This is a genomic window from Roseinatronobacter alkalisoli (assembly GCF_028745735.1).
Classification (GTDB): Bacteria; Pseudomonadota; Alphaproteobacteria; order Rhodobacterales; family Rhodobacteraceae; genus Roseinatronobacter; species Roseinatronobacter alkalisoli.
This window is the reverse complement of record NZ_JAQZSM010000001.1, coordinates 222,828-280,498: the sequence shown is the minus strand read 5'-3', so window position 1 is coordinate 280,498 and position 57,671 is coordinate 222,828. Positions and strand designations below refer to the sequence as shown.

The window sequence follows — 57,671 nt, the reverse complement described above, 5'->3', positions numbered from 1 at the left end:
CCAGACCGAACGCACCTTCATGCGCTGCGATCTGAACCACCGAATCCACAGATGTATAGCAGATCGGCCAGCCTGTTCGCAGATGCTCCGCGCCCAGTTCCTGCACAATCGGAATTCCTGCAGCGTGGCAATTGCCCAATATACCGTCAGTGCCCGCAAGCGTGCATATCTGCGCCACCAGTTCAGGCGCGAAGGCGGGAACCTGCCTTGGAAAATAGGTCCAGTCCCATGGCACCGGCACACCCGCCAGTTCCCAATGCCCCGAAGGCGTGTCCTTGCCGCGCGATGTTTCTGTCGCCGCGCCCCACAACCCGCCGGGCTGGGCTGACAAGCCCGGTGTGGCCGCACCTGACGCCAGCCGCACCGCAGCACCCAGTCCCAGACTATCCAGCACCGGCACATGAAGGGGACCGCTGCGCCCGTCTTCGGCCCGCCCATCCGCGCAAGCCGCAATTACATGCCCCAACGTATTCGCGCCGTCATCGCCAAATTCGGCAGCATCGGGGGCACCACCGCAGCCAACCGAATCCAGCACAACCAGAAACGCCCGCGCCATCAGCTTTTGTCCATATGGGACGCCCCGAAGGCACCGGGCAACAATTCTTTCGCTGTCATTGTGATTTCCTGCCCCGCGAGCGTTGCCATGGTCACCCTTGTTTCCGCTGTGGCGAATTCCGCAATCTTCTGGCGGCACCCCCCGCACGGGGCCACGGGTGTGGGGCTGTCAGCAACAACGACGATTTCCGCAATCGCGCGGGCACCAGCGGCCACCATTGCCGCGATTGCGCCTGCTTCGGCGCATGTCCCTTCGGGATAGGCGGCGTTCTCAACATTGCAGCCACCAAAAACGCGCCCGTCAGCACTGCGCAACGCTGCCCCCACCTGAAAACCGGAATAGGGCGCATAGGCCATTTCGCGCAATCTGCGCGCTTCATGCAAAAGCGTCATGTGCCACCTTATGATCCGGTTTCGTCAATGGCAGCAACTTTGCGTCGGCCAGCAGCGCAATGCAAGCAGGCGATAGCAACTTCAGCCCAAACCAGCGACCCGCAGCCGGGAAAGCAGAACTTGCCCTTGCTGCTGTTTAGTTTAATACTAAACAAAACCAAACACGAGGCATCAACATGACCGACCTGCCATCGGATGACAACCGCCATCCAGCCCTGATCTATCATGAATACCCGCGCCCGGGTAAGCTGGAAGTGCGTCCAACCAAACCGCTGGCAAATGGTTATGACCTATCGCGCGCCTATTCCCCCGGCGTTGCAGAAGCCTGTATGGAAATCAAGGCCAACCCCGAGGACGCGGCACGCTACACCGCGCGGGGCAATCTGGTCGCCGTGGTCACCAACGGGACTGCGGTTCTGGGCCTTGGTAATATCGGGGCGCTGGCATCCAAACCCGTTATGGAAGGCAAGGCGGTTCTGTTCAAGAAATTCGCCAATATCGACTGTTTCGACATAGAACTGAACGAACCGGACCCCGAACGGCTGGCGGATATTGTCTGCGCGCTGGAACCCACTTTCGGGGCCATCAACCTGGAAGACATCAAGGCCCCTGATTGTTTCATTGTAGAACGCATATGCCGCGAACGCATGGGAATTCCGGTTTTCCATGATGACCAGCACGGCACCGCTATTGTTGTCGGCGCCGCCGCCACCAATGCGCTGCGCGTCGCAGGCAAGGCGTTCGAGGATATCAAGATTGTTAGCACCGGCGGCGGGGCCGCGGGGATTGCGTGCCTGAACATGTTGGTAAAACTGGGGGTGCGGCGCGAGAATATCTGGCTGTGCGACATTCACGGGCTGGTCTATGAAGGGCGCGCGCAGGATATGAACCCGCAGAAATCGGCATTCGCGCAAGCCACGGACAAACGTACCCTTGATGACATCATCGATGGCGCGGATCTGTTCCTGGGCCTGTCCGGTCCAGGTGCGCTGACAGCAGCACATGTAGCCCGCATGGCCAGCCGCCCCATTATCTTTGCGCTGGCCAACCCGACCCCGGAAATCCTGCCTGATCAAGTGCGCGAAGTTGCCCCGGATGCCATTATTGCCACTGGCCGGTCTGATTTCCCCAATCAGGTCAATAATGTGCTGTGCTTTCCGTTTATTTTCCGGGGTGCGCTGGATGTGGGCGCCACGGAAATAAATGACGCCATGCAGATTGGCTGTGTGGACGGGATTGCCGCCCTTGCCCGCGCCACCACCAGCGCCGAAGCGGCGGCGGCCTATAAGGGTGAACAGCTGAGTTTCGGGGCAGATTACCTGATTCCGAAACCTTTTGACCCACGGCTGATGGGTGTCGTGGCCAGCGCCGTGGCCAAGGCGGCCATGGAATCCGGTGTGGCCAAACGCCCGCTGGACGACCTGACCGCCTATAAGGCTAAACTGGATGCGTCGGTCTTCCGGTCAGCCATGATCATGCGCCCGGTGTTTGAAGCGGCGCGCGCCGCGTCACGGCGCATCGTCTTCGCCGAAGGCGAGGATGAACGCGTCTTGCGCGCGGCCTCTGCCATGCTGGAAGAAACGACGGAAGTGCCTATCCTGATCGGGCGGCCCGATGTGGTGAACATGCGGCTGGAACGCGCGGGCCTGTCGATCAAACCGGGGCAGGATTTCGAACTGGTCAACCCGCAGGATGACCCGCGCTACCGCGATTACTGGCAAAGCTATCACACATTGATGGAACGCAGCGGGGTAACACCGGACCTTGCGCGCGCCATCTTGCGCACCAATACCACCGCTATCGGCGCAATCATGGTGCATCGCGGTGATGCGGACAGCCTGATCTGCGGGACATTCGGCCAGTTCCTGTGGCACCTGAACTATGTCACCAAAATTCTGGGCTGCAAGGAACGTCACCCTGTGGGCGCGCTAAGCCTGATGATCCAGCAGGAAGGAAACCTGTTTATCGCCGACACGCAGGTCCACCCGAACCCCACGCCCGAACAAATTGCCGAAACAGCCATCAGCGCGGCCCGCCACGTGCGCCGCTTTGGTCTGGACCCCAAGATTGCGCTATGTTCGCACAGCCAGTTCGGCAATCTGGACACCCCGTCAGGGCGCAACATGCGCGCCGCGCTTGAGATACTGGACGCGGCGGGGCTGGATTTCGATTATGAAGGCGAAATGCATGTCGATGCGGCGCTGGACCCCGCACTTCGGTCACGCATGTTTCCCAATGCCCGTTTTTCAGAACCCGCCAATGTGCTGATATTCGCCAATACCGACGCGGCAAGCGGGGTACGCAACATTCTGAAAATGCGCGGCGATGCGTTGGAAGTCGGACCAATCCTGATGGGTATGGGCAACACGGCGCATATCGTCACCCCGTCAATCACCGCGCGTGGATTGCTGAACATGTCAGCGCTGGCAGGGACGCCCGTTTCCATTTACGGATAGAGGCGCGATTCTGGCGTTGGGTTTGCAAACCCGGCGCCGGATTGCCTGAAAAACGCAGTGTCGTCGTGAATTTGCAAAAATTTGCAAAGCCATTGTGCAAATTTTTGCGCTGCGCGGGATTTGTTCCCGTTAACATGATTGCGCGCCTGCGGTGCTGTCGTCTATCCCCTTGCCTATGTTCAGGTTCACGGGAGGGACAGCCATGCGCTACGCCGATTTGCACCAAAGGTCGATTTCGGACCCAAACGGGTTCTGGATGGAACAGGCGCAGGCCATCGACTGGGTTCGTCCCCCGTCCAAGGCGTTGTTTGACGACGACGCGCCGCTGTATCACTGGTTCAGGGATGGGCTGGTCAATACCTGCTGGAACGCGCTGGACCGCCATGTGGAGGCGGGGCGCGGCGATCAGGTGGCAGTCATCCATGACAGCCCTGTCACCCATTCCAAACGCGAACTGACCTATAGTGAAATGCGCGACCGCGTGGCCAGCCTGGCCGGTGCGTTGCGCGCCAAAGGCGTGCAGAAGGGTGACCGCGTTATCATTTACATGCCAATGATCCCCGAAGCGCTGGAAGCGATGCTTGCCTGCGCGCGGCTTGGGGCCATTCATTCCGTGGTGTTTGGCGGATTTGCCGCCAACGAACTGGCCGTGCGGATCAATGATGCGCAGCCAAAATGCATTATCGCCGCGTCCTGCGGGTTGGAACCGGGGCGTGTCATCCACTACAAACCGTTGCTGGATGGCGCGATTGAGCAGGCATCCCACAAGCCTGATTTCTGTGTTATTTTCCAACGCGAACAGGAAGTGGCCAAACTGACCGATGACCGGGATTTTGACTGGCATGCCTTTCAATACGGCATTCCTGCCGCCGAATGCGTCCCGGTCGAAGGCGACCACCCGGCCTATGTGTTGTATACTTCCGGCACGACAGGACAACCCAAAGGCGTTGTGCGCCCAACAGCGGGGCATCTGGTCGCGCTGCAATGGACAATGAAGAACATCTATGACGTGGACCCCGGTGACGTGTTCTGGGCCGCATCTGATGTGGGCTGGGTCGTGGGGCACAGCTATATCTGCTATGCACCGCTGATTGCAGGTAACACCACCATCGTGTTCGAAGGCAAACCAGTAGGCACGCCGGATGCAGGCACCTTCTGGCGGGTGATTTCCGAGCATAAGGTCAAAAGTTTCTTCACTGCGCCCACCGCATTCCGCGCCGTCAAACGCGAAGACCCCAAAGGCAAATTTGTCGGCAAATATGACCTGAGTTGTCTGAAAACCGTCTATCTGGCCGGGGAACGCGCGGACCCTGATACAATCGAATGGGCGCAGGACCAGTTGAAAGTACCTGTCATAGACCATTGGTGGCAAACCGAATCCGGCTGGCCGATCGCGGCAAATCCGATGGGGGTTGAACCCCTGCCTGTCAAGCTGGGGTCGCCCGCTGTCGCCATGCCCGGCTATGACATTCATGTTCTGGATGAGGCGGGCAATCCGGTCGGCGCCGACACATTGGGCGCGATTGCCATCAAGCTGCCCCTGCCCCCCGGCACATTGCCGACCCTGTGGAATGCGCAGGACCGCTTTCGCAAAAGCTATCTGGACCAGTTTCCCGGTTATTACGCGACTGGCGATGCTGGCTATATGGACGCAGACGGGTATGTCTATATCATGGCGCGCACCGATGACGTGATCAATGTTGCCGGACACCGCCTGTCCACCGGCGGTATGGAAGAGGTTCTGGCCAGCCATCCCGATGTGGCCGAATGCGCCGTGATCGGCGTTGCTGATGCGCTGAAAGGCCAGTTGCCCCTGGGCTTTCTGTGCCTGAATTCCGGCACAACACGCGACAATGCCGAAATTGTGACTGAATGCATCAGGCTGGTGCGCGACCGGATCGGCCCCGTCGCGGCGTTCAAGCTGGCCGTGGTGGTGGACCGTCTGCCCAAAACGCGGTCAGGAAAAATTCTTCGCGGTACAATGGTCAGCATCGCCGATGGCAAGGATTACAAAATGCCTGCTACGATCGACGACCCGGCCATTCTGACTGAAATTTCGCACGCCCTTGCAGGGCTGGGCTTTCCGAAAGCCTGAAAAACAGGGGTGCGGGGACCAGACCGCCGCGCCCCTTTTCATGCCCGCCATCCCTTGGTAATGCGGCATCCCAATTCCAGCCGACCCGAACACTTCTTCTGTGATTCCGATGAAGCCCGCGTCCGTTTCCGGACAACCGGAAAGGTGGGTTGTAAAATCGGGAAAATATTGTCTTTCCTGAAGTCAGAACAGAACATCGCTCTCCGTCAGGTTGAAATCTGACGGCTATACTATAGCACTGCGATAGGTTAGAACTCTGGTACAGAGCTTATTTTGAAATTCAGGCAAAATTATGACTTCCGAGGTCCTCGATCATGAAACTCTCGCCGCTCTGTTGGAAGCGGGTGGAATTGAAATAGCAGCTGCTTTGGCAGAGCAACTGACAAATGATTTCACGCGGATACACGACAGCGCAGATGCGCAGATATCCAGGCTGGATCTGGGCGAAAAGCCGGATTTCAAAGCCATCCACATGATCGCCCATGAAATGAAAGGTCTTGCACTTACCATCGGCGCGCATAAGCTAGCAGATGTTTCCTTGCGCGCCGAAGTACTGGCACGGGACAAGGACGGCGAGGCGCTTGCCAGCCATTTGCCTGAATTCACTGCGCTGTGTGATCGTGTTCGCGACGCTTTGGAACAGAGTATTGAGAGTCTTATTACATGAATGTAGCTATGAGTAACCAGTCAACATTGTCGCCACTGCTTCTGGTAGAGGACACGCCGTCCCTGCAAATGCTGTATCGCACCATTCTGCGCAAGGCAGGCTACAATACCATTTGTGCATCCAACGGTCAGCAAGCATTAGCAAAGTTTTCCGAAGCCATGCCAAGCGTGGTATTGCTTGATCTTATGCTACCGGATTCTGACGGCATGGTGGTCATGCGCGAAATGCTGGCCTTGCAGCCGAACACACGCATCATTGTCATTACCGCGAATGGTTCGATCAATGCCGCTGTCGAAGCAACGCGCGCGGGCGCACATGATTTTCTGGTCAAACCCTTGGGTGACATCCGCCTGATCAGCGCTGTCGCCAATGCCCATGCGGAAAGCCGACGGGATTTACCCGCGGACATAGAGGGCAATGAACACACCGCCGACGCCATCGATTCAACATTTCTGGGCCAGTCAGAAGTGATGCAGCAGCTTTATCAGAAGATCAGCGCGGTTGCGACATCCATGGCGCCAGTCTTTGTGCTGGGCGAAAGCGGCACCGGAAAGGAATTATGCGCCCGCGCAGTGCACCTGAAATCCGCGCGCTCAAAAAATCGTTTTGTCACGTTCAATTGCAGCGCAATCCCGCATGAATTGCAGGAAGCCGAATTGTTCGGCCAAGCGCAACGCAGCAATGCACCGGCAAGCGGCATCAAACCGGGAACCATGATCAAGGCAGATGCAGGAAGCCTGTTTCTGGAAAACCTGCATGACATGACCCCTACGGTGCAGGCCAAGCTGTTGCATTTCCTGCAGCATGGTACAGTTGCCCCCCTGGGCAGCGGCGATCAGGTCAGGGTAGATGTCCGCATCATCTGTGCCGCAACGCGCGATCCGGCCGAAGATGTCCGCGCCGGCAAACTGCGCGAGGATCTGTATTACCGGTTATTCGTTATTCCTATTCATGTCCCGCCGTTGCGTGCCCGCGGTGAAGATGTGAACGTGCTGGCCCGCCATCTTCTGGTTCAGATCGCACAGGAAGAAGGCAAGACCTTTACCGCCCTTGCGCCGGAAACCTCTATAATCTTCCGCAATGCGCCATGGCGCGGCAATCTGCGGGAACTGGTCAATGTGCTGCGCCTTGCGGTCGTGCTGCATGATGGCCCGGTCGTAACCCCCGACATGTTGCCGCCGGAACTGTCGGCGCATGGTAAGTCCGGGAAATCCGCCATTTCGGACAGCATGCCAACGGGTGCAACACCGGCCGATGTGCTTAGCGGCATGACGATGGCCCAGATAGAGGAACTGGTGATCACTTCTGCCATCCGGCGTAACGCCGGATCAGTCCCCAAGGCCGCGCGGGAACTGGACATTGCCCCCTCCACCATCTATCGCAAGCGCGACACATGGGCGTCCACTGACGAATGACGCCCGGTGCGAAAGGGCATGATGCGATCCATTCTGATAACCGGAAGTTCATCCGGAATCGGCCATAACGCGGCGCATACACTGGCAAAACGCGGCTGGCAGGTCTTCGCCACCTGCCGCAAACCCGCTGACTGCGACCGGTTGCGCGGCGAAGGGCTGGACAGCTTTGTGCTGGATTACACGGACCATACGACAATCCACGCTGCCCTTGCCCGGGCGCTGGACTGCACAGGTGGTACGCTGGACGCAGTGTTCAACAATGGTGCATTCGCCATACCCGGCGCGACCGAAGACCTGCCGACAGATGCGCTGCGCAGCATTTTTGAAACGAATCTGTTCGGCTGGCATGAACTGACCCGCGCGGTGCTGCCGGTGATGCGCGCGCAGGGGTATGGGCGCATTGTACAGAATTCATCAGTTCTGGGGCTGGCCGGGTTGAAATGGCGGGGGGCCTATGTCGCCACGAAATTCGCACTGGAAGGTATGTCAGATGTCCTGCGTCTGGAAATGGCAGGCACGGGGATTCATGTGGTCCTGATCGAACCGGGGCCAGTGACATCCAGAATACGCCAGAATTCGATCCCGCATTTCGAACGGTGGATCGACTGGGAAAACAGCCCGCGCGCGCAGCAGTATCGCGACACACTGCTGACACGCCTATATGACAAATCGGAACCCGATTTCTTTGAGCTGCCGCCTGATGCGGTGACCCGCTGCCTGATTACAGCAATCGAAAGCCGCCGCCCGCGCCCACGCTATTACGTGACCACGCCCACCTATTTGCTGGGTGGGCTGCGCCGTGTACTGCCAACCCGCCTGCTGGATCGCGTATTGGGCAAATTGTAGCGCCGGGCGGATTTCCCCTCGCAATCAGCGACGGGACGATTAAGTTGCACCCAGACCGAAGGGAGTATCTGACATGTTGCTGCAAGACCCGATGTTCCTGATTGCGGCATTTGCGTCGCTTGTGGTGGTGGTGGTGCTGATGATCGGAATCGGCGGGTTCGCCAAAGGCGGCGAATTCAACCGCAAGCATGGCAACCGGATGATGCGCTACCGGCTGTATGCGCAGTTTGTGGCCGTGGTGCTGATTGTCGCCTTCGCCTATTTCCGTTCAAAAGGAGCCTGACCATGGTTGTTCTGAACAAGATATACACCCGCACGGGCGATTCCGGCGAAACGGCGCTTGGCAATGGCGTGCGTGTCGCCAAGCATTCGCAGCGCGTGACCGCCTATGGCACTGTCGATGAACTGAACGCAACACTGGGACTGGCGCGGCTGCATGCCAGCGGTGATATGGTGTCGGCGATTTCGCGCATCCAGAATGACCTGTTTGATCTGGGTGCGGATCTGTGCCGCCCTGAGATGGACCGCGACGCACAGGCCGAATACACGCCCCTGCGCATCATCCCGGCGCAGGTAGACAGGCTGGAGCGTGAAATCGATACAATGAATGCTGATCTGTCACCGTTGCGCAGCTTCATATTGCCCGGCGGGTCGGCACTGGCCGCGCATCTGCATCTGTGCCGGACAGTGGCACGCCGCGCCGAACGCGAAACCGTCGCCCTGTCAACTGTCGAAGGGGTGAACGAATCGGCGGTAAAATACCTGAACCGTCTGTCGGACTGGCTGTTCGTTGCGGGCCGTGTCGCCAATGACAATGGCGCAGATGACATTCTTTGGGTTCCGGGCGCGAACCGTTAGCGCAGACATATGCTGTAACGCGGCGTCGATCACTGGGATCATGTCGTTTTTGCATTGTTTTCTGCAACTGCAACTCGTTAGAACCCTACCAAGCATTGCGAAAGGGAGATATACGCCGATGAAGGTTCTGGTGCCGGTCAAGCGCGTGATCGACTATAACGTGAAAGTCCGTGTCAAGGCGGATGGCAGCGGTGTCGATCTGGCGAATGTCAAAATGTCGATGAATCCGTTCGATGAAATCGCTGTTGAAGAAGCGATCCGCCTGAAGGAAAAGGGCCTCGCATCGGAAATCGTGGCCGTATCCATCGGCGTGAAACAGGCGCAGGAAACCCTGCGCACAGCGCTGGCGATGGGGGCTGATCGCGCGATCCTTATTGTTGCTGCTGATGATGTCCACACCGATATCGAACCGCTGGCCGTGGCCAAACTGCTGAAAGGCGTGATTGACGAGGAGCAGCCGCAAATCGTTCTGTGCGGCAAGCAGGCAATCGATAATGACATGAATGCCACCGGCCAGATGCTGGGTGCGCTGACCGGATGGGCACAGGCCACTTTTGCATCCGACGTATCCATTGACGGGGATCACGCCACGGTCACCCGAGAAGTGGATGGCGGCTTGCAGACCATCAAGGTCAAACTGCCCGCAATTATCAGTGTGGACCTGCGCCTGAATGAGCCGCGCTATGCGTCGCTTCCGAACATCATGAAGGCCAAGAAAAAGCCGCTGGATGAAAAGACACCGGCGGATTACGGCGTTGATGTCACGCCGCGGCTGGAAATCGTGAAAACGACCGAACCCGCTGCGCGTTCCGCAGGGGTCAAGGTTGCCTCGGTAGATGAATTGTTGACGAAACTGAAAGATGAAGCGGGGGTAATCTGATGGCGGTTCTTCTTCTGGCTGAAGTCACTGATGGTGTGCTGAACGTGGACACCACCGCCAAGGCGGTCACTGCGGCCGCAAAACTGGGCGACGTGACCGTTCTGTGCGCGGGGGCAAGTGCTGCGGATGCCGCTGCCAGCGCCTCGAAAATCGATGGCGTGGCCAAGGTTCTGTGCGCGGAAGATGCCAGCCTCGGGCATCGTCTGGCCGAACCCACAGCCGCGCTGATTGTCAGCCTGGCGGGTGACTACACCCATATCGTGGCCCCCGCGACAACGGATGCTAAAAACATCCTGCCCCGCGTCGCGGCCCTGCTGGATGTGATGGTCCTGTCTGATGTATCCGGCATTGTCGATGGCGACACGTTTGAACGCCCGGTTTATGCGGGCAATGCCATCCAGACGGTCAAGTCCGGTGATGCAACCAAAGTTCTGACGCTGCGCACATCGACATTTGAAGCTGCGGGTCAGGGCGGCTCTGCGAGCGTCGAGAATATTTCAGCGGCGGAAAACCCTGGCCTGTCGGAATGGGTTGAAGACAAGGTTGCCGCCAGCGACCGGCCTGAACTGACATCGGCCAAGGTGGTTGTGTCCGGTGGGCGCGGCGTCGGGTCCGAAGAGGACTTCAGACTGATCGAAGGGTTGGCCGACAAGCTGGGCGCTGCTGTGGGCGCATCGCGCGCTGCTGTCGATTCCGGCTATGCGCCCAATGACTGGCAAGTGGGCCAGACCGGCAAGGTCGTTGCACCAGACCTGTATATCGCGGTCGGCATTTCGGGTGCCATCCAGCATCTGGCCGGCATGAAGGACAGCAAGATCATTGTTGCCATCAACAAGGACGAAGAAGCGCCCATCTTTCAGGTGGCCGATTACGGGCTGGTGGGCGATCTGTTCACGTTGGTGCCGGAACTGACCGAAAAGCTGTAGGCCACGGCTTGCGCAATTCGACAAGGCAGCCCATTAACAGGGCTGCCTTTTTTATTGCGAGTGCGCGCAAATCAAAGCTCAGTTCAGGTCTTTCAACAGCCGCCCATGGCGGCGCACTTCACCCAGAACATCCCCGAATGTCAGCAGCCCGCGCGATTTCAGCATGGGCATCAACTTCAGGAACGCATCAGCCGTGGCGACCGTATCACCGATGGCGGTGTGGCGGGCCTCTTCCGGGATGGTAATGCCCAGACGCGCGGTCAGCGCGTCCAGCGAATGCTGCTCCAGCTGGCCATAGACGACCGCAGACAGCAGCACTGTGTCCAGCACCGGATGATCAAACCGCACGCCCATGGATTTTTCGTGCCTGCGCAGGAATTCCATGTCAAATGGCGCATTATGCGCAATCAGAACCGCACCGCGCGCAAAATCGTGAAACCGTTTTCCGGCTTCCGTCATGCTGGGGGCACCCTTGACCATATCGTCGGTTATGCCGTGTATTTCCGTTGACGAAGGCGGGATTGCGCGCGCGGGGTCAACCAATGTGTCAAACACCTCACGCTTGACGCGGCGGCCATTGACCACGCGCACTGCGGCAATTTGCACGATTTCATCGCTGGACGGGGTCAGGCCCGTGGTTTCCGTGTCGAACACAACATAGGTCAGATCTTCCAGCCTGCTTTCCAGCACGCCTGCATTCCGCGCCTTGGACAGCAATTCAAAATCATAGACGACTTCGCGCTGAATAGGGGCCGGGCGGGTTGTGGCGCGGCGGGCATTGGGAATGGGCAGACGCACCGCTGCCACACCATCGCTGCGGGTTTCTGTCCAGGCTTCGGTTGCATGGGCGTTCAGGACAGCGCGCGCTGTCAGGTCGGGGGTGTCAGGGTCCAGCGGTTCTGACAACCAGGAATCAAACACCCCCACCGACAGGGACCGGCCGTGCCACACCAGATCCAGCACTGCGCCCGGCCCGTCTTCTTCCGCCAGCACCAGCCGGAAGCTGCGGGAATGCCCCGCTTGGGCCAGTTTCTGCCCCAGCCAGCGCAGCAACAGCGCCAGTTCGAACCCGTCACAGGTCAGCATCAATTCCGGCCCTTCGGTCTGCAAGTCCAGACCAAGGGTTTCAAACTGCGCGCCAACCCCGTCCATAAGATCAGGAGAGCGGATCTGCGCCAATGGCCGCCAGTCATTGCGCCCGGCGTCATAGCGCTGACCAAGTTCGGTTATCGCAGTGGTCAGGCCCTGCACCTCTGACAGCATGGCGTCCATCAGATCTGCGGAATGCGCCATGTCCTTGTCTTCGGAAATAACCCCGATGACAGTCTGTAAATTGGCTGCGGGGCGGCGCACACGGTCAAACACTTCTGCCAGCAGGGCCTCGCGCGCGGCATGGGCCGCCAGGTCGGCGGTGACATCACGCAGGGTCAGCACAAAACCGGGGCGCGGTGTGTGTTCGGTGCGTCGCAGCACCCGCATCCGGCCGGACAACAAGCGCCCGCTGCCAGTCGTGGCGCAGATCAGGTCGGACGCGGCTTCGGGGTCATTCAGCTTCGCCAGACGTTCATAGGCATGACGCACCGGACCTTCGCGCAGATAATCCAGCAAGTTGCGGTCCAGCCCCGGCGCACCGCCCGCTTCCAGAATGGTCACGGCCTGTCCATTATAGAATGCAAGCTGATAATCGGCAGTGCAAAGCAGCACGGCAACCGGCACATCCGCCAGCAGTTTTTCCAGCCGCGCCTTTTCCCCCGACAGGCGCGAGGTTTCCCGCGCGACCGATTCTGCCAGCGCCGAACGGGTCTGCGCCAGCGCGCTCGATATTTCCGCCGCCGCCGGTGCCAGATCGCCAAGATACCGCGCGCGGTCCTTGTCGCGCCCCAGATCGTCATGGATATCGGCATGCGCACGGGTGCGGATGGCATTGGCCAGCCCGTCAATCGCGCGCGCGACATTCATGTCAAACAGATACCATATGCCCGTCACCAGAAACAGGATCAGGAAACCCGCAAGAATCCCGGCCTGCGCAACTGCTGCTGCCAGATCGGGAACCGCGCTGCGCGACACAACCAGCCAGCCCGCAACGCCCACCGCCGCCACAGCGCCCACTGCAAGCAGCGCGAAGAACAGCAGGATACGGACGCGCAGGCCAAGCTTTTCAAGCATCAGTGCGATCCTCTGGCCGGGGGGATTCGCCAGCAAGTATCTTGCGCACTTCTTCGCGCAATTCCTTCAGTTCAAACGGCTTTGAAATGAAGCCATCCGCCCCCATGGCCAGGCCTTTGCGCCGTTCCATGGCCGACCCCCGCGCTGTCATCATCAATATGCGGACATCGGCGCAATCGGGGTCCGCGCGCACGGTCTGGCATATGTCATATCCGGAAACTTCGGGCAGCATGACGTCCAGCAGCACCAGATCGGGTTTGTTGTCGCGGATCATCTCTACGGCGCCGGCCCCGGTTGCCAGGCGGGTTTGTTCATATCCTTCGCGAGTCAGCAGGTAATCAAGCGCTATGGCGATGTTATCTTCATCCTCGACCACCAGAATCTGCACCTTCTTCGCGCGGTCCTCCATATGCGGCTCCTCCTCCACAAGCGACGGTAAGAAACGGATCATCGGGCGTCAGCTGATACCATTCGGCGTCCAGCGGAATGCCTGCGTCATCCAACCTTGTGCCTTCGGTCAGGTCGGAACGACGGGCATTGGCGCAGTCGAACAGGGACTGGAACCCGAAGGTCAGCGCCCAGCGTTCCTTCAGGACAATCCCGGTCAATACCAGATCCGGGTTAACGCGATTGGTCTGCCGCACGCGGTTGTCAATCGCGGTGATGCGGGTGCTCAGCGGGACAATATAGGTCCAGGGCCGGTACCAGATGCGGACCTCGTTCTTGCTGACGACGGTCACATCGTCAGGAAGTCCAGCTTCAAACCGCCCGGCCCATGTGTATTCCAGCCAGATTACCATCAGCAGCATGCCCCCGGCCGCCCCGAAAGGGGCAATCCAGTCAGGCAGGCTTCGCCAACTTATCCGGTGCAGGAAATGTGCCACGCCAAAGCCGCCGAAGCCCGCGACAATAACTGCCAGAAATTCCATGATCATGTTGGGTTGGTCCTTCTAGCCCAGTGTTCCGGCAATCTGGCCAACGGCTGATTGCATGGTGCGCACGACGACAAACGCGTCGCGCAGATGACTGCGTTCAAAATCTGACAGGTCAGAAGGGGCAAGGAAATTGTCAGGCTTGCGCCCCATCCGGACCAGCGTTGCCTGATTTTCCAACCGCAGATTGGCGATAAGATCATAGGCTTCGATCAGGTCACGCGCGCCCGATACCGAAATGATCCCCTGTTCTTCAGCAGTCAACAAGCGGGTGCGGGTATTAACGGCAGCAATGCGCCCACGCAGCGCGTAAACGCGCGCAAGGTCGGTCACCGGCACCACACCACCCAGTTTCATGTCGACATGGTTCTTGTGCTCGCCTGATCGGATGGTCGCAAAGCCGCGCAGCAACCCAAGCGGGGGCGAATGTTTGATGGAATTCGAGATCATGTGAACAACAAAGATCGAATTCTTGCTGGCGGCTTCCAGTGTTTCATCCTGCAAGTCGCGAAACAGGCTGACCTGACCACCAATCGGACGCAGGTCAAACATGACAGAGGCCAGCATCTGCGCTTCGGGCGACGGTGTGTTGATCCACCCCTGAAAATAGCGCCGCCAGACCCGGACCGGCTGACACCAGCGCGGGTTGGTCGCCATCATGTCACCGGGACAGTAGAAATACCCTGCCGCATGCAGCCCGTCCGACACAAACCGCGCCAGATCAGCGAAATAGCCCATATCATCCGGGGTAACGCTGTCATCGATGATGATGCAATTGTCCTGATCGCTGACGCCTGTCTGTTCCTGTCGGCCCTGGCTGCCGCAGGCGGCCCACAGGTATGGGACCGGCGGCGGGCCCAGTTTTTCTTCGGCCAGTTTCAGCAACCGCCGCGTGACGGTATCGGCAATATCGGTGATCAGGCGGGTAATCACATCATGCGCGTTATGCGCCCCCACCAGTTGCAACAACAATTGCGGAATGCGTTCGGTCACATGGGCCAGGTCTGCATAGGTCTCCGCCACCGCAGCATCCCGCACCAGTTGCGCGGAACTGATGGCCTGAAACCGCGTCAGGTCAGTCTGCGTAATCATTCCCACAAGCCGGTCGTCACGCACCACCGGCAAATGCCCGATGCGGTGTTCCAGCATCATATGCAGGATGTCGGACCCTAAGGAGTTGGGCGAAAGTGCCAGAGGGTCCGGGGTCATCACATCAGCAAGCGGAGTGTTCAGTCCGCGCCCTTCAGCCAGCACACGGCCCGACAGGTCGCGCGTGGTTACAATGCCAACCAGCGTGTCGCCCTTGACCACCGCGACACAGGAAATACGGTTATCCCGCATCAGTTTTGCGGCATCCTGCGCGGTCATCTGCGGGGTGGCTGTTACGGGTTTGCGCGCCATCAGATCGGACACCTTCAGGGTGGCAAGATCATTTTGCCGACCCAGCCTGCCGCCTGATGGCGCACCGCGGCTGAAAAACCGCTCAAAGGCCGGGAAATTGGCAATCAGGTGGCGCAGATCATTCGCGGGCAGGCACAGCAACACGGAATCTGCCGTCGCTGTCGCCGTGGTAACGGCCCGCCCGTCACGCAGCAACCCGCGTTCCCCGAAGGAATTGCGCGGCGCCAGTATGGACACAAGCGCGCCATGAGTGTCGGTCACCTCTATCGTACCGGATTTGACCAGATAGACACCATCTATCGGCTCTCCCTCGGAATAGATGACCTTGCCTGCGGGCACCTCACTGCGGCTGAAGCAACCGGCGACACGCGCCAGTTCGTCCTGCGGCAGTGAATCATATGGGTGCACGGATTGCAGGAATTCCAGAACCTTCGGGGTGCTTTGGGTCATGTCTGTTGTCCTGATTGCACCGACCTGTATTTGGGCGGCCCGGATGTGGGACGGCCTGCCCCCGCAGAACGGGGACAGGCCAATGTCACAGCGTCAGATCAGTGATCGACGGCCGCGCCTGCACCTTTGGGCACGCGGATCGATTCCACCAGTTCCTGAATTTCTGCAGGGGCATCGCCGGTCATCTTGTTGACGACATAGGCGGCTGCGAAGTTCAGCATCGCACCCACTGCACCAAAGCTGAGCGGCGAAATACCAAGCAGCCAGTTGTCAGGTGTGTTGGGCAGCATGTTGGTGCCGGGGATGAAGAACCAGCCCAGATAGGTGAAGATATACAGCACCGTGGAGCCAAGACCCACGATCATACCTGCAACCGCACCTGCGGAGTTCATCTTCTTGGAGAAGATACCCATCATGATGGCCGGGAACAGCGACGATGCCGCCAGACCGAAGGCCAGTGCCACCACCTGCGCCGCAAAGCCCGGCGGGTTGAGGCCCAGATAGGTTGCCAGCGCAATCGCAAAGGCCATCGAAATACGGGCAGCAAGCAATTCGCCCTTTTCCGAAATGCCCGGATTGATCATCGACTTGATCAGATCGTGGCTGATGGCGGATGAAATCGCCAGCAACAGACCTGCCGCCGTGGACAATGCTGCTGCCAGACCACCTGCCGCGATCAGGCCGATAACCCAACCCGGAAGCTGTGCAATTTCGGGGTTCGCCAGAACCAGAATATCCTGGTTGAAGGTCACCATTTCATTGCCTTCCCAGCCTTCTTCAATGGCGCGGGCGGGTGGGTTTGCTTCATTATAGTACTGGATCAGGCCATCGCCGTTCTTGTCCTCGAAGCGCAGCAGACCCGTGCGTTCCCAGTTAAGCATCCAGTCGGGCTTTTCATCGAATGCCAGCGGCTCGCCCGCGACACCGTTCGGGTACAGCGTGGTGATGATGTTCAGACGCGCCATTGCACCAACTGCCGGGGCAACGGTGTAAAGCAGCGCGATGAAGACCAGCGCCCAACCTGCCGATTTGCGCGCATCAGCCACTTTCGGAACCGTAAAGAAGCGGATGATGACATGCGGCAGACCAGCGGTACCGATCATCAGCGACAGGGTGAACAACACCATGTTGAAGGTTGACCCGTGATTGCCGGTATAGTCGTTGAAGCCCAGTTCAACCAGCACTTCGTTCAGCGTGGTCAGCAGTGGCTGGCCGGAAGCGGTATGCGTGCTGAACAGACCCAGTTGCGGCAGCGGATTACCCGTCAGTTGCAACGAGATGAACACCGCAGGGATGGTGTAGGCAATGATCAGAACGACATATTGCGCCAACTGCGTATAGGTGATGCCCTTCATCCCGCCAAGAACGGCATAGATGAACACAACACCCGACGCGATGAACAGGCCAGTCTGGTTGGTCACTTCAAGGAAACGCGAAAACGCCACACCTGCGCCAGTCATCTGGCCGATAACATATGTGATCGACATGACCAGCAGCGAAATCACCGCCACCAGACGCGCGGTCTGGCTGTAGAACCGGTCTCCGATGAAATCGGGCACAGTGTAGCGGCCGAATTTGCGCAGATAGGGCGCCAGCAGCATGGCCAGTAGCACATAGCCGCCCGTCCAGCCCATCAGGAAGGTCGAGTTGCCATAGCCGACGAAGGCGATAAGACCCGCCATCGAGATGAAGCTTGCTGCCGACATCCAGTCAGCCGCAGTTGCCGCACCGTTGACGATAGGGTTAACGCCGCGCGACGCCGCGTAGAAGTCAGAAGTCGACCCGGCACGTGCCCAGATCGCGATACCGATGTAAAGCGCGAAGGACGCGCCCACAAAGATAAGGTTGATTACAAACTGATCCATTTTTCAGGTATCCCTCATTCTTCCACGCCAAACTCTTTATCGAGTCTGTTCATGTACCAGGTGTAGTAGAAGATCAGCACGATGAAGGTCAGGATCGAGCCTTGCTGCGCGAACCAGAACCCAAGATCGGTGCCACCGATTGGAATACCCGACAAAAGCGGGCGTAGAACGATGCCGAATCCGAAAGAGACCAGCGCCCAGATCACCATGGAAATGGTGATGATGCGGACGTTGGCCTTCCAGTAGGCGTCTGTCGACTTGTCTGACATTGTGACGTCTCCCAGTTTCCTCCTGTGCCGCCCCCTCATGGGGCTGGCTTCCTCTCTTGCAGCGGGTATGTGCTGTCAGACACATCCGCTGTTTGCAGACCCGCTCACTCCTCTGGGTCTGCATCCGGGCACTTCTGCGTGCCCATTTACCGGTTTCCCGGAACTCTACGCTGTCGCGTCACGCACGATGGCTGCCAGATCAGATGCGATGACATCAATCTGGCCCATCGCATCGACATGGCGCAAGACACCCTGATTTTCGTAATAGCTGATCAGCGGGGCTGTCTGGTCGTGATAGGCAGCAAGCCGTGCGCCCACAGTTTCCGCGTTGTCATCAGCGCGCCGCTTGAATTCCGTTCCGCCACATTTGTCGCACACGCCTGCCGCAGCGGGTGTTTTGAAACTGTCGTGATACCCTTCGCCACATCCGGCGCAGGTATAGCGGCCCGAAACCCGTTCAACCATTGCCGCATCATCCACATCCAGCGAAATGGCCGCGCCAAGCGCCATACCCTGATCTGCAAGCAATGCATCCAGTGCTTCGGCTTGTCTGGCGGTGCGGGGGAACCCGTCAAGGATGACCCCCTTTTCAGTATCGGGTTCGGCCATGCGGTCACGCAGGATCGCAAGGACGATTTCATCACTGACCAGCCCGCCGGATTCCATGACCGCCTTCGCTTGTTTACCCGCATCCGTGCCCGCAGCAACAGCCGCGCGCAGCAGATCGCCCGTGGACAGTTGGATAAGGCCGAATTGCTCTTCCAGCATGCGTGCCTGTGTCCCCTTGCCTGCGCCGGGCGGGCCAAGCAGGATAAGTACCGCAGATTTTGTCATTGTGTCGCGCATCCCTGTCACGCCCGGTTCATGCGGTTGTCGATCAACTCATCCACCACCGACGGGTCAGCCAGTGTCGAGGTGTCGCCCAACGCACCGAAATCATCCTCAGCAATCTTGCGCAGAATACGCCGCATGATCTTGCCCGACCGGGTTTTGGGCAGGCCCGGCGCCCACTGGATCAGGTCTGGGCTGGCAATCGGGCCAATTTCCTGACGTACCCATTTGACCAGATCCTTGCGCAACTCTTCCGTCGGTTCCACATTGTTCATCAAGGTGACATAGGCATAGATCCCCTGCCCCTTGATGTCATGCGGGTAGCCGACGACAGCGGCTTCGGCCACGGCTTCATGCGCCACAAGTGCGGATTCAACTTCGGCCGTGCCCATGCGGTGGCCGGACACGTTGATCACGTCATCCACCCGGCCGGTAATCCAGTAATCGCCGTCTTCATCACGACGGCACCCATCGCCAGTGAAATAATAACCTTTGTACTGACTGAAATAGGTTTCCATGAAACGCTCATGATCACCCCAGACAGTGCGCATCTGGCCGGGCCAGCTTTCCTTGATGCACAGCACCCCTTCTGCGGCTGTGCCTGTCTGGACTTCCGCTGTTGCGGGGTCCAGAATTTCCGGCACCACCCCGAAAAAGGGCTTGGTCGCCGAACCGGGCTTGGCCGGAATGGCGCCGGGCAGCGCAGTGATCATGTGACCGCCGGTTTCCGTTTGCCAGAAGGTGTCAACGATCGGGCACCGGCCCTTGCCGACATTTTCATTGTACCAGTTCCATGCTTCGGGGTTGATGGGTTCGCCAACGGACCCCAGCAGTTTCAGTGACGACAGGTCGTGTTTTTCAACCCATTCAGTCCCTTGACCCATCAGCGCGCGAATGGCCGTGGGCGCAGTATAGAACTGGTTGACCTTGTGCTTGGCGCAAACTTCCCAGAAACGGCCCGCATCCGGATAGGTGGGCACGCCTTCAAACATCAGCGTTATGGCGCCATTGGCCAGCGGCCCGTAGATGATATAGCTGTGGCCGGTGACCCAACCGACATCGGCTGTGCACCAGAACACGTCCCCGTCGTGGTAATCAAACACATATTGCTGCGTCATCGCCGCATAAACCAGATACCCGCCAGAGGTATGCACAACCCCTTTAGGCCGCCCTGTCGAACCGGACGTATACAGAATGAACAAGGGGTCTTCAGCACCCACCTCGGTATAGGGGCAATACGGACTGGCGGCAGCCATTTCGGCCTTCAGGTCAATATCGCGCCCGTCCACCCATGTCGTCTGATCACCAGTATGCTTGACCACAAGGCATTTCACCTTGTCGGAGCAGTCAAACAGTGCCTTGTCAGCATTCGATTTCAGCGCAGTCCGGCGACCACCGCGCGGCGCGGTGTCAGCCGTGATCACGGCCTTGGCCTGACAATCATTGATACGGTTTGCCAGCGCATCCGGCGAAAAACCTGCGAAAACGATGGAATGCACGGCCCCGATGCGCGCGCAGGCCAGCATGGCATAGGCTGCTTCCGGGATCATGGGCAGATACAGCACCACACGGTCGCCTTTTCTGATGCCATGTTCCTTCAGAACATTTGCCATCCGGCTGGTCTGTTCCAGCAACTCGCGATAGGTAATGTGCCGGGCGGGGGCTTTGGGATCATCGGGTTCCCAGATGATGGCGGTTTGCTCGCCCCGGGTCACGATATGACGGTCAATGCAGTTTGCAGACACGTTCAGCGTGCCGTCTTCGAACCATTTGATATCAACATTGCCGAAATCGAATGTCGCGTTCTTTACCTTAGTGAAGGGCTTGATCCAGTCAATGCGCTTGCCGTGTTCGCGCCAGAAACCATCCGGATCGGTGATGGACGCGGAATACATTTCTTCATACTTGGCCGCGTCAATATGCGCATCGGCCACGAACTCGTCAGAAGCGGGATAGGTATTTGACATGAATACTCCTCCAGTCGCGCGGAGGGGCTGAACCTGCGAAATTCGCGGCAGCGCCCCCCTGAATTTTCGGCGCCGCAAAACCCGCTGCGCCATTCCCCGCGACCTGTATAACGCATTCGTCAAATAATGTGTAACTTTTTTTATCTAAAGGGTTTTCTTGTAAATTTATTCACAAGTAATAAGTAAATATTGTCAATTACTTTTCGCTGCACTGCGGGAAGCCATTGTTATTATATTGTTTTCCATCTGATGAATACGGTGCAGATTTCTGCCCATAACAGCGGCGATCAGCGGCGACAGAACATGTCAGCGCAAACACCCCTCGCGCAAGATTCGATAAGTTTTCTTCTTTTGCGCGAACATTAGTGATTCGACGTGCTGGAATTTCCGCACCGGGCGGGCTTCACGGACATCCGGCATTCCGGCAATGCAAAAGCCATCCTTGCAAGCCCCTGCAACTTGCCCCAAAACCCCATAAAGGATGCACCAGCAAGCAAGGAAGGGCCAAAGCCATGATCCCGGTCCAAGGATATACAGGTGCGCGCGTCGCCGTACTGGGTTTGGGGCGTTCAGGATTGACGAGTTGCGCCGCGCTTGCAGCCGGCGGGGCGGAGCCACTGGCCTGGGATGAAAGCCCCGATGCCCGCAGCCAGGCCGAAAATCAGGGTATAACGTTGCATGATCTGGGCAGGATCGACTGGTCCGGCGTGGCCGCATTGATCACCAGCCCGGGCATTCCGCATCTTTACCCCGCACCCAACCGCATAATTGCAGCCGCCATGGCAGCAGGCGTGCCCGTAGACAACGATATCGGTTTGTTTTTCCGCAGCTTCGCAACAGCGGAAACCATGGAATTCGACCAGCCCCCCAAAGTTGTAGCTATCACCGGGTCAAACGGCAAATCAACCACGACCGCGCTTGTGCATCACATTCTGCAACAGGCCGGACGCCCCTGCCAGATGGCGGGCAATATCGGCAAGGGCGTGCTGTCAATTGATCCGCCGCAAAATGGCGAGGTTGTGGTGCTGGAACTGTCCAGCTATCAAACCGAACTGGCGCGTTCCCTGACACCTGACATCGCCGTTTTCACCAACCTGTCGGCCGATCATCTGGACCGCCACGGTGGGATGGGGGGCTATTTTGCCGCCAAACGCCGACTGTTCGCCGAAGGCGGGCCGGATCGCGCCATCATCGGTGTCGACGAAACCGAAGGCCAGTTTCTGGCCGGGCAGATCGGACAGAACCCCGAAGATATGCGCGTTATCCGCATGTCATCAGGCCGGAAACTGACCGGGCCGGGCTGGAACGTCTTTGCCCGCAAAGGTTTTCTGGCCGAATACCGGCAAGGTAAACAGGTGGTGTCCGTGGACCTGCGCGCGGTCAAGGGCCTGCCGGGCGCGCATAACCATCAGAACGCTTGCGCGGCCTATGCGGTGGCGCGCAGCCTTGGCATTGCCCCGCGCCTTATTGAAGACGCGCTGCACAGTTTCAGCGGCCTGCCCCATCGCAGCCAGCTGGTGGCCGAAGCGGACGGTGTGCGCTATATCAACGACAGCAAGGCCACCAATGCCGAAAGCGCAGCACAGGCGCTTCAGGCTTTCGACCACATTCGCTGGATTGCAGGGGGCCTGGGCAAGGATGGCGGCATCACATCGCTGGCGCCGCATCTGGGGCATGTGACCAAAGCCTATCTGATCGGCCATTCGGCGCGCGAATTTGCCCTGCAACTGGGCGACACCGCGCATGAGGTTTGCGAAACAATGGAACGCGCCGTAGCCCGCGCAATGGCCGACGCACAATCAGGCGATGTGGTGCTGCTTGCCCCTGCGGCGGCCAGTTTTGACCAGTTCAAGGATTTTGAATGCCGCGGACAGGCATTTATTGATGCTGTGAATGCGCGATTACTGCGCGAAAGCGCCACCGATGACAAATGATGACAGCCCGCGCGGCTTTGCCTTTGCTGTGGCGGCATTTGCCATCTGGGGCACGCTGCCATTCTATTTCAAGGCACTGGAGCATGTCCCCACGGTCGAAGTGATCGCCCATCGCGCAATCTGGGCGGTGCCCTTCGCGTTGGTTGCGTTAATACTGCTGGGGCGCACCGATGATTTACGCATTGCCATCCGCACGCCGCGTATGCTGGGCATGGCGCTGGTCACGGCTGCGTTGATTTCGGTCAACTGGGGCACATATGTCTGGCTTATCCAGTCCGGGCAGGCGATGGACGCCGCCCTCGGCTATTATATCAACCCCATTTTCAACGTGTTTCTGGGGGCGACGCTGCTGGGCGAGAAACTAAGCGCGCGGCAATGGGGGGCCGTGGCGCTGGCAGTGGCCGCTGTTGTGGTGCTGACACTAGATGCAGGCGCATTGCCATTAGGCGCATTGCTGATCATTTTCAGCTGGGGCGGCTATGCCTATTTCAAGCGCGCCCTGCCCATCGGGCCAAATCAGGGCTTTGCACTGGAAGCCCTGATCCTGCTGCCATTCGCAATTGCGTATATGGGCTGGGCACAGCTTCAGGGGGGCAGCTTCAGCGCACAGGCCAATGCAATGGACTGGGCGCTGCTTGTCGGCTGCGGCATTGTGACAGCCGCGCCGCTGATGCTTTATGCCAACGGGGCCAAGGAACTGCGCCTGTCTACAATCGCCATCGCGGGCTATTCCATTCCGACGATGATATTCCTGATTTCAGTGTTCATCTTCCGCGAACCGTTTGATGGGGCGCGTGTCATTGCCTTTCCCATGATCTGGGGGGCCATGGCGCTGTATATTCTGGAGATCCTGCGCAAACGCCGGGCGGGACTGCAATAAACTGCAAAAAGCTGTGCAGGGACCCGAACGCAAAAAGGCGCTGATCAGCACTGCATGGATTTTCCGGAAGAGAGACGACAGTAATCCACATCCTGGGTCAAAACCGCTGCCATAAAGGTTTGCCTTTCACTTAGCGTGGCCCGCGCGCTGGTGTCACGAGAGCGGCCATTCGGACAGCGCGCAGAGAATGACTGAAAAGCGGAGCCACTTTTCTGATTTTTTGCATTGTCGCGAATGGCTGCTTCTAAGATGCACCCAACCTTGATTTACAAGATGCCGTTGCCAACCAAGTGTGAATATTGCCGAACCAGCACCAGCCCAAACGTGGTGCACCCTTGCTCAACCAGATTGACGGAACCCGTTGATCGTCCTCAATTCGGGAACCCGGCATTTGAATGCAGTTGAATCTGTGTTTGTCAGTCAAGAGTTCTGGCACCGCGAGCGCGCAAAACAGACCTTCACTCATCGTCAAAGGTGTACGCTTGGCCTTCATGAGCAATTCCATGCTGTCACTGGGGCTGATGTTGAGATTAGACATGCCGGTATCAACGTCCCATAGCACGTAGAGATCGGCATTCGGAATCGCCAAAGACTCGATGTCCCGAAAATCTTCAGGAATCTTAGGCGTCATTTCAACGTATCCATTGCGCCCTTTGTGCGAGAGTTGGCCCATCAATTCTTGATACCGGAAATTCTTCTGCTTGAGGAGGATGACAACCGGGATGTTGCCGCTGGCTTCTTCGGACATCGCCAAGGCACTGACGCGCATACGCAGTTCCTCGATATGGCGCCAAAACCTGCCAATGTCGTAATTCAGGAGACTGTTCGAGATTCGTTGGGACATTAATTCTGCCTGCCGGTCATATTCGGCTAGTGGGTCTGTCAGCATCGGAACTTCCATATTTGTGGATGATCCATGACATAGTCTCGAATGAATCGACTTTCACGTTGCCAGTTTGTTCCGGCGTTCGATTGGCGCAGCTTTTTTAGGTCGGCGGGATATCTCGATCGCGAGATCGGCTGCGCGAGCGTCTGTCTAAGTTGACCGCTGACACTACGTAATCCACCCAAAAGCGGGCATTGAATCGGACCAAACCAAGTTCCGCTTTAGTTCGCCTAGCTGCCAGACCGGACAACCTGCGGCGCGCGGCTGCTTTCTGGCACTACTTTCAGAAAAATATCATCAGTCGGCACCACAGAGGAAAAACCTCTGACGAGAAAGGCAGAATTATCTGATGTTTTTCCAGAGTAATTATGGTGGAGCCAAGCGGGATCGAACCGCTGACCTCTTGAATGCCATTCAAGCGCTCTCCCAACTGAGCTATGGCCCCACCGTTTCGCCGTGTTTCTGACGATGCCCGCCTATTACGAAAGCAAATCCGCCAACGCAATAGGAAAAACCGGCACCGTCAAAAATTCGACGGCTTAATCTTCATCGTCGCCGGCAACATCTGCCAGATCATCCAGCGCGACAGTATCGTCGTCTTCATCTTCCAGCAGTTCATCATCGACATCAACGGCGTCATCATCATCGACCAGCAGATCATCATCATCCTTGATGGCCTTTTTCGACTTCTCTGCCATGGCAACGACCACCGACTCACGCCGCTCGGCGGTTTCGACCGGTACTTCTTTTCCGGTATAGGGACTGATAATCGGTTTCTTGTTCAGATCATAAAACCGCTTGCCGGTTTCCGGGCAGACGCGCTTTACGCCCCATTCTGGATTGGACATCGACATTTCCTTTATTCGCGTGCCTTCCTTCAAGCCAATTGCCGTGCCATAAGTGATGCGGCCTGTAAAGCCCCCTATCACCGCCTGCATTTATTCCGGCCAGCAGATGAAACGCGGAAATCATGCCACGACTGCCCGAGAAAACAACCGAATCGACTGCATTTCTGGACCTAGACGGCGCGCGGCCGGTGGCCGTGGTACTCCGCCGGTCCGCGCAGACCAGACGCATAAGCCTGCGGGTATCGGGGCTTGATGGCCGTGTTACACTGTCCATTCCGAAATCCCTGCCAAAGGCCACCGCGCTGGGGTTTCTGTCCGAAAAGAAAGAATGGCTGCGCAAGGCACTGGAAGGTGTCCCGCAACAAATTCCCGTCATCATTGGCAGCACAATCCTGTTTCAGGGCACTCCCTTGCAAATTGCCTGCGATGGCGAGGCCCGGCGCATCCGGCTGGAAGGGCAGACCCTGTTCGTGCCCGCAGACCCGGACGGGACAATCACCCCCGCCCGTGTTGCGGCATTTCTGAAGGATCAGGCGCGCAGAGCCCTGGTTTCCGCAGCCCACAGCTATGCGGCCAGGCTGGGCAAACAGGTGGCGGCCATCAGCCTGCGCGACACGCGATCGCGCTGGGGATCATGCACTGCGGATGGGCGGCTGATGTTTTCATGGCGGCTGATCATGGCACCGCCACCGGTGCTGGACTATGTTGCCGCGCATGAAGCCGCGCATCTGTGCCATATGGACCATTCGCGCGCCTATTGGGCCTGCGTGTCAGGGTTGATGCCTGACTATCAGCGCCACCGGGCATGGCTGCGCCAGAACGGGGCACATCTGCACGGCTACAGGTTCTGACCTTTGGCCGATACCGCGCCCTGCGCCGGACCATAGCGTTCAAGCACATCATATTCAGCCCCATCTGGCCGCAACACGGAACGGAACAACGCGATCTCCTGCACCGCGAACGGTTCGGTCCTGAATTGCGCGTCGCGCACGACCGCTGCTTCCAGTTCCCCCCGGTCAAAACTGCCCGCGCGCAGATAGGACAGGGTTACATGCGGGTGGAAACGGCGTGGTTTCAGCACAAATCCGCAATTGCGCGCGAGGGTCACAAGTTTTGCCTGCAACCGCACCAATCCGTCATCGGGCGCAACCACGGCATGCAGGTTATGCGGCTTGTCCTTGCCAAACAGACCCAGACCAGTGATCTGCAACTGCAAGGCGGGAACAACCAGACGATCCAGAGCAAGATGCAGGTCTTCAAGCTGCGGCAGGGTGCTGTCGCCCAGAAACACAAGCGTAATGTGAAAATTCTCCGGCGGAATTCTGCGCTGTAGCGGCAACAGGTACTGCCGCAACACAAGCTGGCTGCGAATATGCTGCGGCAGTTCTAACCCCAGAAATGCGCGAATCACGGGGCCTCGCCGGGTGCGCCGGGGCTGATGACGGCGGCGACATCATACAGCACAGGCTCGAACCGGGCGCATAGCTTCGCGATTTCTCGGTTGCGTTCGCGCATTTCCGGCGTACGCAGCATGGCCTGAAAATCCGTTCGGGCCCGCCACCGCGAATAGGTGGCAACGCGGGTCTGGGCGTCATTCACATGAATCGCCCCCCCCATGAAGCCGGGCTGGAAGCGAATTACCTTTTCATAGGCGTCCTGCAGGGCGTCCAGAACATCTGAACAGGTTCCCGGTGTCATTTCGAAAGTGCTGATGACGGTCTGGCCGTCAGTGCTGGCTGTGATCTGCATGGCGTGGCCCTCCTGTCTTGCATGGTGCAGCAAAGCGGGCGCGGGATCAATCACTGAGCATGGCCATCAGGCGCGCTTTCTCGCCATGATCGTCCGGATCTGAAATTGCCTGCGCCAACGCATCGAGCGAGGCAATGCAATGCCCGGCGCGAAAGCTGTCGACATATGGCAGCATCGCGCGAATGCCTCGCGCGCGCGGGGCAAAACTGTCCCAGCGAAGCAGCGGATTCAGCCAGATCAACCGCCGCGACGACAGATTCAGGCGCTGCATTTCCCGGGCCAGAAGCGCAGGGTCATCGCGGTCCAGCCCGTCCGATATCAGCAACACCACAGCGCCCTGCCCCAGCACGCGGCGCGACCAGTCCACATTGAAGCTGCGCAGGCAGTGCCCAATGCGCGTGCCCCCCTGCCAGTCCTGCGCCTGCGCCCCCGCGGCATTCAGCGCCGCATCTACATCGCGGCTGCGCAGATGATGGGTGATATTGGTCAGCCGCGTGCCGAATGTGAACGCGTGCACCTTTGCCCAGCCCCGCCCGCGCCGGTTGGCCACAGCATGCACGAAATGCAACACCATACGCGAATATTGCGACATGGACCCCGAGATATCGCACAGCACAATCAAGGCGGGCCAGCGCGTTGCGGGCGCACGGCGATGAATGCGGGTCATTTCACCACCCTGCCGCAAAGCCGCGCGCATGCTGGCACGCCAGTCGGGTTTGCGGCCCGTATTGGCGGGGCGCAGACGGCGGGTCTGTAGCGGTCTGACCGGAAGTTGCAGCCGCGCCAGCATGCGCTTTGCGCGCGCGGCCTCTTCTGTGGACATCTGTTCGAAATCCAGATGACGCAGCCTTTCGTCAGAGGATGCCGTCTGCGAGGCGTCGATCTGGATTTCGGGATTGTCGCTGTTTTCCCCGGCTGGGGGCGGTTCCGGTCCCTGCGCGCCATCAAGCAGCGCTTCCGCCGCGCGTTTTGCCGCCGCTTCAGCCGCTCTTTCTTCTGTGACATTGCGGATCGCAGGCAGCATCAGCGACATCATATGTTCCAGATAGCGCGGATCACGCCAATAAAGCTGGAATATCTGGTTGAAGACCTGCCGTTCTTCGGGACGATTCACAAAAACCGCATGCAGAACCCAGTAGAAATCCGCCTTGCGCGCGAATCCCGCCGCCGCGACCGCTTCAATCGCGAGGCGCACCCGGCCCGGCCCGATGGGAAGGCCCGCACGGCGCAAGGCCCTGGCAAAATGGGTGATATTGTCCACCAGCTTGCCATCTTCGGGGATGGAAAGTTCCGCATACCGCACCATGTGTTACACGGGATCAAGGGGCGTTGCCCCTCTTGGCTGCGCCAATTCACCCCAGGATATTTTGGCCAGAATGAAAGTCATGTGGGCGGCAACGATTGGCGGGCTTCGTCAAGAATGCGGCTGGCTTCCAGCCCTTGCAAGCGAGCGATGTCATCCTGATATTTCAGGATTGCGCCCAGTGTATCCGCGATGACTTCAGGGGAAAGTTCCAGAACATCCAGTGCAAGCAGGCATTTTGCCCAGTCGATCGTTTCGGCAACGCCGGGTTTCTTGAACAGGTCTTCGCCACGCAAGCGCTGAACGAAGGCCACAATTTCACGCGACAGCGTGGCAGAGGCTGCCGGCGCACGCGCGGTCAATATGTCAAGTTCGCGCTGGAAGGACGGATAATCCACCCAGTGATACAGGCAGCGCCGTTTCAGCGCATCATGCACTTCGCGGGTGCGGTTGGATGTCAGGATCACGATGGGTGGTTCCGCAGCCTTGATCGTGCCGAGTTCGGGGATGGTGACCTGATAGTCGGAAAGCGCTTCCAGAAGGAAGGCTTCAAAAGGTTCATCCGTGCGGTCGATCTCGTCTATCAGCAGGACAGGAGCACCGCCGGGCTGGGGGCGCATTGCATCCAGAAGTGGTCGTTCGATCAGGAATTCGGGGCCAAACAAGGTTTCTTTCAGCGCAACATTTTCGCCCGCCGCCTGTGCCGTGCGGATGGCCAGCATCTGGGCGGCAAAATTCCATTCATAAACCGCAGAAGCCGCGTCCAGCCCTTCATAGCATTGCAGCCGGATCAGCCGCCTCCCGAGGGCATGCGCCAGGGTGCGGGCTATTTCGGTCTTGCCGGTGCCCGGCTCCCCTTCCAGAAAAAGCGGGCGTTCAAGGGTCAGGGCAAGAAAGACCACTGTCGACAGGGCGCGATCCGCGACATAGGCGTGATCATGCAGCAGCGTCTGCACGGCTTCGATACTGGATAACTCATGGGACACGCGCCTGCCCTTTCGTGGTGATCAACAGCCTGAAGGCTGTCCTGCATGCCCGCGACGGTCAAGACCAAACCCTGCACCCGGTACCAAAGGACAATGCGTGCCGGATTTCAGCGCAAAACTGCACCAACCTGTGACCACCGGTCGCGCATTTGCGCTGAGAGAGTGCTTTGCCAAGACATGCGTTTGGTTTAAGACGACTCCATGATCGTAGAACTTGGACATTTCGCCCTTATCCTTGCCTTTGCAGTGGCACTTGCACAGGCGGCCATTCCCCTTATCGGCGCGCAGAAAGGCTGGCGCGACTGGATGCTGGTGGCCAACCCCATGGCCAGCGTGCAGTTCGGGCTGGTTGCCTTCAGCTATGCGGCGCTGACCTATGCGTTTCTGGTGTCGGATTTTTCGGTGAAGCTCGTCGTGGAAAATTCCCATACGCTGAAGCCGCTGATTTACAAGATTTCAGGCGTCTGGGGGAACCATGAAGGCTCGATGCTGCTTTGGGTGCTGATTCTGACGCTGTTCGGGGCGTCGGCTGCGTGGTTTGGCGGCAATCTGCCCGCAAGCCTGCAGGCGCGGGTTCTGGCCGTGCAATCCGCGATCACCGCGGCGTTCATGGCATTCACCATCTTTACGTCCAACCCGTTCACAAGGCTTGCTGTTCCACCGTTCGACGGCACTGACCTGAACCCGTTGCTGCAAGATCCGGGACTGGCGTTCCATCCACCGTTTTTGTACCTGGGTTATGTCGGACTTTCGATGTCTTTCAGTTTTGCGGTGGCCGCCCTGATCGAGGGGCGGGTCGATGCGGCCTGGGGCCGCTGGGTGCGACCCTGGACATTGGCCGCCTGGGTCTTTCTGACAATCGGCATCGCAACGGGAAGCTGGTGGGCCTATTATGAGCTTGGCTGGGGCGGGTTCTGGTTCTGGGATCCGGTCGAGAATGCCAGTTTCATGCCATGGCTGTTCGCCGCGGCGCTGCTGCATTCTGCCATCGTGGTGGAAAAACGCGAAACACTGAAAAGCTGGACCATCCTGCTTGCGATCCTGGGTTTCGGCTTTTCGCTGATGGGGACATTCATCGTGCGCTCGGGTCTGCTGACATCGGTGCATGCGTTTGCCATGGACCCCGAACGTGGTGTGTTCATTCTGATGATCCTTGCTGGTTTCATGGGTGGCGCACTCACCTTGTTTGCCATCCGCGCCCCAGTGCTGGAGGCAAAGGGCGTCTTCGCGACTGTCAGCCGCGAATCAGCGCTGGTCATCAACAATGTGTTGCTGGCGGTGTCATCTTTCGTGGTGTTCATTGGTACGATGTGGCCGCTGGTAGCGGAAATGCTGTTCGACAGGGTGCTGTCAGTTGGCCCGCCATTTTTCAACATGGCGTTCACGCCGTTCATGGTTGCGTTGGCGATGGTCCTGCCAATCGGCGCGATGCTGCCTTGGAAACGCGGGAATCTGGCGCGGACCATGCGCCCGCTTTGGGGGCTGGCGATATTTTCTGTGGCGATGGGCGCACTGACATGGGCTATGCAGACCGGAAATTCCGCGCTGGTTCCGGTGGGGCTGGCGCTGGGGATATGGGTTGTGCTGGGGTCCGGGGCCGATATCTGGTCACGCACCGGGCGCGGTGCCATGCGCGCGCGCATGGCACGCCTTACGCGACTGCCGCGCGCGGATTGGGGCAAGTTCACAGCGCATTCCGGGCTGGGCGTCACGGTTTTTGCAGTTGCCGCCCTTGTTGGTTGGGAATCAGAGGATATTCGCGTCGTCCAGATCGGGGAAACCTATTACTACGGCGGGTATGACCTGACGCTGACATCTGTGGACCGCGTCGAGGGGCCGAATTACGTGTCGACCATGGCCAACATAGAGGCGCGGCGCGACGGGCGGTTCATTGCAAACCTGCAACCCGAAAAACGCTTCTATCCGATTGCAGGCATGCCAACCACGGAAGCGGCCATCGATTACCGGATCACCCGCGATCTGTATCTGGCGCTGGGCGACCCGCAGGACAATGGCGGATGGGCAGTGCGGTCATATATCAAACCCTTCGCGAACTGGTTGTGGTTCGGGTGTTTCCTGATGGCGCTGGGCGGCATCTTCAGCCTGAGCGACCGGCGCTACCGTGTGGCGGCGGGTGCGGGAAAAACCCGCACGGACGCGGTGCCGGCAGAATGAACGGTATCCGCACCATTCTGGCGGTCCTGTGTATCGCATTCGCCAGCACGGCCTTGGCCGTTCAGCCGGATGAGATACTTGACGATCCGGTGCTGGAATCGCGGGCGCGCGATATATCAGCGGGCCTGCGCTGCCTTGTGTGTCGCAACGAATCCATCGACGAATCGAACGCTGACCTTGCGCGCGACATGCGTCTACTGGTGCGTGAAAGGCTGGTCGAAGGTGACAGCGATGATGCAGTCATTGCCTTCATCGTGGAACGCTATGGCGAATATGTGCTGCTGCGCCCGACAACTGACGGGGCCAACATTATCCTGTGGGTGGCGGCCCCGGTTCTGTTTTTGATCGCGCTGTCCTCGGCGTTGGTTTACCTGCGGCGGCGCGACAAGGCCCCGGAACCCGAAAAGGCGGGACTTAGCGTGGAAGAAAAGCGCCGCTTACAGGAATTGCTGAAAGAATGACGCATGGTTCGGGCTTCCCCCCGGTGCTGACATCGCTAAGGTAACCCTAAATTTCCGCTTGGGGGCCCCGCATGGAATACGACACACTGACAACCAGTATTGACGACAAGGGCATCGCCATCATTTCCATGGCACGGCCCGAGATGATGAACGCGCTGAACAAGCAGATGCGCGCTGAACTGACAAATGCCATCAAGACTCTCAGCACGCAGGCGCGCGTGCTGGTCCTGACTGGGACAGGGCGGGCATTCTGTTCGGGGCAGGATCTGGGTGATGGCGGCAATGCGGCGCAGATCGACCTGGAACGCACCTTGCGCGAAGAATATGAACCGCTATTGCGCGCAATTTATGACGCGCCGGTTCCTGTAATTGCAGCCGTGAATGGTGCCGCGGCAGGTGCGGGGGCTAATCTGGCGCTGGCTGCTGATGTCGTGATCGCGTGCGAAAGCGCCATGTTCATTCAGGCATTCACCCGAATCGGCCTGATACCGGATGCGGGTGGCACCTATTTCCTGCCCCGCCAGGTCGGATTTGCCCGCGCAATGGGGGCCATGCTGTTTGCTGACCGCATTCCCGCCCGTCAGGCCGCTGACTGGGGCATGATCTGGGAAGCGGTTCCTGATGAAATATTCGAGGCAACATGGATGGCGCGGGCCACCACCTTGGCCAGTGGCCCGACCGTGGCCTACCGCAATATCCGCAAAGCAGTGCGCGCAAGTCTGTCCAACAGCCTTGACGGACAGCTTGCGCTGGAAGCGCGGCTTCAGGCTGAGGCCGGAAAGACACGCGATTTCAAGGAAGGTGTGCTGTCATTTCTGGAAAAGCGCCCGCCCGAATTTGAAGGGCGCTGACAAAGCGCCTTCGGATATCAGAGCGTGCCGGATCATTGCCTCGATGAGTCGCGCCTGAAAACCTGTCAGCTTTGCGGGTCCGGGCCGCGCCATTCGTCCATGTCCTTCAGCGCTTCCATGACTTCGCGTGGCATGTAGGTTTCGTCATGCTTGGCCAGAATCTCGCTTGCCTGAAACACGCCGTCGATGAAACGCCCGGTGCCGACCATGCCTTCATTTTCGGTGAACAGGTCCGGCAGAATTCCGCGATAGCGCACCTCCACCGACGCGGGACCATCGGTCACGCGAAAAATCACGGTGTCTGACTGCCCGCGAATGATGGAACCGGCCTCCACCAACCCGCCGATGCGGAATACTTCGTGCGGGGGGGGCGGGGCCGCCAGCACTTCGGAGGGCGAGCGGAAGAAATTGATGCCATCGCGCATGGCATAGCCGATCAGCGCGGTTGAAAACGCCAGCGCCACAGCCGCGACCAAGATGATCTGAATGCGGCGGGTCTTCTTTAGGCTTTTCATCGTCACCTCTTCCTATGGGAAAAGCGGCGCCCCCATCAGGCCCGACTCCTCCTGCAAACCAAGCATCAGATTCGCGTTCTGTACGGCCTGCCCCGATGACCCTTTGCACAGGTTATCCAGTGCAGCCACCACCAGCGCGCGACCGGGAATGCGGTCCCCGACAACCCCGATATGCACGAAATTTGATCCTCGTACATCATGAGTCGAGGGGGTTGTGCCAAAAGGTAGCACGTGAATCATTGATTCAGCGCAATAACGGGCCTGCAAAACTTCGTGAATGCGCGCAGCGTCGCCATCCAGCCACGCGGTTGCCAGAATTCCGCGATTCATCGGCAACAGATGGGGCGTGAACTGGATATGCACCGGGCGGCCCGCAAGCGCGCTGAATTCCTGATCAAACTCACCCAGATGACGGTGCGTGCCACCAACCGCATAGGCCTGCGTGCCTTCGGACAGTTCGGCATGCAGCAGGTTTTCCTTCAGCGCGCGCCCTGCCCCTGACACACCGCATTTCAGATCAAGGATGATGCGGTCCAGATCAATCACACCCGCTTCGATCAGGGGGCGCAGAATATACTGCCCTGTCGCGGCATTGCAGCCCGTGCCCGCCACCAGCCGCGCGGCGCGAATCTCATCGCGGTAGAATTCCGTCAGACCATAGACCGCTTCGCGCTGCAGATCAGGGGCGGCATGGGGCTGACCATACCATTTTTCATATTCCGCCACATCACGCAGCCGGAAATCAGCAGACAGGTCCACGATTTTCAGATCACGCGGCAAGTCCTTGATAACCGCCTGGGATGTCGCATGCGGCAGCGCGCAGAATGCCAGGTCGATGGCGGAAAAATCCACATCCTCAATCCGGCACAGATCCGGCAAATCCAGGTGACGCAGGAACGGGAAGACCTGCGCCATGGGCTGCCCTGCCTTGCGCTCCCCTGTCAGGGCGACAATTTTCATGTCAGGATGGGTGGAAATCAAGCGGACAAGTTCGGCACCTGTATAGCCCGAAGCCCCGAGTATGGCGATGGATCTGGTCATGGTGTTCCTCTTTCGGCGTCACGCGGAGCCGCTGATTACACAAGCGCTCCGCGCGGGAGTATTTGGGGCAAGATGAAAAAGGCAGATTATGCTGCCCGGAACGTGATCTGTCGTCGCAAAAACTGCGTAGCCTTGCGCGATACATTGACCGGATCACCCGTTGTCAGAAACGCGCTTTCCTTGCCGGATCCCAGCATTTCCGGGCGGCGCGCCAGATAGTCATCAAGGCTGGCGGCCACCAGATTGGGTTGCGAATAGACATCAACCCCCGCGCCCAGCGCTTCGCGGAACGCATGTTCGACAAGCGGGTAATGGGTGCAGCCCAGCACGGCCGCTTCCGGGCGCGGCATGCGGCGCAGAAGGGATTCGACATGGGAATGCACCAGCGCTTCGGCCAGTTGCATGTCGCCCTGTTCGATCGCATCAACCACACCGCCGCAAGGCTGTGCCTCAACATCCACACCGATGGCACGAAAGGCGAGTTCGCGCTGAAAGGCGCGGCTGGACACGGTTGCGGGCGTGGCAAACAGCGCCACATGTTTGACCGCCACTTCGCGAGGGGGGGAATTGTCACCCCAGCCGCGTTCGGTCAATGCTTCGATCAGGGGGACGAACACGCCCAGCACGCGCTTGTTTTCGGGCACCCAGGTTTCCTGCATACGCTTCAACGCCGCAGCGGATGCCGTGTTGCAGGCCAGAATCACCAGATCACAGCCTTCAGCCCACAGGCGTTCAACGCCCGCGCAGGTCAGCGCAAAGATGTCATCGGCATCGCGCACGCCATAGGGCGTATGGGCATTGTCCCCAAAATAGACAAAAGGCACATCCGGCAGACGTTCGGTCAATGCGCCCAGAACAGTCAACCCGCCCAATCCCGAATCGAATACGCCAACCGCCATGCGCCTGCCCCAAAGTCATGAATTTTGCCTTGCATACGTCCGGGGCACGCAGAAATCCAGTCTGTTCGCGCCTATTCTGCTGCAACGCGCGCAGGCGGGGCGTTAAATCCCGCCAGCAGTGCGGCCCTGCGTTCAGCCGCCAGGCTGGCATTGTTGTGCTTGACCGGACCGAACCCACGGATTTGCAAGGGAAGTTCCGCCAGTTCCACGGCAATGGCATGATTGTCCGGCGTCACATCCGCAAGAATGCGGGGCATCAGTGTTTCATAGTCACGGATCAACTGACGTTCCATTTTGCGTTCAGACGTGTAACCGAAAGGGTCAAGAACCGTGCCACGCAGCGCCTTGAGCCGCGCCAGCAAGGCAAAGCCGCGCCCGATCCATGGGCCAAAGCTGCGCTTGACGGGGCGGCCATCTGACCCCATGCGCGAGATCAGCGGCGGCGCAAGATGGAAGCGCGCGGTGAAATCACCATCGAATTCGGCGCGCGCCTTGTCCATCGTCTGCAGATGCAGACGCGCAACTTCATATTCGTCCTTATAGGCCAGCAGCTTGTGATAGCCCTTGGCAACGGCTTCGCGCAGGCGCGCATCAGGGGCCTGATCCACCAACCTGCGGTAGCGTTTGGCAAGGCGTTTTGACTGATAGGTCACCAGATGGGCTTCGCGACGAGCGATCTTTTCGTCCAGTGATTCCGGCTTCAGGACAACAGTGTCAGCAAGTGTTTTTGCCGCCGCCTCGGGGTGAACAACAGCCCAGCGCCCAAGCGCGAAAGCGCGTTTATTGCCGTCCACTGCGGCCTTGTTCAGCTCAATCGCGCGCAGGATCGCCGATTCGGACAGCGGCAGAAGCCCCATTTGCCACGCCGCGCCCAGCGCAATCATGTTGGAATAAATGCTGTCGCCCAACAGACGTCTGGCAAGTTCCGAATAATCGAACAGATGCAGATTGTCGCCCAGCCGTGCCTGAAGCGCCATCTGCAGGTCATCGCCGGGGATACGAAATTCGGTGTTGCGGGTGAATTCACCCGTGATGATTTCATGCGTATTGACCGCAGCACCCGTCTGGCCGCTGCGCATAAGTCCCAGCGTTTTCGCGCCCGCTGTCACCACCAGATCACCACCGATAACGGCATGCGCTTCGCCCACTGCGACGCGGATTGCGCTGATATCTTCGGGGGCATTGGCGATACGGCAATGAATATGCACCGCGCCGCCCTTTTGGGCCAGCCCCGCCATTTCGATCATGCCCGCGCCCTTGCCATCGATATACGCAGCCATCGACACAATTGCGCCGATGGTCACAACGCCCGTGCCGCCCACGCCGGTAATGACAACATTATGCGTGCCACTGATTTCGGGCAGCGCGGGTTCGGCCAGCCGGGGCAGTTCCACGGAACGGGTGGCCGCGCGTTTCGGCTTCGCGCCGTTCAGCGTGACAAATGACGGACAAAACCCCTTCAGGCAGGAAAAATCCTTGTTGCAACTGGACTGGTCAATCGCGCGTTTGCGGCCAAATTCGGTTTCCACCGGCACAATGGACACGCAATTGGATTGCACGCCACAATCCCCGCATCCCTCGCAGATGTCGGTATTGATGAACACGCGCTGGTCGGGGTCGGGGAATTCGCCGCGTTTGCGCCGCCTGCGTTTTTCGGCGGCACAGGTTTGCACATAGATAATGGCAGAAACACCCTTATGCGCGGCGCAATCCCTTTGCACGGCGTCGAAATCCGCGCGCTTGTGCCAGCCTGCGGATTTGGGGAAATCGGCGCGGTTTGGTTCTTCCTTTTCGTCGAACACCACTTCGATCTTGCGCACACCCATCGCGGCCAGTTCATGTGCAATCTGGTCCGGGGACAACCCGCCTTCGTTCTTTTGGCCGCCGGTCATGGCAACCGCGTCATTGAAAAGGATCTTGTAGGTAATATTCGTGCTCGCCGCCAAAGCCGCGCGGATAGCCTGCACACCGGAATGGTTATAGGTGCCGTCGCCCAGATTCTGGAACACATGGTCACGGGTAGAAAAGGGGGCCTCGCCAATCCAGTTCGCGCCCTCGCCACCCATCTGGGTGAAGCCCACAGTGTTGCGGTCCATCCATTGCACCATGTAGTGACAGCCAATGCCCGCATAGGCGCGGTGACCATCGGGCACCTTGGTTGATGTATTATGCGGACAGCCTGAGCAGTAATAGGGCAGCCGCACGGCCAGATCGGGTGCGTTGTCAGCGCGGCGCGCATCCGCCAGCATGGCCAGCCCTGCTTTCACACGGTCGGTGCCGCGCCCTTCCTCTATCAGGATCTCACCCAGACGTTCGGCAATCATGATCGGGTCCAGCGCATAGCGGGTGGGGAACAATTCCACCTGCCGCCCGTGTTCCCATGTGTCGCCCTTATGCCAGCCATAGACACGGCGACCGCGCCGGTCGTCAAAAATGGCTTCCTTGACCTGCACCTCGATCAGTTTGCGCTTTTCTTCCACAACAATGATCAGATCCAGCCCTTCGGCCCATTCATGGAAACTTTCCATGTCCAGCGGCCATGCCTGCCCGACCTTATAGGTGGTCAGGCCAAGGCGCACGGCTTCCTCCGCGCTGATGCCCAGAAGGCTCAGCGCATGAACAAGGTCCAGCCAGTTCTTGCCTGCGGCGACAAAACCGATCTTTGCTCCCGCTTTGCCCCAGACACGCCGGTCCATACGATTTGCGCGGCTGAAGGCTTCAGCGGCAAACCGCTTGTGGTCGATCATCCGCGCTTCTTGCGCCACGGGCGTATCGATCAGGCGGATATTCAGCCCGCCTTCGGGCATGATGAGTTCCGGTGAAACAAACTGCATCCGCTGCGGGTCGCCATCGACCACGGCGGTTGCCTCGACTGTGTCTTTCATCGTCTTCAGGCCAACCCAGACGCCCGCGAACCGCGACAATGCATAGCCGTAATGGCCGAAATCCAGCACTTCCTGTACACCTGCGGGCGACAGCACCGGGATATAGGCATCAACCATCGCCCAATCGGACTGATGCAACGTGGTTGAGGATTCGCCCGTATGATCATCGCCCATAGCAACCAGCACGCCGCCATGGCGCGACGTTCCCGCCATATTGGCATGTCGAAACACATCGCCGGTGCGGTCCACACCCGGCCCTTTGCCATACCACAGGCCGAAAACACCATCAAAACGCCCTTCACCTCGCAGTTCCGCCTGCTGGCTTCCCCAAAGGGCGGTTGCGGCGAGGTCTTCGTTCAGTCCTTCCTGAAAGCGGATATTTGCGGCATCAAGCAGCGTTTTTGCACGGTTCATCTGCTGATCGACCGCCCCTAAAGGCGAGCCGCGATAACCGGTTACATATCCTGCGGTGTTCACTCCCGCGGCCCGGTCGCGTGCAGCCTGTTGCAACACAAGCCGTACCATGGCTTGTGTCCCGTTCAGCAATACTGGTGTTTTTTCCAGGTCGAACCGGTCGTTCAACGAAATATCCTGCCGCCCCATCTGCGCCTCCCAGCAAAGTTGCGTATATGTCAATCATAGGTCAATATTTCTGACCTACAAAGTGAAATCTGGGTAATTCAGTGCTTTTGTGATGGTGCAAAACCCCTTAGAACGAATCATCCGCTTTTGCGCAAACATCTGTATGGAACTGTTGGTATGGACTGGGACAAGCTAAGAATATTTCACGCGGTAGCTGACGCTGGGAGCCTGACGCATGCCGGCGACACGCTGCAACTGTCCCAATCCGCTGTCAGCCGCCAGATTCGCGCGCTTGAAGAAGGGCTGGATACCGTTCTGTTCCACCGCCATGCCCGCGGACTGATTCTGACTGAACAAGGCGAACTGCTGTTTGATGCAACCAAAGCCATGAGTCGGCAGTTGGAAACAGCCTCTGCCCGCATCCGCGATGCCGAGGATGAAGTCTATGGTGATCTGCGCGTCACCACGACCACAGGCTTTGGTACGTTGTTTCTGGCCCCGCGCCTGACATCGCTTTATGCGCAATACCCCGATCTGCGTATTGATCTGATGCTGGAAGAACGTGTACTGGATTTGCCCATGCGCGAAGCTGATATCGCAATCCGCATGAAAGAACCCAGTCAGGCGGACCTGATCCGCAAACGCCTGATGACGGTAAATATGCGGCTTTTTGCCAGTTCAGAATACCTGCGCGCCCATGGAACGCCCCAGGAACTGGCCGACCTGAAGGATTTTCGCCTGATCTCGCAGAATATTTCTTCGGCGCAGGTCAGTGCCGGCGCACAACTTATACGCGATCTGACAGCGCAGCCAACCCGGTCCAGTTTTACCGTGAATAACTACTTTGGTGTACTTCAGGCCGTGCTGAACCATCTGGGAATCGGGGTTCTGCCCGATTATGTCGGCGAGGAGTATCCCGATCTGGTTCATGTCCTGCCAGATATCGCCAGCGGGGATATTCCGGTCTTTCTGGCCTACCCGGAAGAGCTGCGCCATTCGCGACGCATATCGGCATTCCGTGATTTCGTCGTCGAGGAAATCGTGGCTTACCGACGCGCAAGACAGGTGTAAATCTGCATAAGCAAAAACATGCTAATGAGGCATGTTCGCAACGCATGGCGGCATTGTTGTATCTGCAAGGCAATTTAACTTGCGTAATGCATGAGCAATAACATATCTAAAGGACAAGGCGATTGAGTGTTACTCGCGCCTTTACCTCCCTGTTGGACTATGGCCGAGCATTGCGCTCGGCCCTTTTTTTTGGCGTTATTCAGGGCATTTATCCGCATTTCATGCTGCACCTATATGGCAGGCAATCCGATTCCTGCCAGGAAATCAGGCCGTTTGCACAACTGTTTTGCAGTGCAGCATAGTGGATGCCAATTCTGTCACTTTTCGCTTTATGCGTGTATTTTGACGTATCAGCCACAGTTTCATGACATCTCGGGTACCGCAATCAAGCTGCCCTCTTTCCCATCGGACCCCTTTGCCGTAAGGGGAATGAAACGGCCCGACACCGGCGCGGGCCACACGTTTTTTGCGCTGCCCAAAGGTGCCCGACATGACCGAACCCGCCATTACCCCCGCGCTGATTGCCGCACATGGCCTGAAATCCGATGAGTATGACCGCATTCTGGACATCATAGGGCGCGAACCGACATTCACTGAACTGGGCATTTTTTCTGCCATGTGGAACGAACATTGTTCCTACAAATCCTCCAAGAAATGGCTGCGCACCCTGCCCACATCCGGCCCGCAGGTCATTTGCGGCCCCGGCGAGAATGCGGGCGTTGTCGATATTGGTGACGGGCAAGCGGTGATTTTCAAAATGGAAAGCCACAATCACCCCAGCTATATCGAACCCTATCAGGGCGCGGCGACGGGTGTCGGCGGCATCCTGCGCGATGTGTTCACCATGGGCGCACGGCCCATTGCCGCGATGAATGCCCTTAGCTTCGGCGAACCCGGCCACCCCAAAACCCCGCATCTGGTGCGCGGCGTGGTCGAAGGCGTGGGCGGCTATGGCAATGCGTTCGGCGTGCCAACCGTCGGCGGAGAGGTGCGTTTTCACCCCGCCTATAACGGGAACTGCCTGGTGAATGCATTCGCCGCCGGGCTGGCGAATGCGGATGAGATTTTCTATTCCGCCGCCAGCGGTGTCGGTATGCCTGTCGTCTATCTGGGCGCAAAAACGGGACGCGATGGTGTGGGCGGGGCTACCATGGCCAGCGCCGAATTCGATGACACGATCGAAGAAAAACGCCCCACTGTGCAGGTGGGTGATCCGTTCACCGAAAAACGCCTGCTGGAAGCCTGCCTTGAGTTGATGGCATCGGGCGCGGTGATTTCCATTCAGGACATGGGCGCAGCTGGCCTGACTTGTTCGGCAGTGGAAATGGGCGACAAGGGCGGACTTGGCATCAAGCTGGAACTGGACCGCGTGCCCTGCCGGGAAACCGGCATGACGGCCTATGAAATGATGCTGTCTGAAAGTCAGGAACGCATGTTGATGGTCCTGAAACCCGAAAAGGAAGCGCAGGCCCGTGCAATCTTTGAAAAATGGGATCTGGATTTCGCGCTTGTAGGTGAAACCATTGCCGAAGACCGCTTTCTGATTCTGCAGGGCAATGAAACCAAGGCGGATCTGCCGCTGTCGAAACTAGCCTCCAGTGCGCCGGAATATGACCGGCCATGGATTGAAACGCCCGCACCGGCACCGTTGGGCGACATTCCCACGATTTCCCCAATGGACGGGTTGCGCGCGCTGATCGGATCGCCTTCTTACGCGCATAAGGCATGGGTATGGGAACAATATGACACCATGGTCATGGCCGACACGGTGCGCGCGCCCGGCCTTGGCGCGGGTGTGGTGCGCGTGCATGGCACCGACAAGGCCTTAGCGTTTACCAGTGACGTGACCCCGCGCTATGTCCGCGCCAACCCTTTTGAAGGGGGCAAGCAGGCCGTTGCCGAAGCCTATCGCAACCTGTCCGCCGTGGGCGCGGTGCCGCTGGCCACAACCGATAACCTGAATTTCGGCAACCCGGAAAAACCCGAAATCATGGGCCAGTTCGTGGGGGCCATCAAGGGCATTGGGGCGGCCTGCGCAGCGCTGGATATGCCCATCGTGTCCGGCAATGTGTCGCTTTATAATGAAACCGACGGACAACCCATCCTGCCCACACCCACCATTGGCGCAGTGGGCTTGATCGAGCATGTGGACAATCTGATCGCCGGGCACCCGCAAGATGGTGATCTGGCGCTGGTCATCGGGGAAACGCAGGGCCATCTGGGCCAGTCCGCGCTTCTGGCCGAAGCTTTCGGGCTGGAAACCGGCGATGCGCCCCATGTCGATCTGGACATGGAACGCCGCAACGGCGAATTCCTGCGCGATAACCGCCAGTTGCTGAAAGCGGCAACCGACCTGTCAGATGGCGGGCTTGCCCTTGCCGCATTTGAAATGGCAACTGCCGCCGGGTTGGGGCTGACGCTGGACACCGATGATATTGCAACCCTTTTCGGAGAGGATCAGGCCCGCTACCTGGTCGCGTGCAGCTTCGATCAGGCAGAAGCGCTGATGGTTGCGGCCGGTCAGGCCGGGGTGAGCCTTGCCCATATGGGCCGGTTCGGCGGCGACACTGTGGCCTTCGGCAAGGACAGCGCGCCACTGACAGAGCTGAACGCAATTTACAAAACGGCCTTTGGCCGCGCGATTGGTGACGCTTGATTCCCCCCAAGGCGGGGATTACCTTCATCCAAAGACAACTGGGGGCGCGAAATGGCCATCACTGCTGAAGAACTGGAAACCCTTCTGAAAGAAGGTTTTCCCGATGCACAAGTCACGATCACAGACCTTGCCGGTGACGGCAATCATTACGCTGCCGAAGTCATTGACGAAAGTTTCCGGGGCCTGAACCGTGTGCAGCAACAGCGCGCCGTCTACGCCGCACTAAAGGGCAAGATGGATGGCAATCATGGCGAATTGCACGCGCTGGCCCTGACAACCAAAGCCCCCGACTGACATCTGAAAAGGATCACCACACCATGAGCGCGCAAGACATCATCAAACAAACCGTCGAAAGCAATGACGTGGTGCTTTACATGAAAGGCACCAAGACCATGCCACAATGCGGGTTTTCCAGCCGCGTGGCCGGCGTTCTGAACTTCATAGGCGTTGAATATGCCGATGTGAATGTCCTTGCCGATGATGCAATTCGCCAGGGCATCAAGGATTATTCCGACTGGCCCACCATCCCGCAGCTGTATGTGAAGGGTGAATTTGTGGGGGGCTGCGACATCATCACCGAAATGACCCTGTCGGGCGAACTGGACGAGTTGTTTGCGGCGAAGGGCGTCGCCTATGACAAGGACGCAGCCGAAAAAATCCGCGAAGCAAACGCCTGAACTCTGTGTAACTGAACTTCGGCAGCGTCATTGCGCTGCCGAAGCCTTTCTTCGCTTTGCCAGCCTATTGATGCGTCCATGGTCGCTGGCCGCTGGTATCGGCGACTGTGCGCATAACCAGAACACCATTATCGCGCAGGGTCATTGCAATGGCCCCACTGGCGCGCAGGTCGCGTGGTGTAATGATGTGGCACGCACCCTGCACCGCTTCCGGCTGGGCAGATGTCACCACAAACCGCCCTTCAAGGCATAGAGCAGGCAGATAATCCAATCCGCGTTGCCCCAGAAGATGCACCACATCCAGCCCGTTGCGGCGCAAATGCACCACAGGGCTGCGCGTGTCCTTCACACCCGTGCGGGCAAACGCGTCGGCCTGACTCGCGCCATCCCCATCCGCCTGCAACCAGCTTTCTGCAGCGAAGGACCCCGCTCTGCCGCGGCTGATCATACGCCCCTGATCGCCCATAAGACCCAGCACCACCCCGTCAGCGGTAATCAGCAGATGCGGGCGACCGCTTGCCTGGGCCCAGCCCAGAACGGCCAGTGCGGTAACCGTTGCCCCGAGCCACGCACCGCCACCGCGCCAGACAACCATCCAGACACCGCCCAGCGCCAGAAGCGGCAAGACCCAAGGGGCAGGCTGCACAACCGGCATGACCGCACCGTCAAACCCGCTGACGGTTTCGGCCACACGCAATATCCACCCGATTGCAGGTTCCATCACCCGAAGTCCGACCCATTCCAGCCCGAACGGGGCCAGAACCGCCGCCAGAACTGCGGCAGGCATGATCACCAGCCCCATCAGCGGCACTGCCGCCAGATTGGCAATCAATCCATATTCCGCCAGCCGGTTGAAACTGGCCGCAGCGACAGGGGCGGTCGCAATACCCGCGACCATGGAACAGATGATGACACTGACAATCGGCCACAGCCAGCGCGGGATTGACCTGCGCCACGCGCGTTCCGCACTTAGCGCCCGGAAAACCGCCACCAGCGCCACAGTTGCCGCAAAGCTCATCTGGAACCCCGCCTGCACCAGAGCTTCGGGGCGCAGCACAAGAATCAGGATGGCCGCCATCGCAACCGACCGCAGGGATATTGCGCGACGATCCAGCAACACAGCGCCAAACATGACCGCGACCATGATAAAAGCCCGTTCTGTCGCGACATTCCCGCCCGAAAGAAGAAGGTAGAAAACGCCCGCCCCCAATGCGCCCAACGCAGCGATCTTGCGCGTTGGCGCACGCAGGGCAAACCATGGGACCAGCGCCATCAACAGCCGCAACAGCCCGAAAACAAACCCGGTCAGCAGGCCCATATGCAGGCCGGATATGGCCAGCAGATGCGCCAGATTGGACCGTCGCAATTCTTCCATTCGTGCCTGGCTGATACCGGACCTGTCGCCCGTCAGAATGGCACCCGCAAACCCGCCCGCATCGCCCGGAAGCCTGTCCTGCACGGCCGAAGATATCTGCATGCGCAGCCGGTGAATACGCAGCCCTGCGGCCCCGTGTTGCGGGGGCGCACGTGCCAGCACCGGGCTGCGCGTATATCCGACCGCGCCCAGCCGTTCAAACCACGCAAGGCGGCGGAAATCAAACCCGCCCGGCTCTGACGGGGCGGGTGGCGGTGCAAGATGCCCCGTCAGCATGACCCGCAGCCCCGGCACCGGATCAATGAACCCCTGTTGCCCATGCAGACTGACCCGCACCCTGTCGGGCGTTGCCGCGCCATCCAGCCGTTCCAGAACGACCTGATCCAGCGTCAGGCGCAGCGCATCACTGGCGGAGCGGTCGATTTTGACAATCCGCCCTTCAATTGCGCCGTAATAGCGATATGTCAGCACCGGCGCCGATACCAGATACACGCGCAACCCCGCCACCAGCAGACCCGTGCCCACAAGCGCCACAGCAAGCACCAATGGCGCGACATCTTCCGGGGTGACCCAAAGCACAGCAAGCAGCACGCCCGTTCCCAAAGCCAGCGCCACCCATTCGGTCCACGCCGGATCGCGGGGCAATGAAAAATATGCCCCGATGCCCAAAGCAAGGCACACCGGCACGAACAGGAACAGATGCCCCCGCTGAACCGCAATCCCCCTTGTCAGCACTGCAAGCGACAATGCGGGCCGGATCGCAGGAAAGGTCAACATATGCACCCTTGTTTCTGCTCCTGTCCTTGCCTAGAACCACGGGTGATGCTGCCATAACTTCGTTACCAAAAGGTAAAAACCCGATGTCCGATGCGCCTGTTGTCACCCGCTTCGCCCCTTCGCCTACGGGTTTTCTGCATATCGGGGGGGCGCGCACGGCGTTGTTCAACTGGTTGTATGCCCGTGGGCGCGGCGGCAAATTCCTGTTACGTATCGAAGATACCGACCACGCCCGCTCCACCCCTGAAGCGACAGCCGCAATTTTGACCGGGTTAACATGGCTGGGTCTGGACTGGGACGGCGAACCCGTCAGACAGGCCGCGCGCGCGGAGCGTCACGCGGCAGTCGCGCATCAGATGCTGGCCAGCGGGCATGCCTATAAATGCTTCGCAACCCAGGAGGAAATTGAGGCCTATCGCGAGGCCGCGCGCGCCGAAGGGCGCTCGACGCTGTTTCACTCGCCATGGCGTGATGCTGAGCCTGCCACCCATCCTGACGCGCCCTTTGTCATTCGCGTCAAGGCGCCGCGCGGCGCGGAAACCGTGATTGCCGATCAGGTTCAGGGCAATGTGCGCATCCGCAATGACCAGTTGGATGACATGATCGTGCTGCGCTCGGACGGGACGCCCACCTACATGCTGGCTGTGGTGGTGGACGATCACGACATGGGCGTGACCCATATCATTCGCGGTGATGACCATCTGAACAACGCCGCCCGGCAAATGCTGGTTTATCACGCGATGGGCTGGGATGTGCCGGTCTGGGCGCATATCCCGTTGATTCACGGCCCGGATGGCAAGAAACTGTCCAAGCGTCACGGCGCATTGGGCGTCGAGGAATACCAACGCATGGGCTACCCTGCCGCCGCCATGCGCAACTACCTGACACGGCTGGGCTGGGGGCATGGTGATAATGAATTCTTTACTGATGATCAGGCAAAAGAATGGTTCGATCTGGGGGGAATCGGCAAATCCCCGGCACGGCTGGATTTCAAAAAACTGGACCACCTGACCGCACAACATATGACCGTGGCCGACAATGCTGCACTGCTGCAAGAACTTCGTGCATTCCTGCAGGCAACCGATGCGCCCGAACTGACGCAGGCGCAGATTACCGGCCTGGCCGCAGCCATTCCATACGTGAAGGAGAAAGCCAAGGGGTTCACGCAAATACTTGAAAAAGCACATTTTATCTTATCAGAACGCCCGATTGAACCGGATGAGAAAGCAGCGCAATCCCTTGATGATGTATCCCGTGGTATACTGAAGGAATTGACGCCGCGTTTGCAAACTGCTACGTGGAAACGGAATATACTTGAAGACATTGTCAAGGAAACCGCAGAGGCACACGGTCTGGGTCTGGGCAAGCTTGCGCAGCCCCTTCGCGCCGCGCTGGCTGGGCGAACCAGCAGTCCGAGTGTTTTCGATATGATGATCGTGCTGGGCCGCGAGGAATCGCTTGCCCGCATTCAGGATGTATTGACCTGAGCCTTTGGGGCGTCGCGCCCCGAAGGCTGCGGTCAGGGATTGTCTGCGTGGTGCCTTACCCGCAGGCCACAGGGAAAGGATGCGCAATGGCGAATAGTACCGAAACTGCAAAACTGACCATCGGCGACAAGGAAATCGAACTTCCGATCATGAAGCCGTCGGTTGGCCCTGACGTGCTGGATATCCGCAAGCTTTATGCTGAGGCGGATGTGTTCACCTATGATCCCGGCTTTACCTCCACTGCGGCATGTTCATCGACCATCACCTATATCGATGGTGACGAGGGCGAATTGCTGTATCGCGGCTATCCGATCGAACAACTGGCGGAAAAATCGCATTTTCTGGAATGCTGCTTCCTGTTGCTTTACGGGGAATTGCCATCCGCCGCCGCGCTGGAGGATTTCGAAAGCCGCGTAACCCACCACACCATGATTCATGAACAGATGCAGTATTTCTTCCGCGGCTTCCGCCGCGATGCGCATCCAATGGCGATCATGGTTGGGGTTGTGGGCGCAATGTCTGCTTTCTACCATGATTCCACTGATATCAACGACCCATGGCAGCGCGAAGTTGCCGCAATTCGTATGATCGCCAAAATGCCGACCATCGCGGCCATGGCATATAAGTATTCGGTTGGGCAACCCTTCGTTTACCCGAAAAACAGCCTCGATTATGCGGGGAACTTCCTGCATATGTGCTTCGCCGTTCCCGCTGAGGAATACGTTGTTGACCCGATCCTGTCGCGTGCGATGGACCGGATCATGATGCTGCATGCCGATCATGAACAAAACGCATCCACATCCACCGTACGGCTGGCATCCAGTTCGGGCGCGAACCCATTCGCATCCATCGCGGCGGGCATTGCCTGTCTTTGGGGGCCGGCACATGGTGGCGCGAATCAGGCTTGCCTTGAAATGCTGCGTGAAATCGGCACGGTTGACCGCATCCCCGAATTCATCGCCCGCGCCAAGGACAAGGATGACCCCTTCCGCCTGATGGGTTTCGGACACCGCGTCTACAAGAATTTCGACCCGCGCGCGAAGGTGATGAAGCAATCCGCAGACGAAGTGCTGGGGCTGCTGGGCATTGAAGACAACGAAACACTGAAAGTTGCCAAGGAACTGGAACGCATCGCGCTGGAGGATGAGTATTTCGTCAGCAAGAAGCTGTATCCGAATGTCGATTTCTATTCGGGCATCATTCTGGAAGCGATGGGTTTCCCCACATCCATGTTCACGCCGATCTTCGCGCTGTCGCGCACAGTTGGCTGGATTTCACAGTGGAAGGAAATGATCAGCGATCCCGAGCAGAAGATCGGCCGTCCGCGCCAGCGCTATACCGGCGCCCCCCGCCGCGACTATGCCGAGATCGAAAGTCGCTAAGATTTTTCATACCTAGTAACCAGACGCCGCCCCAAAAGGGGCGGCGTTTTTCATCACCCCCCCTTGGAACCCGTCATGCACAGGCTAGGTCTTTCATTATGAAACAGTTTCTGCCCACGCTGACCCTGATCGCAACTGCTGCCTTTGTTCTGTCCCCCTATGTGACGGACCCGTTCAGCGGGTTTGATCCACAGCGCTTTCCCGTCCCGCAGACTGACCCGCCGGTTCAGCCTGCGGGCTATGCCTTTGCGATCTGGGGCGTGATTTATCTGTGGCTGGCGGTTTCTGCCATCACCGGAGTCTATGCGCGCAGGCAAGATCCGGCATGGCACCGCGTACAGGCCCCCCTGATCCTCAGCCTTGGGCCGGGGGCGTTCTGGCTATGGATTGCCGGGTTTTCCCCGATTGGTGCGACAGCACTGATTTTCTGGATGCTGTTTTTTGCTATCCGCGCATTTTTACGCGCGCCACGGCGCGACCGTTGGGTTCTTCAGGCCCCGGTCGGGCTGTATGCGGGCTGGCTGACTGCGGCAGCGCATGTCTCGCTGGGGGTGGCGCTTGGTGGCTATGGGCTGGTATCCCCGCAATGGGCGGCGATCATTGCGCTGGCAGGTGCAACAGCGCTGGCGATCTGGGTGCTGGCCAGTCGGCCGGACAGCCCCGAATATGGCGTTGCGGTGATCTGGGCCTTGGTTGGCGTGTTGGTTGCCAATTCCGGGGGCACGACCCAGATAATCACGGTAACATGGATTGCGCTGCTGCTGGTGGTGCTGGCCGCTATCCGCAACCTTTGGGCTGGACAGAACCGGACCGCGCTGTAACAGAAGAGGGCAAGCCGCAAAACGGAGTGTCGCATGCCAGACCATGACCCCCTGATCTTTGCCCCCGATGGCAGCTTGGCACGCCTGCGCGCGATCATGCGCGCGTTGCGTGACCCTGAATCCGGCTGCCCCTGGGATATTGAGCAGGATTTCGCGTCAATCGCCCCCTACACCATTGAAGAAGCCTATGAAGTGGCCGATGCCATTGAAAACTGCGATTGGACCGCGCTTCAGGGGGAATTGGGGGATTTGCTGCTGCAAGTGGTCTATCATGCCCAGATGGCCGAAGAAGCCGGGTATTTCACCTTTGACGACATAACCCGCGGCATTTCGGACAAGATGCTTGCGCGCCACCCGCATGTGTTCGGCAATGAGAGCCGGGACAAAAGCGCTGCACAACAAGTGCAGGACTGGGAACAGGTGAAGGCCGCCGAACGCGCGGCGCGCGCGCAAGGTGGCGTTCTGGATGACGTGGCGCTTGGTCTGCCTGCCCTGATGCGGGCAGTGAAGCTGCAAAAGCGCGCCGCCCGCGTGGGGTTTGACTGGCCGTCCACCGATCAGGTGCTGGACAAGATCATCGAAGAATCGCGCGAATTGGTGGAAGCGCGCGACACCCTGACCGAAACCGAGATCGCAGAGGAATTCGGTGACCTGATGTTTGTCATGGCCAATCTGGCGCGCCACCTGAAACTGGACCCGGAAGAAGCGCTGCGCGCCGCAAATGCAAAATTCACCCGCCGTTTTCAGTCCATTGAGCGTGCCCTTGCCGCCGAAGGTCGCAGGCCCGCTGACAGTACATTGGACGAAATGGATGCACTATGGAATGCCGCCAAACATCAGGAAAAACGCGATGCAGCCGAATGACCAGACCCTGACCGAACAGGGGCTGCCCGCACGGGGGCGCGGTACAATCCTGCTGCTGGCTTGCGGGGCATTGGCGCGTGAAATTCTTGCGCTGAAACAGGTGAATGGCTGGACACATATGGATTTGCTGTGCCTGCCCGCCAATCTGCACCTGTGGCCGGACCGCATTCCTGATGCTGTGGAAAAGGCCGTGCTGGAACACCGCGACCAGTATGAAACGATATTCGTTGTCTATGCTGATTGCGGCACCGGCGGGCTGTTGCAGGCGCGCTGCGATGCCTTGGGGGTGCAGATGGTGCCGGGGCCGCATTGCTATGCGTTTTTTGAAGGGGTCGATACATTCGCGGCCCATGCCGAGGATGAGATTACCGCCTTCTACCTGACGGATTTTCTGGTGCGCCAGTTTGATGCCTTTGTCTGGAAACCGATGGGGTTTGACCGCCACCCCGAACTGATTGCAATGATGTTCGGAAATTACACCAAGCTGGTTTATCAGGCCCAGACCAATGACCCCGCCCTTGATGAAAAGGCTATGGATGCCGCGCGCAGGCTGGGGCTGGCATATGAACGACGCTTTACCGGATATGGCGATCTGGCGCGGGAATTGTCGCAGCTGACATAAACCCCGCGCCCTTCAGCACAGGTTCACGCGAAAACGCAGATCACCCGCAGCGAATGAAATACACCGTTCCCGAACCCGCATCTTCCGAATGAAGCAGGTGGTGGCCGGATTGCTGACAGAAATGCGGAATATCAATAAACGCCGCCGGATCAGACGCCAATACCCGCAAGACCTGCCCCGGTGCCATGTCCTGAAGCCGCTTGCGCGCCTTCAGTACCGGCAGCGGGCATAGCAAGCCAATTGCATCAACTTCCTGATCGGCGACAATCGGGGCCGTCATCTGCTGCGCCCCCTGCGCGGGCGCGGCGCGCGCGGTGTCATCCCTTCGCGCAGCAATCCGGTCATGGGATGGTCCGGGGCAAGCGGGCCATACTGGTCCAGCATAGCCTGTACCGCCTGCATATGGTCCTGGCCCGAAGGCAGGCTCAGCGCCCAGTCAATAAGGATGGACCGGCATTCATCCATGCTGATGCCATCAATACGATAGCTTTCGCGGATCAGTCCCTTCGGGTCATGTTCTGGTATCATTTCGATTGTTTTTTCCTGTCTTCCCCATCCGGGGCAAAAATTGAATCTATCACTTTTTCCGAGAACGCACATATGTCTTTCAGGTCGCGCGCCAGTATATCAACCGTTTCCACCCCGACAGATGCCAGAATGAACTTCTGCCCGCCACGGCCCAGATCGGCAATGTCGGAAATCCGGTCGGTCAGCAGCCGCCCCGTGGCCTGCATCGTCCAGCACAGGTGATAGGCCCGCCGCAAGGCGGCCTCGGCATCTGCGCTGATGACCCCTGCCCTGACGCCCGCGCGCAATTGCTGTTCGACACGCCGACCGTGATGCCCCGCAGCCAATGCGCAGAATTGTGCGGCCAGTTCGATATCCATCAGGCGGCCCGGCCCGGCCTTGGCATCCCACAACCCATGCGCGGGCTTGGCGTCAGACAATCTGGCACGCATGTCGGCCACATCCTTGCGCAGCGTTTCACCGGTGGATTTTTGCCGCAACAGCGCCCTGCGGAACCCTTCGACGACATCGCCAAGCGCAACCGATCCTGCCACACGACGCGCGCGGGTCAGGGCCATATGTTCCCATGTCCACGCTTCATTATGCTGGTAGTCGCGAAAGGCATTCAGACTGGTCGCAACTGGTCCCTGCCGCCCGGACGGGCGCAAGCGCATGTCCACTTCATATAGGCGCCCTTCGGCTGTGGGCGCGCTGATGGCCGTCAGAAACGCCTTGGTCAGGCGCGCGTAATAGCTGCGCGTGTCCAGCGGGCGCGGCCCTACCGAACTGTCGGATGGATCGGCATCATAGATCACGATCAGGTCCAGATCAGACGCGGCATTCAGCCGCCCCGCCCCCAGCGACCCCATGCCCAGCACCACGGCCCCCTTCCCCGGCGCGGGGCCATGTTTGCGCGCAAATTCTGTCTGCACCACAGGCCATAATGCGCCAAGTGTCGCTTCGGCAAGGGATGCATATTCGGCGCCTGCCTCGAATGCGTCGATCAGACCGCGCAGGTGATGCACCCCGACCCTGAAATGCCATTCCCGCGCCCAGACCCGCGCTGCATCCAGTTGGCGTTCATAGTCATCCAATTGGGCCAGACGGTCCGTCAGATCATGTTGCAGCGCCGTTGATCCCGGCCATGGCGCGAAGAATCCCCCCCCGATCACGGCATCAAACACCGCCGCATTGCGCGACAGATAGGCCGCAAGCCGTGGTGATGTCGCGCAGATATCCACGATAAGGTCAATCAGCTGGGGGTTTGCCTCGAACAGGGCGAACAGCTGGACACCGGCTGGCAGCCCCCCCAGAAAATGATCGAACTGCACGAGTGCGGCTTCGGGATCAGCGGCATCCTGCAACCGTGTCAGAAGCGCGGGGCGCACACGCTTGAACAATTCCTTTGCCCGTTCAGACCGCAGTGCCGCATAGCTGCGCCAGCCTTCGATTATATTCTGCTGAGCGTCCGACAATTCGGGTTCATCCGCGCTTGCGCTGGCATCCGGCGCGAAGAACCCTTCGCTCAGTTCTGCCACGTCGCGCAACCTGCCCAGAAGACGGTCGCGAAATGCGTCCGTGCTGTCCAGACCAACGAAATGTGCGATCCGGTCCAGCCCTTCGGCGGTGGTCGGCATTTTCTGGGTCTGGGCATCCTGAACCATTTGCAGGCGATGTTCAATCTCACGGTGTTCAATGTAATGCGCGGTCAGCTTGTCGGCCACGTCCTGCGGAATCCACCCCTTGGCGGCCAGCGCTGCCAGCCCGTCAACCGTGCGGGGGCTGCGCAGGTCGGGGTCGCGGCCCCCGGCAATCAGCTGACGGGTCTGGGTAAAAAACTCGATCTCGCGGATACCGCCCTGCCCCAGCTTGATATCATGCCCTTCAAGGCTCAGCGCACCACCCAGGCCCTTATGCGCCTTGATGCGCAGGCGCATGTCATGAGCATCCTGAATGGCGGCGAAATCAAGGTGCCTGCGCCACACGAAAGGGCGCAGCGTTTCCAGAAAGCGCTGCCCCGCCGCCAGATCCCCCGCGCAGGGCCGCGCCTTGATATAGGCGGCGCGTTCCCATGTGCGACCCAGACTTTCATAATAGCGTTCTGCTGCATCCATCGACAAGCATACGGGCGTCACCGACGGGTCCGGGCGCAGGCGCAGGTCGGTGCGGAATACATACCCTTCGGCAGTATGATCGGACAACAGCCCGCATAATCTGCGGGCCACGCGAATGAAACTGGCGCGGGCATCCAGGTAATCATCGGGCGCGAATCGGGTTTCGTCAAACAGGCAAATCAGGTCGATATCGGATGAATAGTTCAGTTCCCGCGCACCCATCTTACCCATGGCCAGCACAACCATTCCCGCGCCGGTCGCGGCGTCATCCGGCGTTGCGCCGGGCAATTTTTTACGCCGGATTTCATCGGCGATCAGCGTGGTCAGTGTGACATGCGTGGCGCGGTCGGCAAGGTCGGTCAATGCACCTGTCACCTGATCCAGCGACCAGACCCCGCCCAGATCGGCCAAGGCCGCCAGCAGCGCGACGCGCCGCTTCGCCTGACGCAGGCGCACGGACAAATCCGCAAGCGGCGTATCATCCAGTTCCGTAAGTTCATCGGTCAGCGCCACATCCGGCGCGCAGGCAAACGCAGCCGCCATCCAGTCACGTTCGCGTGTCATCAGCGCTTTCAGATAGGGGCTGCACCCCGCAGCGCCATCAACCAGATCCAGCTTGTCTTGTGTCAGATTCGGGAAAAGTGACCGCGCTTCGGCACCAGCGGCACGGTCATAGGGCAACGGAAATCGCGTGATTGGCCAATATGTCATGACGAAAGATGAACCTTTCATGGCGCGGGTCAATTCAATCACATCCCGGGCGACGGAACCTCAGCATATACTGTTCCCAAGCGGGCAGAAAGCAAACCAAAGTAATAAAATTATCAGGGACGTTGATTTTTTCCTTGCCAATATTGGTAAACTATCCTTACCACTGCAGTCAGGGAGAGAGAGAACAACAATATAAGCGACAAATCGGCCCAGTCCGACGAAAGCGCAACTCTTTCCTTGACGCAACACACTCGTTGCGTGTCGAGTGAGATTGGTAAAGTCCAAACACTGAGGAGGAAATAATGAATAAACTGTTGATCACCACTGCGCTGGGTGCAAGCCTTGTCGCGGGGTCCGTGCAAGCACAGGAACGTGTTCGCTGGCAGGTGCCGATGAGCTTCGCATCCACCCTGACCGCGCTTGGTGACACGATGCCATGGGTGGCAGATCAGTTGCGCGCCGTATCCGGCGGCAATATTGACCTGCGCGTGGCGGAACCGGGTGCCGTTGTTCCGGCACTGTCCATCTTCGAAAACGTGTCGGAAGGCAATATCGACGCAGGCTATAGCTGGATGGGCTATGAATGGGGCACAGTGCCCGCCGCCGCCCTGTTCGGTGCAACGCCCTTTGGCCTTGAATCGGTCGAGTTTCTGGCATGGATGACCCATCACGGCGGTCAGGAACTTCTGGAAGAAACCTTCCACGCCTATAACGTGCATCCTGTTCTGTGCGGCACTATCAGCCCCGAAACAGCTGGCTGGTTCCGGTCAGAAATGAACACCGTCGAAGATCTGCGCGGCCTGCGATTCCGCGCGGCTGGTGTGGGTGGTGAAATCTTCGGGGAATTCGGCATGTCAGTCACCCTGCTGCCAGGCGGGGAACTGTATCAGGCGCTGGAGACCGGCAACCTTGACGGCACCGAATTCTCGCTGCCGACAGTGGATGAACAGCTTGGGTTCTATCAGGTGGCTGATTACCTGTATATGCCGGGCTGGCACCAGCCTTCAACCAACCAGTTCCTGTATGTCAATCTTGACGTCTGGAACGGGCTGGAAGATCAGACCCGCGCCATGATCGAAACCACCTGCATGGCGGGCAATGCCTACTCCATCGCACGTGCTGAAGCGTTGCAAGGTGCGGTCATCACCAGCTTTGAGGAGCGCGGCACCAATGTGCGCACCTACTCCGACGAGCAGATTGCTGCTTTCTATGATGCCACTCAGACTGTGATGGGCCGCTGGTCAGAGCAGGATGAAATGTTCGGAAGGGTCTATTCTTCGATGATGGACTTCCAAGCTGAACTGCGCCCATGGAAAGAGCAAGGCTACCTGCCGCGCGACTGGCAGTCCCGGATTGAAGAATAATCTGATCCGTTTCTGAAAAGGACCGTGCCTGCAAGGGCGCGGTCCCGTTTTGCACAGACAAACAGATGGTTGACGCCCGGACCGACGGAAGGAGGCGACCCATGAACCAGACAGAGCCCCATATCGAACTGGATCTGGAGAAGATCGAAGATTCAGGCGCGCGCAGCCATGGGCTGGAATTTCCGCGCACATGGCCGTCCGATGTCATAGAGAAGGTGCTTGGATCGCTGTCATATTTGCTGAACACGATCTGGATCGCACTTGTTCTGATCATCGTGGTCAATGTGACCATGCGCTATGCGTTTAATGTCAATTATGTCTGGGTCGAAGAAGTACAATGGCACATGTATGCCGTAGGGTTCATGTTCGGAATCGGCTATGCCGTGATGCATGATTCCCATGTCCGCGTTGATGTGCTGGCCGCAAATTTCCGCCCCACGACCCGCGCCTGGATCGAGGTGATCTCGATTGTCGGCATCATACTTCCTTTGTGCTGGATCATCGTCCAATACGGCATTCCCTTTGTCGAGGCGTCGTATAACCGGGGCGAACGGTCATCGGCACCGGGCGGGCTGGCAAATCGCTGGATGATAAAAAGCGTGATCGTGCTGGCCTTCCTGTATATCGGAATGGCCGCTTTCGCTCGGCTGCTGCGCATCACCGCATTTCTTTTCAATTTCCCGCGCGCGCGGGTCACGCAATAACAACCAGACCGCAGAACGGCTGCTTTTCGGCGCGGTTTCACGACAGGACAAGTGATGGAAACGAACGAAATCCTGGTGGTTGCGATGCTCGCATCCTTCATCGCACTTATCTTCACGGGCATTCCTGTGACATGGGCACTGGCGGGCGTGTCGATCGCCTTCAGTTTCATCGCCATCTATGGCTTTGAAGCATTCGGATGGGACACGTTTTTCCTGACTGACTACCGGATATTCGGCATTTTTGTGCAGCGCATCTGGGGCCAGATGTCGAACTGGATTCTGGTGGCGCTACCGATGTTCATCTTCATGGGGCTGATGCTGGAACGATCCGGCGTGACCGAAAAACTGATGGAAAACTTCATCCAGCTTTTCGGGCGGTTCCGCGGCGGGCTGGCGCTGGGGGTTGTGCTGATCGGCATTCTGCTGGCCGCCTCAACCGGGATTGTCGGCGCGTCGGTTGTGCTGCTGGCGCTTCTGTCCATGCCGATCATGCTGCAACAGGGCTATAACAAGGGCTTTGCGTCCGGTGTGGTCTGTTCCGCAGGCACGCTGGGCATTCTGATTCCGCCATCCATCATGCTGATCATCATGGCGGATCAGATGTCGGTATCGGTCGGCAACCTGTTCATGGGCGCGCTGATTCCCGGGCTTATGCTGGGGGTGTTCTATATCATCTATATCATGGGGGCGGCGACGTTCTTCAGGACGCTTGCGCCCGCGCCCAAGGATTTGTCCCCTGTCACCGCGCGGCTGGTCTGGAACACTTTGCTGGCCGTCATCCCGCCGCTGCTGCTGATTTTCGCGGTGCTCGGATCGATTTTCTTCGGTCTGGCCACCCCGACCGAAGCCTCTGGTGTGGGGGCATTCGGTGCAACGCTGCTTGCGGCAGCCAATGGCAGGCTGAGTTGGGCGGTGCTGAAAGATGTCGGCATGAAAACCACGCTGACCACGGCCTTCATTTTCGGCATCTTTCTGGGCGCCACGATGTTTGCCGTGGTCATGCGCCAGCTGGGCGGGGATGATTTCATCACCCAGTCCTTACGGAGCTTGCCATTCGGGCCAAGCGGCGTGGTGCTGACAATCCTGTTCATTGCGTTTCTGGCCGGGTTCTTTCTGGACTGGCTGGAAATTTCGCTGATCATGCTGCCGCTGGTGTCGCCTGTGGTCGTATTGCTGGGCTTCGACCAGATCTGGTTCATCGTGTTGTTCGCTGTGGTTTTGCAGACATCCTTTCTGACACCGCCAGTAGGGTTTTCGCTGTTCTACCTGAAGGGGGTCGCACCGCCGGAGGTGACAATTATCGACATTTACAAAGGTGTCATCCCCTTTGTGTTGCTGCAGATGCTTGCGGTTCTTATGGTGTTCATCTTCCCGCAACTGGTGCTGTGGCTGCCGGGGCGGCTGTTGTAAACGCCTGCGCGTCCCGCTAAGACCATCATGACCCCGGCCCCTCGTGCCGGGGTTTGCTGGTTTCCCGCCCTCGTACGCAAAGCCTCATGTTCCTTGATCCACTGCTTTACAGCTTCGTCTTTCTTGGCCTGTTTTCACCCGGACCGAATGTCATCATGCTGA

General features: G+C 58.8%; 52 protein-coding genes and 1 tRNA gene (2 of these 53 cut by a window edge). 28 read left to right on the top strand and 25 right to left on the bottom strand.

What is annotated here, in order from left to right:
* Positions 1-556, bottom strand: the 5' portion of a protein-coding gene (locus PUT78_RS01415) for a phosphopentomutase (RefSeq protein WP_274350234.1). Its footprint begins 647 nt before the window's first position; the window shows 556 of its 1,203 coding nt (coding positions 1-556); the start codon lies at positions 554-556; the stop codon falls past the left edge of the window.
* On the bottom strand, positions 556-948 hold the full coding sequence (locus PUT78_RS01410) for a cytidine deaminase (RefSeq protein WP_274350233.1): 393 nt from the start codon (positions 946-948) through the stop codon (positions 556-558). Before PUT78_RS01410 ends, PUT78_RS01415 begins: the two co-directional genes overlap by 1 nt.
* A gap of 176 nt (positions 949-1,124) precedes the next feature.
* Here PUT78_RS01410 and PUT78_RS01405 point away from each other — a divergent pair, with 176 nt between their 5' ends.
* The 9 genes from PUT78_RS01405 to PUT78_RS01365 all read left to right on the top strand — a co-directional run bounded on the left by PUT78_RS01405 (position 1,125) and on the right by PUT78_RS01365 (position 11,091).
* Positions 1,125-3,404: an NADP-dependent malic enzyme gene (locus PUT78_RS01405; RefSeq protein ID WP_274350232.1), complete on the top strand. Its 2,280-nt coding sequence runs from the start codon at positions 1,125-1,127 to the stop codon at positions 3,402-3,404.
* Between the two features lie 202 nt (positions 3,405-3,606).
* Positions 3,607-5,499, top strand: a complete 1,893-nt coding sequence (locus tag PUT78_RS01400) for a propionyl-CoA synthetase (protein WP_274350230.1) — start codon at positions 3,607-3,609, stop codon at positions 5,497-5,499.
* A 292-nt stretch (positions 5,500-5,791) separates the two neighbouring features.
* Positions 5,792-6,166 carry an Hpt domain-containing protein gene (locus PUT78_RS01395; RefSeq protein WP_274350228.1) on the top strand — a complete coding sequence of 125 codons (375 nt, stop codon included), beginning with the start codon at positions 5,792-5,794 and terminating at the stop codon, positions 6,164-6,166.
* An 8-nt stretch (positions 6,167-6,174) separates the two neighbouring features.
* Entirely contained in the window at positions 6,175-7,581 is a 1,407-nt protein-coding gene (locus tag PUT78_RS01390; RefSeq protein WP_274350227.1) for a sigma-54-dependent transcriptional regulator, read from the top strand.
* A gap of 18 nt (positions 7,582-7,599) precedes the next feature.
* Positions 7,600-8,427 carry an SDR family NAD(P)-dependent oxidoreductase gene (locus tag PUT78_RS01385; RefSeq protein ID WP_274350225.1) on the top strand — a complete coding sequence of 276 codons (828 nt, stop codon included), beginning with the start codon at positions 7,600-7,602 and terminating at the stop codon, positions 8,425-8,427.
* A 76-nt stretch (positions 8,428-8,503) separates the two neighbouring features.
* Positions 8,504-8,710, top strand: coding sequence for a twin transmembrane helix small protein (locus PUT78_RS01380; protein ID WP_274350467.1), 207 nt, complete (start codon positions 8,504-8,506; stop codon positions 8,708-8,710).
* A 2-nt stretch (positions 8,711-8,712) separates the two neighbouring features.
* Positions 8,713-9,285 carry a cob(I)yrinic acid a,c-diamide adenosyltransferase gene (locus PUT78_RS01375; RefSeq protein WP_274350224.1) on the top strand — a complete coding sequence of 191 codons (573 nt, stop codon included), beginning with the start codon at positions 8,713-8,715 and terminating at the stop codon, positions 9,283-9,285.
* 118 nt (positions 9,286-9,403) lie between these two features.
* Positions 9,404-10,165: an electron transfer flavoprotein subunit beta/FixA family protein gene (locus tag PUT78_RS01370; protein WP_274350223.1), complete on the top strand. Its 762-nt coding sequence runs from the start codon at positions 9,404-9,406 to the stop codon at positions 10,163-10,165.
* Complete coding sequence (locus PUT78_RS01365; RefSeq protein WP_274350222.1) at positions 10,165-11,091, top strand: electron transfer flavoprotein subunit alpha/FixB family protein; 927 nt, start codon at positions 10,165-10,167, stop codon at positions 11,089-11,091. The genes PUT78_RS01370 and PUT78_RS01365 overlap by 1 nt, the downstream gene beginning before the upstream one ends.
* Before the next feature lie 78 nt (positions 11,092-11,169).
* Here the strand turns inward: PUT78_RS01365 and PUT78_RS01360 are convergent, their stop codons facing one another.
* From PUT78_RS01360 to acs, 8 genes are all read right to left on the bottom strand, one after another.
* Positions 11,170-13,257: a 3'-5' exonuclease gene (locus PUT78_RS01360; RefSeq protein ID WP_274350221.1), complete on the bottom strand. Its 2,088-nt coding sequence runs from the start codon at positions 13,255-13,257 to the stop codon at positions 11,170-11,172.
* Entirely contained in the window at positions 13,250-13,666 is a 417-nt protein-coding gene (locus PUT78_RS01355) for a response regulator transcription factor (RefSeq protein WP_274350220.1), read from the bottom strand. The genes PUT78_RS01360 and PUT78_RS01355 overlap by 8 nt, the downstream gene beginning before the upstream one ends.
* A complete protein-coding gene (locus PUT78_RS01350) occupies positions 13,620-14,192 on the bottom strand; it encodes a hypothetical protein (protein WP_274350218.1) in 573 nt (190 codons plus the stop codon). The genes PUT78_RS01355 and PUT78_RS01350 overlap by 47 nt, the downstream gene beginning before the upstream one ends.
* 15 nt (positions 14,193-14,207) lie before the next feature.
* Positions 14,208-16,040: a DUF294 nucleotidyltransferase-like domain-containing protein gene (locus tag PUT78_RS01345; RefSeq protein ID WP_274350217.1), complete on the bottom strand. Its 1,833-nt coding sequence runs from the start codon at positions 16,038-16,040 to the stop codon at positions 14,208-14,210.
* 98 nt (positions 16,041-16,138) lie between these two features.
* Positions 16,139-17,905 (bottom strand): sodium:solute symporter family protein, encoded by a 1,767-nt coding sequence (locus PUT78_RS01340; protein ID WP_274350215.1) that lies wholly within the window; start codon positions 17,903-17,905, stop codon positions 16,139-16,141.
* A 14-nt stretch (positions 17,906-17,919) separates the two neighbouring features.
* Positions 17,920-18,174, bottom strand: coding sequence for a DUF4212 domain-containing protein (locus PUT78_RS01335; RefSeq protein ID WP_274350214.1), 255 nt, complete (start codon positions 18,172-18,174; stop codon positions 17,920-17,922).
* Between the two features lie 165 nt (positions 18,175-18,339).
* A complete protein-coding gene (locus tag PUT78_RS01330; protein ID WP_274350213.1) occupies positions 18,340-19,008 on the bottom strand; it encodes an adenylate kinase in 669 nt (222 codons plus the stop codon).
* A gap of 17 nt (positions 19,009-19,025) precedes the next feature.
* The gene (acs, locus tag PUT78_RS01325; protein ID WP_274350211.1) at positions 19,026-20,972 is read right to left on the bottom strand and encodes an acetate--CoA ligase; all 1,947 of its coding nucleotides are present in this window, start codon (positions 20,970-20,972) and stop codon (positions 19,026-19,028) included.
* A 512-nt stretch (positions 20,973-21,484) separates the two neighbouring features.
* Here acs and murD point away from each other — a divergent pair.
* Entirely contained in the window at positions 21,485-22,906 is a 1,422-nt protein-coding gene (murD, locus tag PUT78_RS01320) for a UDP-N-acetylmuramoyl-L-alanine--D-glutamate ligase (RefSeq protein ID WP_274350210.1), read from the top strand.
* Complete coding sequence (rarD, locus tag PUT78_RS01315) at positions 22,896-23,786, top strand: EamA family transporter RarD (RefSeq protein ID WP_274350209.1); 891 nt, start codon at positions 22,896-22,898, stop codon at positions 23,784-23,786. The genes murD and rarD overlap by 11 nt, the downstream gene beginning before the upstream one ends.
* A gap of 244 nt (positions 23,787-24,030) precedes the next feature.
* Here the strand turns inward: rarD and PUT78_RS01310 are convergent, their stop codons facing one another.
* The 3 genes from PUT78_RS01310 to PUT78_RS01300 form a co-directional block, all read right to left on the bottom strand.
* A complete protein-coding gene (locus PUT78_RS01310) occupies positions 24,031-24,675 on the bottom strand; it encodes a DUF5701 family protein (RefSeq protein ID WP_274350208.1) in 645 nt (214 codons plus the stop codon).
* Positions 24,676-25,041: 366 nt separating this feature from the next.
* A tRNA-Ala gene (locus tag PUT78_RS01305) sits at positions 25,042-25,117 on the bottom strand.
* Between the two features lie 94 nt (positions 25,118-25,211).
* Positions 25,212-25,520 (bottom strand): TIGR02300 family protein, encoded by a 309-nt coding sequence (locus PUT78_RS01300; protein WP_274350207.1) that lies wholly within the window; start codon positions 25,518-25,520, stop codon positions 25,212-25,214.
* A 122-nt stretch (positions 25,521-25,642) separates the two neighbouring features.
* Here PUT78_RS01300 and PUT78_RS01295 point away from each other — a divergent pair, with 122 nt between their 5' ends.
* Positions 25,643-26,371: a M48 family metallopeptidase gene (locus PUT78_RS01295; protein WP_274350206.1), complete on the top strand. Its 729-nt coding sequence runs from the start codon at positions 25,643-25,645 to the stop codon at positions 26,369-26,371.
* On the opposite strand, the gene thpR is transcribed toward PUT78_RS01295, so the two are convergent.
* The 4 genes from thpR to PUT78_RS01275 form a co-directional block, all read right to left on the bottom strand.
* Positions 26,359-26,931, bottom strand: a complete 573-nt coding sequence (thpR, locus tag PUT78_RS01290) for an RNA 2',3'-cyclic phosphodiesterase (protein ID WP_274350205.1) — start codon at positions 26,929-26,931, stop codon at positions 26,359-26,361. The two genes, PUT78_RS01295 and thpR, sit on opposite strands and share 13 nt — an antisense overlap.
* The gene (locus tag PUT78_RS01285) at positions 26,928-27,269 is read right to left on the bottom strand and encodes an antibiotic biosynthesis monooxygenase family protein (RefSeq protein ID WP_274350204.1); all 342 of its coding nucleotides are present in this window, start codon (positions 27,267-27,269) and stop codon (positions 26,928-26,930) included. Before PUT78_RS01285 ends, thpR begins: the two co-directional genes overlap by 4 nt.
* Before the next feature lie 46 nt (positions 27,270-27,315).
* On the bottom strand, positions 27,316-28,575 hold the full coding sequence (locus PUT78_RS01280) for a vWA domain-containing protein (RefSeq protein ID WP_274350203.1): 1,260 nt from the start codon (positions 28,573-28,575) through the stop codon (positions 27,316-27,318).
* Positions 28,576-28,652: 77 nt separating this feature from the next.
* Positions 28,653-29,558 (bottom strand): AAA family ATPase, encoded by a 906-nt coding sequence (locus PUT78_RS01275; protein ID WP_274350202.1) that lies wholly within the window; start codon positions 29,556-29,558, stop codon positions 28,653-28,655.
* Between the two features lie 201 nt (positions 29,559-29,759).
* On the opposite strand from PUT78_RS01275, the gene PUT78_RS01270 reads away from it, so the two are divergent.
* The 3 genes from PUT78_RS01270 (at position 29,760) to PUT78_RS01260 (ending at position 33,045) form a co-directional block, all read left to right on the top strand.
* Positions 29,760-31,733 carry a heme lyase CcmF/NrfE family subunit gene (locus tag PUT78_RS01270; RefSeq protein ID WP_274350201.1) on the top strand — a complete coding sequence of 658 codons (1,974 nt, stop codon included), beginning with the start codon at positions 29,760-29,762 and terminating at the stop codon, positions 31,731-31,733.
* Positions 31,730-32,194 carry a cytochrome c-type biogenesis protein gene (locus PUT78_RS01265; RefSeq protein ID WP_274350200.1) on the top strand — a complete coding sequence of 155 codons (465 nt, stop codon included), beginning with the start codon at positions 31,730-31,732 and terminating at the stop codon, positions 32,192-32,194. Before PUT78_RS01270 ends, PUT78_RS01265 begins: the two co-directional genes overlap by 4 nt.
* A 71-nt stretch (positions 32,195-32,265) precedes the next feature.
* Positions 32,266-33,045: an enoyl-CoA hydratase-related protein gene (locus PUT78_RS01260; protein ID WP_274350199.1), complete on the top strand. Its 780-nt coding sequence runs from the start codon at positions 32,266-32,268 to the stop codon at positions 33,043-33,045.
* A gap of 65 nt (positions 33,046-33,110) precedes the next feature.
* Here the strand turns inward: PUT78_RS01260 and ccmE are convergent, their stop codons facing one another.
* The 4 genes from ccmE to PUT78_RS01240 form a co-directional block, all read right to left on the bottom strand.
* On the bottom strand, positions 33,111-33,560 hold the full coding sequence (gene ccmE, locus PUT78_RS01255; RefSeq protein WP_274350198.1) for a cytochrome c maturation protein CcmE: 450 nt from the start codon (positions 33,558-33,560) through the stop codon (positions 33,111-33,113).
* Between the two features lie 12 nt (positions 33,561-33,572).
* Positions 33,573-34,601, bottom strand: coding sequence for an N-acetyl-gamma-glutamyl-phosphate reductase (gene argC / locus PUT78_RS01250; RefSeq protein ID WP_274350196.1), 1,029 nt, complete (start codon positions 34,599-34,601; stop codon positions 33,573-33,575).
* A gap of 86 nt (positions 34,602-34,687) precedes the next feature.
* Positions 34,688-35,500, bottom strand: coding sequence for a glutamate racemase (locus PUT78_RS01245; RefSeq protein WP_274350195.1), 813 nt, complete (start codon positions 35,498-35,500; stop codon positions 34,688-34,690).
* 71 nt (positions 35,501-35,571) lie between these two features.
* Complete coding sequence (locus PUT78_RS01240; protein ID WP_274350194.1) at positions 35,572-38,988, bottom strand: indolepyruvate ferredoxin oxidoreductase family protein; 3,417 nt, start codon at positions 38,986-38,988, stop codon at positions 35,572-35,574.
* 156 nt (positions 38,989-39,144) lie between these two features.
* On the opposite strand from PUT78_RS01240, the gene PUT78_RS01235 reads away from it, so the two are divergent.
* From PUT78_RS01235 to grxD, 4 genes are all read left to right on the top strand, one after another.
* Positions 39,145-40,038 (top strand): LysR family transcriptional regulator, encoded by an 894-nt coding sequence (locus PUT78_RS01235; RefSeq protein ID WP_274350193.1) that lies wholly within the window; start codon positions 39,145-39,147, stop codon positions 40,036-40,038.
* Between the two features lie 490 nt (positions 40,039-40,528).
* On the top strand, positions 40,529-42,694 hold the full coding sequence (gene purL / locus PUT78_RS01230; RefSeq protein ID WP_274350191.1) for a phosphoribosylformylglycinamidine synthase subunit PurL: 2,166 nt from the start codon (positions 40,529-40,531) through the stop codon (positions 42,692-42,694).
* A gap of 51 nt (positions 42,695-42,745) precedes the next feature.
* The gene (locus PUT78_RS01225) at positions 42,746-42,988 is read left to right on the top strand and encodes a BolA family transcriptional regulator (protein ID WP_274350190.1); all 243 of its coding nucleotides are present in this window, start codon (positions 42,746-42,748) and stop codon (positions 42,986-42,988) included.
* 23 nt (positions 42,989-43,011) lie between these two features.
* On the top strand, positions 43,012-43,371 hold the full coding sequence (gene grxD / locus PUT78_RS01220; protein ID WP_274350188.1) for a Grx4 family monothiol glutaredoxin: 360 nt from the start codon (positions 43,012-43,014) through the stop codon (positions 43,369-43,371).
* Positions 43,372-43,435: 64 nt separating this feature from the next.
* Here the strand turns inward: grxD and PUT78_RS01215 are convergent, their stop codons facing one another.
* The gene (locus PUT78_RS01215) at positions 43,436-45,523 is read right to left on the bottom strand and encodes a ComEC/Rec2 family competence protein (RefSeq protein ID WP_274350187.1); all 2,088 of its coding nucleotides are present in this window, start codon (positions 45,521-45,523) and stop codon (positions 43,436-43,438) included.
* An 83-nt stretch (positions 45,524-45,606) separates the two neighbouring features.
* On the opposite strand from PUT78_RS01215, the gene gltX reads away from it, so the two are divergent.
* From gltX to PUT78_RS01190, 5 genes are all read left to right on the top strand, one after another.
* Positions 45,607-47,010: a glutamate--tRNA ligase gene (gene gltX, locus PUT78_RS01210; RefSeq protein ID WP_274350186.1), complete on the top strand. Its 1,404-nt coding sequence runs from the start codon at positions 45,607-45,609 to the stop codon at positions 47,008-47,010.
* A gap of 86 nt (positions 47,011-47,096) precedes the next feature.
* Positions 47,097-48,392, top strand: a complete 1,296-nt coding sequence (gene gltA, locus PUT78_RS01205; protein ID WP_274350185.1) for a citrate synthase — start codon at positions 47,097-47,099, stop codon at positions 48,390-48,392.
* 98 nt (positions 48,393-48,490) lie between these two features.
* Complete coding sequence (locus PUT78_RS01200; RefSeq protein ID WP_274350184.1) at positions 48,491-49,213, top strand: hypothetical protein; 723 nt, start codon at positions 48,491-48,493, stop codon at positions 49,211-49,213.
* Between the two features lie 33 nt (positions 49,214-49,246).
* Positions 49,247-50,077, top strand: coding sequence for a nucleoside triphosphate pyrophosphohydrolase (mazG, locus tag PUT78_RS01195; RefSeq protein ID WP_274350182.1), 831 nt, complete (start codon positions 49,247-49,249; stop codon positions 50,075-50,077).
* The gene (locus PUT78_RS01190) at positions 50,064-50,699 is read left to right on the top strand and encodes a DUF1638 domain-containing protein (protein WP_274350180.1); all 636 of its coding nucleotides are present in this window, start codon (positions 50,064-50,066) and stop codon (positions 50,697-50,699) included. The genes mazG and PUT78_RS01190 overlap by 14 nt, the downstream gene beginning before the upstream one ends.
* 40 nt (positions 50,700-50,739) lie before the next feature.
* Here the strand turns inward: PUT78_RS01190 and PUT78_RS01185 are convergent, their stop codons facing one another.
* From PUT78_RS01185 to PUT78_RS01175, 3 genes are read right to left on the bottom strand one after another with little or no spacing between them, the layout of a single operon-like run.
* Positions 50,740-50,979 carry a sulfurtransferase TusA family protein gene (locus PUT78_RS01185; protein ID WP_274350179.1) on the bottom strand — a complete coding sequence of 80 codons (240 nt, stop codon included), beginning with the start codon at positions 50,977-50,979 and terminating at the stop codon, positions 50,740-50,742.
* Entirely contained in the window at positions 50,976-51,227 is a 252-nt protein-coding gene (locus tag PUT78_RS01180) for a hypothetical protein (RefSeq protein WP_274350178.1), read from the bottom strand. Before PUT78_RS01180 ends, PUT78_RS01185 begins: the two co-directional genes overlap by 4 nt.
* A complete protein-coding gene (locus PUT78_RS01175; RefSeq protein ID WP_274350176.1) occupies positions 51,224-54,031 on the bottom strand; it encodes a [protein-PII] uridylyltransferase family protein in 2,808 nt (935 codons plus the stop codon). The genes PUT78_RS01180 and PUT78_RS01175 overlap by 4 nt, the downstream gene beginning before the upstream one ends.
* Positions 54,032-54,333: 302 nt before the next feature.
* Here PUT78_RS01175 and PUT78_RS01170 point away from each other — a divergent pair, with 302 nt between their 5' ends.
* From PUT78_RS01170 to PUT78_RS01155, 4 genes are all read left to right on the top strand, one after another.
* A complete protein-coding gene (locus PUT78_RS01170) occupies positions 54,334-55,395 on the top strand; it encodes a TRAP transporter substrate-binding protein (RefSeq protein ID WP_274350175.1) in 1,062 nt (353 codons plus the stop codon).
* 101 nt (positions 55,396-55,496) lie between these two features.
* A complete protein-coding gene (locus PUT78_RS01165) occupies positions 55,497-56,099 on the top strand; it encodes a TRAP transporter small permease subunit (protein ID WP_274350174.1) in 603 nt (200 codons plus the stop codon).
* Positions 56,100-56,153: 54 nt separating this feature from the next.
* Positions 56,154-57,509, top strand: coding sequence for a TRAP transporter large permease (locus PUT78_RS01160; RefSeq protein ID WP_274350173.1), 1,356 nt, complete (start codon positions 56,154-56,156; stop codon positions 57,507-57,509).
* 86 nt (positions 57,510-57,595) lie between these two features.
* Positions 57,596-57,671 carry the beginning of a LysE family translocator gene (locus tag PUT78_RS01155; RefSeq protein WP_274350172.1) on the top strand. Its footprint extends 518 nt past the window's final position, so the window shows 76 of its 594 coding nt (coding positions 1-76); the start codon lies at positions 57,596-57,598; its stop codon lies beyond the right edge, outside the window.

Excerpts from the sequence above, each read along its gene's own strand:
- PUT78_RS01245 (WP_274350195.1), bottom strand. The coding sequence starts at position 35,500 with ATGGCGGTTGGCGTATTCGATTCGGGATTGGGCGGGTTGACTGTTCTG.
- purL (WP_274350191.1), top strand. The coding sequence starts at position 40,529 with ATGACCGAACCCGCCATTACCCCCGCGCTGATTGCCGCACATGGCCTG.
- PUT78_RS01310 (WP_274350208.1), bottom strand. The coding sequence starts at position 24,675 with ATGCTGACAGACCCACTAGCCGAATATGACCGGCAGGCAGAATTAATG.
- PUT78_RS01300 (WP_274350207.1), bottom strand. The coding sequence starts at position 25,520 with ATGTCCAATCCAGAATGGGGCGTAAAGCGCGTCTGCCCGGAAACCGGC.
- PUT78_RS01390 (WP_274350227.1), top strand. The coding sequence starts at position 6,175 with ATGAGTAACCAGTCAACATTGTCGCCACTGCTTCTGGTAGAGGACACG.
- PUT78_RS01185 (WP_274350179.1), bottom strand. The coding sequence starts at position 50,979 with ATGACGGCCCCGATTGTCGCCGATCAGGAAGTTGATGCAATTGGCTTG.
- PUT78_RS01375 (WP_274350224.1), top strand. The coding sequence starts at position 8,713 with ATGGTTGTTCTGAACAAGATATACACCCGCACGGGCGATTCCGGCGAA.
- PUT78_RS01280 (WP_274350203.1), bottom strand. The coding sequence starts at position 28,575 with ATGGTGCGGTATGCGGAACTTTCCATCCCCGAAGATGGCAAGCTGGTG.
- PUT78_RS01215 (WP_274350187.1), bottom strand. The coding sequence starts at position 45,523 with ATGTTGACCTTTCCTGCGATCCGGCCCGCATTGTCGCTTGCAGTGCTG.
- PUT78_RS01395 (WP_274350228.1), top strand. The coding sequence starts at position 5,792 with ATGACTTCCGAGGTCCTCGATCATGAAACTCTCGCCGCTCTGTTGGAA.
- gltX (WP_274350186.1), top strand. The coding sequence starts at position 45,607 with ATGTCCGATGCGCCTGTTGTCACCCGCTTCGCCCCTTCGCCTACGGGT.
- mazG (WP_274350182.1), top strand. The coding sequence starts at position 49,247 with ATGCCAGACCATGACCCCCTGATCTTTGCCCCCGATGGCAGCTTGGCA.
- PUT78_RS01350 (WP_274350218.1), bottom strand. The coding sequence starts at position 14,192 with ATGATCATGGAATTTCTGGCAGTTATTGTCGCGGGCTTCGGCGGCTTT.
- PUT78_RS01200 (WP_274350184.1), top strand. The coding sequence starts at position 48,491 with ATGAAACAGTTTCTGCCCACGCTGACCCTGATCGCAACTGCTGCCTTT.
- ccmE (WP_274350198.1), bottom strand. The coding sequence starts at position 33,560 with ATGAAAAGCCTAAAGAAGACCCGCCGCATTCAGATCATCTTGGTCGCG.
- PUT78_RS01165 (WP_274350174.1), top strand. The coding sequence starts at position 55,497 with ATGAACCAGACAGAGCCCCATATCGAACTGGATCTGGAGAAGATCGAA.
- PUT78_RS01405 (WP_274350232.1), top strand. The coding sequence starts at position 1,125 with ATGACCGACCTGCCATCGGATGACAACCGCCATCCAGCCCTGATCTAT.
- PUT78_RS01240 (WP_274350194.1), bottom strand. The coding sequence starts at position 38,988 with ATGGGGCGGCAGGATATTTCGTTGAACGACCGGTTCGACCTGGAAAAA.
- PUT78_RS01335 (WP_274350214.1), bottom strand. The coding sequence starts at position 18,174 with ATGTCAGACAAGTCGACAGACGCCTACTGGAAGGCCAACGTCCGCATC.
- PUT78_RS01235 (WP_274350193.1), top strand. The coding sequence starts at position 39,145 with ATGGACTGGGACAAGCTAAGAATATTTCACGCGGTAGCTGACGCTGGG.
- murD (WP_274350210.1), top strand. The coding sequence starts at position 21,485 with ATGATCCCGGTCCAAGGATATACAGGTGCGCGCGTCGCCGTACTGGGT.
- rarD (WP_274350209.1), top strand. The coding sequence starts at position 22,896 with ATGACAAATGATGACAGCCCGCGCGGCTTTGCCTTTGCTGTGGCGGCA.
- PUT78_RS01265 (WP_274350200.1), top strand. The coding sequence starts at position 31,730 with ATGAACGGTATCCGCACCATTCTGGCGGTCCTGTGTATCGCATTCGCC.
- gltA (WP_274350185.1), top strand. The coding sequence starts at position 47,097 with ATGGCGAATAGTACCGAAACTGCAAAACTGACCATCGGCGACAAGGAA.
- PUT78_RS01345 (WP_274350217.1), bottom strand. The coding sequence starts at position 16,040 with ATGACCCAAAGCACCCCGAAGGTTCTGGAATTCCTGCAATCCGTGCAC.
- PUT78_RS01410 (WP_274350233.1), bottom strand. The coding sequence starts at position 948 with ATGACGCTTTTGCATGAAGCGCGCAGATTGCGCGAAATGGCCTATGCG.
- PUT78_RS01225 (WP_274350190.1), top strand. The coding sequence starts at position 42,746 with ATGGCCATCACTGCTGAAGAACTGGAAACCCTTCTGAAAGAAGGTTTT.
- PUT78_RS01190 (WP_274350180.1), top strand. The coding sequence starts at position 50,064 with ATGCAGCCGAATGACCAGACCCTGACCGAACAGGGGCTGCCCGCACGG.
- PUT78_RS01160 (WP_274350173.1), top strand. The coding sequence starts at position 56,154 with ATGGAAACGAACGAAATCCTGGTGGTTGCGATGCTCGCATCCTTCATC.
- PUT78_RS01295 (WP_274350206.1), top strand. The coding sequence starts at position 25,643 with ATGCCACGACTGCCCGAGAAAACAACCGAATCGACTGCATTTCTGGAC.
- PUT78_RS01400 (WP_274350230.1), top strand. The coding sequence starts at position 3,607 with ATGCGCTACGCCGATTTGCACCAAAGGTCGATTTCGGACCCAAACGGG.
- PUT78_RS01340 (WP_274350215.1), bottom strand. The coding sequence starts at position 17,905 with ATGGATCAGTTTGTAATCAACCTTATCTTTGTGGGCGCGTCCTTCGCG.
- PUT78_RS01355 (WP_274350220.1), bottom strand. The coding sequence starts at position 13,666 with ATGGAGGACCGCGCGAAGAAGGTGCAGATTCTGGTGGTCGAGGATGAA.
- PUT78_RS01365 (WP_274350222.1), top strand. The coding sequence starts at position 10,165 with ATGGCGGTTCTTCTTCTGGCTGAAGTCACTGATGGTGTGCTGAACGTG.
- PUT78_RS01285 (WP_274350204.1), bottom strand. The coding sequence starts at position 27,269 with ATGCAGATCACAGCCAGCACTGACGGCCAGACCGTCATCAGCACTTTC.
- PUT78_RS01260 (WP_274350199.1), top strand. The coding sequence starts at position 32,266 with ATGGAATACGACACACTGACAACCAGTATTGACGACAAGGGCATCGCC.
- PUT78_RS01180 (WP_274350178.1), bottom strand. The coding sequence starts at position 51,227 with ATGATACCAGAACATGACCCGAAGGGACTGATCCGCGAAAGCTATCGT.
- PUT78_RS01370 (WP_274350223.1), top strand. The coding sequence starts at position 9,404 with ATGAAGGTTCTGGTGCCGGTCAAGCGCGTGATCGACTATAACGTGAAA.
- PUT78_RS01330 (WP_274350213.1), bottom strand. The coding sequence starts at position 19,008 with ATGACAAAATCTGCGGTACTTATCCTGCTTGGCCCGCCCGGCGCAGGC.
- argC (WP_274350196.1), bottom strand. The coding sequence starts at position 34,601 with ATGACCAGATCCATCGCCATACTCGGGGCTTCGGGCTATACAGGTGCC.
- PUT78_RS01360 (WP_274350221.1), bottom strand. The coding sequence starts at position 13,257 with ATGCTTGAAAAGCTTGGCCTGCGCGTCCGTATCCTGCTGTTCTTCGCG.
- PUT78_RS01385 (WP_274350225.1), top strand. The coding sequence starts at position 7,600 with ATGATGCGATCCATTCTGATAACCGGAAGTTCATCCGGAATCGGCCAT.
- acs (WP_274350211.1), bottom strand. The coding sequence starts at position 20,972 with ATGTCAAATACCTATCCCGCTTCTGACGAGTTCGTGGCCGATGCGCAT.
- PUT78_RS01270 (WP_274350201.1), top strand. The coding sequence starts at position 29,760 with ATGATCGTAGAACTTGGACATTTCGCCCTTATCCTTGCCTTTGCAGTG.
- PUT78_RS01175 (WP_274350176.1), bottom strand. The coding sequence starts at position 54,031 with ATGACATATTGGCCAATCACGCGATTTCCGTTGCCCTATGACCGTGCC.
- grxD (WP_274350188.1), top strand. The coding sequence starts at position 43,012 with ATGAGCGCGCAAGACATCATCAAACAAACCGTCGAAAGCAATGACGTG.
- PUT78_RS01170 (WP_274350175.1), top strand. The coding sequence starts at position 54,334 with ATGAATAAACTGTTGATCACCACTGCGCTGGGTGCAAGCCTTGTCGCG.